Origin of the sequence: Helicobacter sp. MIT 05-5293 (assembly GCF_000765665.2) — a bacterium.
GTDB lineage: Bacteria > Campylobacterota > Campylobacteria > Campylobacterales > Helicobacteraceae > Helicobacter_C.
Genome location: NZ_JROZ02000006.1, coordinates 1 through 47,539, shown reverse-complemented (window position 1 = coordinate 47,539; position 47,539 = coordinate 1). Strand labels below are relative to the sequence as shown.

At 39.2% G+C, this 47,539-nt stretch carries 45 protein-coding genes; 40 read left to right on the top strand and 5 right to left on the bottom strand.

The annotated features are described in order from the left end of the window. Positions 1 to 568: 568 nt before the first annotated feature. The 9 genes from LS68_RS09330 (at position 569) to LS68_RS09300 (ending at position 13,516) form a co-directional block, all read left to right on the top strand. Positions 569 to 1,627 carry a site-specific integrase gene (locus LS68_RS09330; protein ID WP_138091474.1) on the top strand — a complete coding sequence of 353 codons (1,059 nt, stop codon included), beginning with the start codon at positions 569 to 571 and terminating at the stop codon, positions 1,625 to 1,627. Further along, positions 1,627 to 1,785: a hypothetical protein gene (locus tag LS68_RS09640; RefSeq protein WP_158621841.1), complete on the top strand. Its 159-nt coding sequence runs from the start codon at positions 1,627 to 1,629 to the stop codon at positions 1,783 to 1,785. The genes LS68_RS09330 and LS68_RS09640 overlap by 1 nt, the downstream gene beginning before the upstream one ends. 1 nt (position 1,786) lies before the next feature. Next, positions 1,787 to 2,941, top strand: coding sequence for a DnaB-like helicase C-terminal domain-containing protein (locus tag LS68_RS09325; RefSeq protein ID WP_034373914.1), 1,155 nt, complete (start codon positions 1,787 to 1,789; stop codon positions 2,939 to 2,941). 9 nt (positions 2,942 to 2,950) lie between these two features. Then, positions 2,951 to 3,139, top strand: a complete 189-nt coding sequence (locus tag LS68_RS09635; protein ID WP_034373918.1) for a hypothetical protein — start codon at positions 2,951 to 2,953, stop codon at positions 3,137 to 3,139. Next, positions 3,136 to 3,915, top strand: a complete 780-nt coding sequence (locus tag LS68_RS09320; RefSeq protein ID WP_052100534.1) for a helix-turn-helix domain-containing protein — start codon at positions 3,136 to 3,138, stop codon at positions 3,913 to 3,915. Before LS68_RS09635 ends, LS68_RS09320 begins: the two co-directional genes overlap by 4 nt. Positions 3,916 to 3,929: 14 nt before the next feature. After that, positions 3,930 to 4,304 (top strand): hypothetical protein, encoded by a 375-nt coding sequence (locus LS68_RS09315; protein ID WP_034373921.1) that lies wholly within the window; start codon positions 3,930 to 3,932, stop codon positions 4,302 to 4,304. Beyond that, the gene (locus LS68_RS09310; protein ID WP_034373923.1) at positions 4,297 to 4,578 is read left to right on the top strand and encodes a hypothetical protein; all 282 of its coding nucleotides are present in this window, start codon (positions 4,297 to 4,299) and stop codon (positions 4,576 to 4,578) included. Before LS68_RS09315 ends, LS68_RS09310 begins: the two co-directional genes overlap by 8 nt. Before the next feature lie 90 nt (positions 4,579 to 4,668). Then, positions 4,669 to 6,297: a DNA primase gene (gene dnaG / locus LS68_RS09305; RefSeq protein ID WP_052100535.1), complete on the top strand. Its 1,629-nt coding sequence runs from the start codon at positions 4,669 to 4,671 to the stop codon at positions 6,295 to 6,297. 154 nt (positions 6,298 to 6,451) lie between these two features. Then, positions 6,452 to 13,516 (top strand): PBECR2 nuclease fold domain-containing protein, encoded by a 7,065-nt coding sequence (locus LS68_RS09300; protein WP_138091467.1) that lies wholly within the window; start codon positions 6,452 to 6,454, stop codon positions 13,514 to 13,516. A 7-nt stretch (positions 13,517 to 13,523) separates the two neighbouring features. On the opposite strand, the gene LS68_RS09295 is transcribed toward LS68_RS09300, so the two are convergent. Next, positions 13,524 to 14,270, bottom strand: coding sequence for an HIRAN domain-containing protein (locus LS68_RS09295; protein ID WP_034374071.1), 747 nt, complete (start codon positions 14,268 to 14,270; stop codon positions 13,524 to 13,526). After that, positions 14,263 to 15,126: a HipA domain-containing protein gene (locus tag LS68_RS09290; protein WP_034374068.1), complete on the bottom strand. Its 864-nt coding sequence runs from the start codon at positions 15,124 to 15,126 to the stop codon at positions 14,263 to 14,265. The genes LS68_RS09295 and LS68_RS09290 overlap by 8 nt, the downstream gene beginning before the upstream one ends. Positions 15,127 to 15,249: 123 nt before the next feature. On the opposite strand from LS68_RS09290, the gene LS68_RS09285 reads away from it, so the two are divergent. The 7 genes from LS68_RS09285 to LS68_RS09255 all read left to right on the top strand — a co-directional run bounded on the left by LS68_RS09285 (position 15,250) and on the right by LS68_RS09255 (position 17,845). Continuing rightward, positions 15,250 to 15,834: a DUF5675 family protein gene (locus tag LS68_RS09285; RefSeq protein ID WP_034374065.1), complete on the top strand. Its 585-nt coding sequence runs from the start codon at positions 15,250 to 15,252 to the stop codon at positions 15,832 to 15,834. Between the two features lie 2 nt (positions 15,835 to 15,836). Beyond that, the gene (locus tag LS68_RS09280; RefSeq protein WP_034374062.1) at positions 15,837 to 16,115 is read left to right on the top strand and encodes a hypothetical protein; all 279 of its coding nucleotides are present in this window, start codon (positions 15,837 to 15,839) and stop codon (positions 16,113 to 16,115) included. 12 nt (positions 16,116 to 16,127) lie between these two features. After that, a complete protein-coding gene (locus LS68_RS09275) occupies positions 16,128 to 16,517 on the top strand; it encodes a phage holin family protein (RefSeq protein WP_052100546.1) in 390 nt (129 codons plus the stop codon). Then, complete coding sequence (locus LS68_RS09270; protein ID WP_034374060.1) at positions 16,514 to 16,882, top strand: hypothetical protein; 369 nt, start codon at positions 16,514 to 16,516, stop codon at positions 16,880 to 16,882. Before LS68_RS09275 ends, LS68_RS09270 begins: the two co-directional genes overlap by 4 nt. 22 nt (positions 16,883 to 16,904) lie before the next feature. After that, positions 16,905 to 17,102, top strand: coding sequence for a hypothetical protein (locus tag LS68_RS09265; RefSeq protein WP_034374057.1), 198 nt, complete (start codon positions 16,905 to 16,907; stop codon positions 17,100 to 17,102). Next, on the top strand, positions 17,081 to 17,305 hold the full coding sequence (locus LS68_RS09260; protein ID WP_052100545.1) for a hypothetical protein: 225 nt from the start codon (positions 17,081 to 17,083) through the stop codon (positions 17,303 to 17,305). Before LS68_RS09265 ends, LS68_RS09260 begins: the two co-directional genes overlap by 22 nt. A 171-nt stretch (positions 17,306 to 17,476) precedes the next feature. Next, positions 17,477 to 17,845 carry a hypothetical protein gene (locus LS68_RS09255; protein WP_138091465.1) on the top strand — a complete coding sequence of 123 codons (369 nt, stop codon included), beginning with the start codon at positions 17,477 to 17,479 and terminating at the stop codon, positions 17,843 to 17,845. Between the two features lie 16 nt (positions 17,846 to 17,861). On the opposite strand, the gene LS68_RS09250 is transcribed toward LS68_RS09255, so the two are convergent. Further along, positions 17,862 to 18,458: a hypothetical protein gene (locus tag LS68_RS09250; protein WP_034374211.1), complete on the bottom strand. Its 597-nt coding sequence runs from the start codon at positions 18,456 to 18,458 to the stop codon at positions 17,862 to 17,864. Between the two features lie 272 nt (positions 18,459 to 18,730). On the opposite strand from LS68_RS09250, the gene LS68_RS09245 reads away from it, so the two are divergent. From LS68_RS09245 to LS68_RS09615, 23 genes are all read left to right on the top strand, one after another. Further along, positions 18,731 to 20,419, top strand: a complete 1,689-nt coding sequence (locus LS68_RS09245; RefSeq protein ID WP_138091463.1) for a hypothetical protein — start codon at positions 18,731 to 18,733, stop codon at positions 20,417 to 20,419. 12 nt (positions 20,420 to 20,431) lie between these two features. Next, a complete protein-coding gene (locus LS68_RS09240; RefSeq protein WP_034374217.1) occupies positions 20,432 to 20,734 on the top strand; it encodes a hypothetical protein in 303 nt (100 codons plus the stop codon). A gap of 562 nt (positions 20,735 to 21,296) precedes the next feature. Further along, the gene (locus LS68_RS09235) at positions 21,297 to 21,851 is read left to right on the top strand and encodes a hypothetical protein (RefSeq protein WP_034374334.1); all 555 of its coding nucleotides are present in this window, start codon (positions 21,297 to 21,299) and stop codon (positions 21,849 to 21,851) included. 2 nt (positions 21,852 to 21,853) lie between these two features. Next, positions 21,854 to 22,276 carry a hypothetical protein gene (locus LS68_RS09230; RefSeq protein WP_034374332.1) on the top strand — a complete coding sequence of 141 codons (423 nt, stop codon included), beginning with the start codon at positions 21,854 to 21,856 and terminating at the stop codon, positions 22,274 to 22,276. Next, positions 22,273 to 22,863 carry a hypothetical protein gene (locus LS68_RS09225; RefSeq protein ID WP_034374329.1) on the top strand — a complete coding sequence of 197 codons (591 nt, stop codon included), beginning with the start codon at positions 22,273 to 22,275 and terminating at the stop codon, positions 22,861 to 22,863. The genes LS68_RS09230 and LS68_RS09225 overlap by 4 nt, the downstream gene beginning before the upstream one ends. A 411-nt stretch (positions 22,864 to 23,274) precedes the next feature. Further along, positions 23,275 to 25,011: a hypothetical protein gene (locus LS68_RS09220; RefSeq protein WP_238699291.1), complete on the top strand. Its 1,737-nt coding sequence runs from the start codon at positions 23,275 to 23,277 to the stop codon at positions 25,009 to 25,011. Between the two features lie 654 nt (positions 25,012 to 25,665). Further along, complete coding sequence (locus LS68_RS09215; protein WP_034374247.1) at positions 25,666 to 26,040, top strand: hypothetical protein; 375 nt, start codon at positions 25,666 to 25,668, stop codon at positions 26,038 to 26,040. Positions 26,041 to 26,053: 13 nt separating this feature from the next. Continuing rightward, positions 26,054 to 26,677 (top strand): hypothetical protein, encoded by a 624-nt coding sequence (locus LS68_RS09210; RefSeq protein ID WP_034374250.1) that lies wholly within the window; start codon positions 26,054 to 26,056, stop codon positions 26,675 to 26,677. Positions 26,678 to 26,697: 20 nt separating this feature from the next. Then, positions 26,698 to 27,864: a DUF4043 family protein gene (locus LS68_RS09205; RefSeq protein ID WP_034374253.1), complete on the top strand. Its 1,167-nt coding sequence runs from the start codon at positions 26,698 to 26,700 to the stop codon at positions 27,862 to 27,864. Positions 27,865 to 27,924: 60 nt separating this feature from the next. Further along, positions 27,925 to 28,230: a hypothetical protein gene (locus LS68_RS09200; RefSeq protein ID WP_034374256.1), complete on the top strand. Its 306-nt coding sequence runs from the start codon at positions 27,925 to 27,927 to the stop codon at positions 28,228 to 28,230. 631 nt (positions 28,231 to 28,861) lie between these two features. Beyond that, positions 28,862 to 29,395: a hypothetical protein gene (locus LS68_RS09195; RefSeq protein WP_034374382.1), complete on the top strand. Its 534-nt coding sequence runs from the start codon at positions 28,862 to 28,864 to the stop codon at positions 29,393 to 29,395. Next, positions 29,395 to 29,985, top strand: a complete 591-nt coding sequence (locus LS68_RS09190) for a hypothetical protein (RefSeq protein WP_034374384.1) — start codon at positions 29,395 to 29,397, stop codon at positions 29,983 to 29,985. The genes LS68_RS09195 and LS68_RS09190 overlap by 1 nt, the downstream gene beginning before the upstream one ends. Positions 29,986 to 30,733: 748 nt before the next feature. Beyond that, positions 30,734 to 31,087 (top strand): hypothetical protein, encoded by a 354-nt coding sequence (locus tag LS68_RS09185; protein ID WP_138091461.1) that lies wholly within the window; start codon positions 30,734 to 30,736, stop codon positions 31,085 to 31,087. Positions 31,088 to 31,106: 19 nt separating this feature from the next. Beyond that, positions 31,107 to 31,940, top strand: coding sequence for a hypothetical protein (locus LS68_RS09180; protein WP_034374012.1), 834 nt, complete (start codon positions 31,107 to 31,109; stop codon positions 31,938 to 31,940). Between the two features lie 15 nt (positions 31,941 to 31,955). Beyond that, complete coding sequence (locus LS68_RS09175) at positions 31,956 to 32,717, top strand: hypothetical protein (protein ID WP_034374009.1); 762 nt, start codon at positions 31,956 to 31,958, stop codon at positions 32,715 to 32,717. Then, a complete protein-coding gene (locus tag LS68_RS09170; RefSeq protein ID WP_034374006.1) occupies positions 32,717 to 33,673 on the top strand; it encodes a hypothetical protein in 957 nt (318 codons plus the stop codon). The genes LS68_RS09175 and LS68_RS09170 overlap by 1 nt, the downstream gene beginning before the upstream one ends. Positions 33,674 to 33,682: 9 nt before the next feature. Next, entirely contained in the window at positions 33,683 to 39,280 is a 5,598-nt protein-coding gene (locus LS68_RS09630) for a PBECR2 nuclease fold domain-containing protein (RefSeq protein ID WP_158621840.1), read from the top strand. A gap of 8 nt (positions 39,281 to 39,288) precedes the next feature. Continuing rightward, the gene (locus LS68_RS09160) at positions 39,289 to 40,857 is read left to right on the top strand and encodes a terminase family protein (protein WP_034374161.1); all 1,569 of its coding nucleotides are present in this window, start codon (positions 39,289 to 39,291) and stop codon (positions 40,855 to 40,857) included. A 781-nt stretch (positions 40,858 to 41,638) separates the two neighbouring features. After that, positions 41,639 to 43,393 carry a hypothetical protein gene (locus LS68_RS09155; protein WP_138091460.1) on the top strand — a complete coding sequence of 585 codons (1,755 nt, stop codon included), beginning with the start codon at positions 41,639 to 41,641 and terminating at the stop codon, positions 43,391 to 43,393. A 419-nt stretch (positions 43,394 to 43,812) separates the two neighbouring features. Beyond that, on the top strand, positions 43,813 to 43,968 hold the full coding sequence (locus tag LS68_RS09620; RefSeq protein ID WP_158621838.1) for a hypothetical protein: 156 nt from the start codon (positions 43,813 to 43,815) through the stop codon (positions 43,966 to 43,968). Then, a complete protein-coding gene (locus tag LS68_RS09150; RefSeq protein ID WP_034374368.1) occupies positions 43,968 to 44,384 on the top strand; it encodes a hypothetical protein in 417 nt (138 codons plus the stop codon). The genes LS68_RS09620 and LS68_RS09150 overlap by 1 nt, the downstream gene beginning before the upstream one ends. Then, complete coding sequence (locus LS68_RS09145) at positions 44,371 to 44,955, top strand: helix-turn-helix domain-containing protein (protein WP_052100559.1); 585 nt, start codon at positions 44,371 to 44,373, stop codon at positions 44,953 to 44,955. Before LS68_RS09150 ends, LS68_RS09145 begins: the two co-directional genes overlap by 14 nt. Before the next feature lie 201 nt (positions 44,956 to 45,156). Continuing rightward, positions 45,157 to 45,309, top strand: coding sequence for a hypothetical protein (locus LS68_RS09615; RefSeq protein ID WP_158621837.1), 153 nt, complete (start codon positions 45,157 to 45,159; stop codon positions 45,307 to 45,309). A 19-nt stretch (positions 45,310 to 45,328) separates the two neighbouring features. Here the strand turns inward: LS68_RS09615 and LS68_RS09140 are convergent, their stop codons facing one another. Next, positions 45,329 to 45,541, bottom strand: a complete 213-nt coding sequence (locus LS68_RS09140; protein WP_034374472.1) for a hypothetical protein — start codon at positions 45,539 to 45,541, stop codon at positions 45,329 to 45,331. Between the two features lie 645 nt (positions 45,542 to 46,186). Between LS68_RS09140 and LS68_RS09135 the strand changes: the two genes are divergently transcribed. After that, a complete protein-coding gene (locus LS68_RS09135; protein ID WP_052100558.1) occupies positions 46,187 to 46,423 on the top strand; it encodes a hypothetical protein in 237 nt (78 codons plus the stop codon). 435 nt (positions 46,424 to 46,858) lie between these two features. Here the strand turns inward: LS68_RS09135 and LS68_RS09130 are convergent, their stop codons facing one another. Continuing rightward, positions 46,859 to 47,122: a hypothetical protein gene (locus LS68_RS09130; protein ID WP_052100557.1), complete on the bottom strand. Its 264-nt coding sequence runs from the start codon at positions 47,120 to 47,122 to the stop codon at positions 46,859 to 46,861. Positions 47,123 to 47,539 lie beyond the last annotated feature (417 nt).

Here is a 47,539-nt window from a genome sequence, read left to right as displayed (position 1 = left end):
AGATTTTAGAATCTAATCGTTTAGATTCCTCCTGTATGTTTGTATCTCCGTATTTTATTAAGAGTGGTAGTGTTTTTTGCTCTAAGTGCTTATGCTTCAAGGTATTTTAGGACATTTTTTAGTTTTATGGGGGGATAGAATCCCACCTTAAGTGTGTCAAAAAGTGTGCCAAAATATAAGGCAATTTGCTTAAAGCTAAACTAATCCCGATTTACTAATCCTTAGAGGGTGAAACATAAGCGCAATTTCACTCAAAGCCAAAACAAAAGCGCGATAAGCCAACATGGGATTATTTAAAAGAGAATTTTAAGGCTATAAGCAATTTTGGCATCTGGTATCTTAGCAGTCAAAAGCATAAGACTTCCGCTTGTGTTTGCTATGATTTTTACACCTTTAGGATTTGGCTACATTCTATCTCACTACAAACTTACACTTTTTACAAAACACAAAACATTTCACAAAACAATCACAAAATCACTTTATGCCATTTATCAGCCTTTATGTGGGGTATTTGTGTTGCATATAAATGCGGGAATGGGGATAAAGACCAATCAAAAAAGGAGAAAAAATGAAAATACACAAAATCAATTCCTACAGCAGGAACGATATTATTTATATAGATGCGACATTGGCAGATGTGGGACGCTTGCGTTTTAGCACAAAATTACGAGCGACAAAAGAAAATCTCGCTACAGTCTTACTAGAGGGCAAGAATCTTGTCTATGAATATCTGGGGCAAAATAAGCAACAACACCAACAGAAGCTTACTTTTGCTGTGATAGGCGAGGCATTCCTTGATGAGCAACCCTATCTCAAACACCAAACATTACTCAAATACAAATCCAACCTTAAAAGCATCGTTGCATACTTTGGGAGCAAAGATTTAAGACTTATCACGCAAGAGCAAGTCAAAGCCTACGCACAAGCTAATCATACTGCTTCTGCAAAAATTAATTTTCTCAACAGACTTATCACCTTTGCGAAAGATACGCACAAGCTCAACATAAAGCCGATACGATTTAGAAAGCACATCAATCAGGCAGAGCTACAAAGACAAATCCTACCTCTTAGCCTCGATGAAATCAAGCTCATTTTGTCCGTTTGCCAAGATCACTATTTTAAGCTTTTTTTGCAAGTGGCTATTTTTACAGGTATGCGCACAGGAGAGCTGTTCGCACTGACCTTTGATGATGTGGATTTTGAAAATGATAAAATCTGTGTGTGCAAATCCCAAGAGCGCGCAAGGAAAGTCATCACTTCCACGAAAACGCACAAATCCCGTTATATAGATATGCTCCCTTTAGCCAAAGCCGCCCTTTTGGAGTTGGAGCGCATACACAAAACTACGGCACAGAGAAGTGAAATGATTTTCACCTTTACCCCCGAAAATGCCTTATTCAAATGGCATACTTTACTTGAATCTCTAAATCTCGCCAAACGCCCACTTTATCAGACCCGACACACCTTTGCGACCCTTATGCTTACGCACAATGAGGAGATTCTGTGGATAAGCGCAATGCTAGGACATAAATCCTTAAGCACTACGCTTGATTATTATGTCAAATATCTCCCTCAAGCAAAAAAGCGCGCAACATTTTTAGATGATGCGTTTCAAGGAGGCATATAATGGAAATTTGCTACGAATGCACATTATGTGGGGAAGAAAACATCACTATTTTTGATGATGATGTTTGCACACCAAGCGAAATCACCATCACTTGCACTTGCATACACTGCCTCCATGAGCAAGAGATACATATATCAATCTCTCAAAGTGAGGTGTAAAATGAAAGAGCTAGAGTGTGAGATTTTGAGTAGTTTTATAAACTACCCCGAAAAGATGAATGATTTTTTTAATGTGTGTCCTAGAAAATGTTTCAGTGATGATGCCAAAGAGGCTTTAAATATTATAGAAACTCTCCAAGAAGCAAATGCCTTAAGTCATTCTAGCTTTGCCAATGCTTTAAGTGTGAAAGATTCTCAAGATGAGAATTTTTTAAATATTTTAAGTGCGTTGCCTAATCCCAATGTGGAAAACCTTGCAGCACCCTTTGTGCAAAGCTACCTTTTAGAATCCCAAAGGCAAGCAGCCCTCACTCTCTTAAGGGCGAGTGATAATAATACCTTGCTTACCTTAGAAGAAGTGATGCCTAGCATTGAACAAACCAATTACAGGACATTATCGCAATGGAAAGAGTTTTATGCAAATGCTCCCAAAATGCCAAGCTTTAAAACGGGTATTGATTTTTTGGATTCTGTATTTAATGGAGGGCTTGATGTCGCTCAATTAGTGCTTATCAGTGGCGATCCTGAAGCGGGTAAAACGACTTTGGGGTTACAAATCTTAGAATACATCGCTAAAAATAATAAAATATGCTTCTTTAGCTTTGAATTTCCTATACATCAATATCTCCAACGCAAAGCCCAAGATAAAACCATAAAAGCAGACAATATGATCATCTTGGACAATGGCTATGAGATATACCAAATAGCCCAAAATATTAAAAACCTTTACAAGCAAGGGGTGAGAGTATTTCTTATAGATTCTCAAATGCGCATCGTTAGCCCAAATGGACGCAATATGGAGGAAGAAGAAAGCCTTAAATTCTCTTGTCTTGCTAAATTGTGTCATAGCCTCAATATCCTTGTATTTCTTATCGTGCAAACAAGCAAAGGCGATAGGGATAATCCTATGGGCAGTAAAAAGGGCGGACATGAGGCGAGTATCATTATCCGCATAGAGCATGACAAGCCGGAGAATGCAAACCTAAGAGAATTTAGTGAGGATTCAAGGATTGTCATTTTAAAGAAAAACAAACAGACAGGTAAGCACTACAAAGAGCGTGTCGCTTTTGACAGCACAAAAGGTAAATTTTACTCTCTCACAAGCCAAAGTGAGCGAGAGCATTTAACAGAAATAGATTTGCCAGAGATTTTTTAAGGAGGAAGTATGAAAGCCAATATGATACAAGGCAAAAACGCGTCTTATAACAATGCTTATTATTATGTGTTTAATAACTACATATACCGCTATGACGGAAAATTAGTAGATATATGCGTCCATATAGGAGCAAGCAGATGCGAGGCAGCTTTAAAAGAGCATTTAGAGAATCACCATCACAAAAGGAGTTTATCATGATACACAAAACAAAAATCACCCAAAATTTTACTATCGTTCCAAACGATGTCATAAAGGATTCTAGCCTTAGTATCGGAGCGAGAATGCTCTATACTTTGATACTAAGTTTCCCTAAAGAGTGGAATCTTAATATTGCGCATTTGGCAAAGCTCCTTAATATCTCTGAAAATACTGCGAGAAAATACAGAAACGAGCTAGTCAATGCGAACATTATCACCTTCAAACAAGAGCTAGATTCTCAAGGCAAATTTACGCATAATTTTAGCTATTCTTGCCAAAACCTAGAGATAGAAAATATCCAAGAAATACAAGAGCACAGCCAATCTTATCCGTTTAACAAAAAACCCGTATGCGGAAAAAATGAGGACATAATAAATAATAATATTATAAATAACAAAGACTATAGCAAAAGATTGCTTTTTGTCGTTATGGAATCTTTTAGGCAATTTAGCGATACTAAAAAGCCAAAGTCCCAAAAGCTCACGCAAGATGAAATGCTCTCTCACCTCAATACGCAGGAAAAACAAGCTTACTATGACTTTATAAGCTATCGCAAGGAAAAAGGTTTTGTAGCCAAAAGCACGATGATAAGCATCACAAAGGACTTTTTGAGCTTAAAAAATGTCGGTGCAGACCTAAGGGAATGCGTGGATTTGTGTATTAATCGTGGGTGGAGTGGGATAATGTGTGCGCATAAAAGCCTTACACGCAAGCTCCATTACCCCACCTATGCAAAACCAAAGCAAAATGACGCTTTAGCCAACTTAGAGCTTTAAAAAAGGAGGCTTAAATGGATAAAAATGACTTTTTAAATGCAATCAAGAGCGATGAGCGCATCAAACTTAATGATTTCGCCGTGCAAAAGCTGGCAATCTTTTTGCGCAAGATAGATCATCAAAAGCCTGAAGATAATGGACTTTTGCAAGTGTTTTTAGTCAAGCTCTCCACCTATCAAAAATCGCGCATTTACAGCAATGATTTTTACAGACTTTTGTTTGAATGTGTGCAAGAGCAGGCAGACTTTGAAGCGAAAAATCACAAGATTAAAGACTTCACCAAGACGCGATATGAAGAAGAGGAGCTGCTGAAAAACTTTTTTATCCAAAGTCGGCTTAATGCGTTAGGATTGAGCTTTATCCAAACTTTGGGGCTACACTATGCCTAAAAATGCAAAGGTGCATACCGGTAGCTTTTATCTTGATAGTAAGATTCTGCACACCATTGAGTATTTATCGCAATATTTAAATGTGAGCAGGAGTATCATCGTAGAGCGGTCTTTATACGGAAAGGAGGAAGGATATGAAAAGGCTAAACGACACATTATGCCTAAAAAAAAGAAAGAAATTTCTTTTGAGAGAGGTAAATATAAAAAAATTAAAAAAAGCCGCAAAAAAACACAATATGAGCAAAAATCTTTATTTGATTATGTGTGTTTGTGATTACTTGAGATATGAGAAAGAGAATAATTTGCTTATCTATGCAGATTCACAGCTTTTTAGCGAAGTTTTATCACAAAAGGAGCTAGGTAAATGATAACAAACATCGCACAAATCAAAGCCCAAGCCAATATAGTGGATATTATCTCAAGCTTTATCCCGCTCAAAAAGGCAGGAGCGAACCACCAAGCAAACTGCCCTTTTCACGATGAAAAAAGCGCGAGTTTTGTTGTGAGTGAGAGCAAGGGGATTTTTACTTGTTTTGGTTGTGGCAAAAGCGGAGATGTTTTTGTCTTTATCCAAGAATACAAGCATATTTCTTTTAACGAAGCGGTAGAAGAAGTCGCGGAGCTTTGCGGGATTGAGACTATCAAATCCTATACGAAAAAGGATAATTACAAAACACTCACCCAAAAATACGAGACACTTTTTACCTATGCTAAAAACGCACTCCTAGCTAATAGCCAGGTAAGCCAATATCTTTTTAATCGCGGTTTAACCCACGATGATTTTGCGGAGTTTAGCATAGGTTTGATGCCAGAGGTAGCCACAATAAGACAGATATTTACAGAGCAAGAAGCCCTAGAGTTAGGCATATTTAAAAAACGACAAACAGGCAGTATTTATACGCCTTTTGCTCACAGAATCATTTTTGCGATACGAAACAGCGCGCATAAGATCATCGCTTTGAGCGGACGCACACACCCTTATGCGAAATTCACAAATGCCCCTAAATATATCAATTCTCAAGAAAGCCACCTTTTTAAAAAATCCCTTACCCCCTATCTTTTATCCCATGCTAAGAGTGCAATCAGTAAGAGCAAACAAGCCATTATCGTAGAGGGATATATGGACGCCATAGCCTTGCATAAATTAGGCTTTAAAAACGCCATAGCCACATGCGGGACAGCCTTAAACATAAGCTTTTTAAACACTATTATCAAAATATGCCAAGAGGTAAGCTTCTATCTGTGCTTTGATAAAGACAGCGCGGGGCAACAAGCCACAAAAAGAGCCATAGAGTTATTATTAAAGCATCGCATTTATACGAGCTATGTTTTAATCCTTAAAGGCGATTACAAAGATATAGGGGATTATTTGGAGCAGACCAAAGGGCGGATTCAAGAGCAAGAATCCTATGATTACTCCTCTTTATTTAGGGCTATTCCTATCATACAATATCTTATTTTGACGCTATTACGAGCAGCGCAAAGCCCCAAAGAAAAAGATGAGATAGTGCTTTATTGCAAAAGCCTCATAGATAATGAATCAAACTTTTATCAAAAAGAATATCTCCTTAAGACTATCAGTAGCTTTACCAAAATCCCCAAAGAGTATTTTTTAAGCAAAACTATCACCAAGCCCAATCATAGCAGAATCCTTGCTTTGCTTTATGGTATCTATAATGATGAAGAGCTTGCCTTTATCGCAAAAGAAAAGCTTGACTTAAGCGCGATACCCCAAGAATACGCAAAAGACTTGAGCGCATTTTTTGAGACACACACGCTTAGCAAAGAAGCCCTAAAAATCGCTTTAAATACAGATTATGCCCAGCAATGGCATCAAAACACCTTTTACAATGAGATAATGGAATTTAACATCGCTCATGCCAAAGTCAAACAAGCCCTTGCCAAACAAAATAAAGACATACCTAGTATTTGCGCACTGCAAGAGTATATATTAGCGTGTAAGGCAGAAATAAAGCTTAATTTTTTGTTTTAACCCTTTTTAAAAAAGCCAACCTTTGCTACTATTTTTGACGCAGTAGGTTTTCTCTCCTTTTGACCTTGTCGTTTCCTGCTGCGTCTTTTAACCCTTTTATTTCACTCATAACTTTTATACCCTTTCAAGAAAATATACAAAGAGTCGCTAAGAAATGTATTGTTTGAACAAATTACAATCTAGTCTAGCCCAGCATTTAGGGTTAGATTCTCAACATCTTTTAGACATACGACAATCTTTAGAGCACAAAGGCTTTGATGCTATTTTAAAGGGTGATGATTTTATCGCTATAATGCCTAAAGAGGCGGAATTGCCACTGAATGTAAGGGGAGAGGTAGAAGAGTGGGTAAGGGATATAGCGGGCATTCAAAATAAGGAGATTTCTGCGGATTTGAGGCTTTTAGCTCAAAAGCACCCCGAAATGTTTAAAAAGCCAAGCGATGTTTATAAATTGTTTGTGCAAATTAAAAATAACCCTACGCATTTTCTGCCTAATAATAGGGAAGATGTCGCGATGATTGCTAAAATCATTAATGAAAAGAAAATCGGCAAAATGGGAGTAAAAAAAGAGAATGGCGAAGTTGTGCATCTCACAAAAAGAGACATAAGACCAAAAGACATAAAAATAGAGAATCCTTTAGCAGTGGAGCCGCCAACTCACTACCACACTTCCATAAAGGAACAAGGCGATGGTGCAAATGCACATTCACTAAAGGACACCCCCATTATACCCCAAAAACTCCAAGAGTTAGATAAAACTTATCGCACAAAAGAGGAAAAAGAAAAGTTTAAAGCCTTTGACTTTAGTAACACCAAAACTCAAGAAGTCAAAACCACACTCAAAGACTATCTCAATGCACAAAATGTGCTTAATCACACTTTAAAAAGTAGCGATGGCATAGAAGCGACCTTTAGCCTAAACTCTTTCTCAAAAATGACTAGTGATACTGCGATAAAAAAGAGTGTGGATAATGGATTTAGCAGGAATGAGCATTTAAACGCGGTAGCGAATATAAAAGAGATATACAAAAATGCACGATTAAGAGAGACACAACCACACAAAAGCGGGGATAGCAATGTCAAGATTCATCGTTTAGATTCTGAATTTGAAGATAAGGGAGTTTTATTCACACTCAAAGAAAGCTTAGACAAAAATCAAAAGCGACTTTATAGCTTAGAGCTACAATTAATCCCAAGCCTTAAAAGTGCAGATACACCCTTAAATAAAAGCACCGGCAAGGGCAGTTCTAACTCACTACAAGAAACTAAAGGTGGAGACAAAAGCCCCGAATCGTCTATTGTTAAAACCGACACCCCCATTATACCCCAAAAACTCCAATGGAGCAAACACACCAACCTTGATGAAACTAGCCTTACTTTATCCAATTTAAAGGGTGATGAGCTTGTGGAGGTAAAGGCTATAAATGAACTAAAAGCGCAGATTATACAAAGCCTAGATACCCTCGCGACCGAACATCTCCCTCAAACTATCAGCAAAGCAGAGTTTTTGCAAACAGGATTAGAGCAAGTTATAAATAAATCAAATTTTTTAAAACATATTCAATCAAAAAATGATAGCTTTAATAGAATAAAATATTTAAATCTTATAGAACCTACATTAAAGCGTCCGAATATAGAATTTACAGAAGGTGAAAAAAAAGGATATATAAAAATCTTTATAGGTGATGATAAAAAGCTATTTTATGTTTTGATCACAGAACAAGAAGATAAATTATTAATCACAGGCATTCCAACAACCAAAAAGAGAGAGGTGATAAGGCAGATAAATAAGGCAGATTCAATAAGAGGCGTGACTCATAGTGGAGATGAGCTACCCGCCACAGCCTTAGCAAATGCTAATAAATCCACAACCGCTAACCCCATTATACCCCAAAAACTCCAATGGAGCAAACACACTAACCTTGATGAAACTAGCCTTACTTTATCCAATGGTAAAAAGCTCCTTATCCACAAAGACAGCTTTGATAATATCTATATCCAAAGCGATATGCAGCCCTCACAAGCTCGTAGCTATGATGAGCTTAAAATCAATCAGTCCCTAAGCGATTTTGAAAAGTATAACATTGAGCAAAAATTTATCAACCATATGCGCAATAAAAAGCAATTACTCAAGCCTCAAAGTGCAGATGAGATAATACAATCAGAAATCACAAAAGCCCAAGAAGAATCCAAATCCAAGCAGAGATACCTTGAAACCAAACATAAGCAAGAAGCAATCTTGCAAGAAAAAGAAGCAAACCTCAATAAAAGAATCGATGAAGTCGCACTCTCACAAGGAGAATCTATCCCCTATAAACCTATCAGAGACACAAAGATTATCCTAAGCGATGACACACCCGCTTTGAGCGCGCAATATGTCATCATTGATTATCATGATATTGTGCCTATTTTTGAGAGAAGCCAAACGCAAGGCAGAGTCATCAAACAAGAAAAAGTCATACAAAATATTATCAATGACTTTAATCCCGATTTACTAATCCCCAGAGAGGGAGGCGCAGATGGAGCACCTATTATCACCAAAGACGGACAAGTGATCGCAGGCAATCACAGAGCCTTAAGCTTACAGACCATACTTGACGCACCACAACACCAAGATAAAGCCTTGCGATATAGAGAATCTGTCAAAGACTTTTTACACATTGATTTAGAGCCGACACAAATGATCGTGCGTAGAGTGAATGACAATGTCAGCCAAGAAGACATACTCTCCCTAGCCTTTAGCTCCAATAAAGGCAGAGAATCTACAATGGGTGAAAAGGCTTTATCAAACCTTGCCTACTTCAAGCAAAATATGTCCTATCTCCCCCAACATATAGAGAGTGAGAATGTCGATGAGCTTAAATCCTTTGTCGCCTCTATCTTAGACAAACAAGGCGGAGGCTTAGATACTTTTAATACCAATCTCGCATTATTAGCACACATCGCACCCAATGCCAAAAACGCAGATATTATAAGTGCGCTAGATTCTATCAAAGGCAGCCCCGATGAGCGTGTGAAGCTTATCAATATGTTTGTGGATAATGCAGGGAGCTTTTATAACCTTAGTCAAAACAAGCTTTTACCCAGCCTTGATTTAAGGGCGTATTTGAGTGAGAGCATACTCAATGTGAGCAGGAGGCACTCTACCCGCGCCCTTGATTTAGAAAACCTCAATATATCGATCAATGATTTTCTTAACGCAGGAGAGGAAGGACAAAAGGCAATATTAGCCCTTGATAGTGATAAGGTAAAGCATCTTATCAGTGATGCGCTTAGTGTAGCCCTAGCAAAGTTTGTGCGACAAGAAAACCCAAGCACCGCATTGTATGAAAGTCTCAAAAATGCTCCCAAAGCCCTAGAAGAACAAACCCAGCCCACACTTTTAAGTGAGGGCAAACCTTTGAGTGCAGTAGATATTTATGACTTTGTGCAATACCTTATCTCTGAAGGACAAAGCAGCAAACAAACAAGTGAGCTTATAGCGTTATTGCCTAAGCTAAGGGAAGCAGAATCAAAAACTTTTCAAGATTCTAAGGCAACACAAGAGCTAGAAAATATTGTTTTTAACGACAAAAAAGGTAATGAAAAAATACTTACCAAAGAAGTGCAAGAACAATGGCTCAAGACTTTTAATCTTAAAAGTTTAGATGAGGATTTTATCCCACACATTGCACAAGAGGCTAAAGAGGCGTTGGAAAAGCAGGGATTTAGTGGAGAGATACACCTTAAAAGCGGGAGTTTAGTGAAGCTTATTAAAGAAAATCGCTTGAAATATTTAGACAGAATTAAGCCCACTTTAGAAACACCCGACAAAATCATAAGACAAGACGAAAGCACGATTATTTTTGCAAAAGATTTTAACGACAAAAAGTATTTTACAAGCGTGAGCCGCAATCAAAGCGGAGAATGGATTGTCAGAAGTAATGCACCAAAAAGCGAAAATGGACTTAATAATAAAGTAGCACAAGGCGGGGAAGTGATATTTGACAGACAAGCCCCCGCTCAGATTAACGCTAACGAGGCTTACGATGATATAGCTAAATCTAATACCAAACTTGACAACGCCATTATACCACAAAGAAAGGGAACTTATGATAATAGCATTACTCACGATTCTAAGCTTGATCACTCTAGCAATAGCGATACTGATACCTTATATCCTCTATCAGGAAGCCACAGCCAAGAGCGCGGAGGAGTGGAATCTTATTCGGGAGCTAGAGAAGCATTCACCTACCATACCAAAGAACCTCAAGCAATCGCAACCTTACGAAAAGAGCTAAAAGACGCCCTAAGCCCTTATCTCAATAGAGAGATTATCAATAAGCAAACAGGCGATAGTGCGCAAATATCCAATAAAGGCATTAAAAAAATGTCCAGCTCTGAAGCAGTTAAAAAGTCTATGGCTAACGGATATACAAGAGATGAACATTTTAAGGTAGCAAGTGCGGTAAAAGAGATTTTTGAAAATGCAGATTTGCAAAAAATCACTAAAGATTTAAAACATAACGACCCAAATGTAAAAATCTATCGTTTTATACAAGAAGTATCAGTAAATGAAAAACCAGCAAACGCACTTATAACGCTAAAGGAAACCATAGAGAGAGGTAAAAAGATTTATAGCATAGAGCTTGAAAGTCTTGACCCCTTGCCCAAAAATCAAATAGCGGGCAAACTTGACAAGCAAGGGCAATTTTCTCTCACTAAAGACAACAGCACCGCTAATGTTGCGCCTATTGAGAAAACCGATAATGATATTATACCACAAAGCAAAGCCAAACAAAAGCTAGAAAAACAAATCGCACAATACGAGGATAGAATCCGCATTTTGGATAAAAAGCTAAGTAGTGCAGGAGAAGTGGCAAGAAAAAATTATGATGCAAATTTCGCAGAAAGAGAGCTTTATCAAGAGCTACTCTTCAAAGCCAAAAAGGCATATTATGATATTCCAGAACCTAGCGAGGATTTGCCCTATCGGAAGTTTTTTAAAGCACAGAGTAAAACAAAGCTAGAAGACATTTTCAGCGGAGCGGAAGAAGCTATGAAGCCTGAGAATCTTAAAGAATTTTTGCACAAAAGGGGGAATGAATATTATCTTAAAGCTTTCAGAAAATATCTTTTTGACCCTCATTCTTTGAGCTTTAAGCACGAGATAGAAATAGCACAAAAAGACATTATACTACTAAAAAGATATGCAGCAGCAAATGCTCCCTATTCAAGAGATTTAGAGCTAAGAAATGGAGCAGAGTTTAGAGCAGAGATTGAACGAGCCTTTGACATTCACCCTATAAAAGACTTTGGCACAAACTATGCAGAATTTTACCACGATGGCAAAGGAGCGATAAATAAGCTACTTCACGAAAAACAAGGGCAAGTGAGTGGGGCGTTTTATAGAGAGGATTTAAAAGAGCTTAGCGGTAATGGTGAAATTGATTTGGTATGGGGGGATTCTAAGTTTGGGCTAAAGCATATTTTAGACAAACACGAAAAAGAGTTTAGCGACATTGCACAAGAGCTTAGCGAGATAGTGGAGAGAGGCGTATTAGAAAAAGCAAAAGATAATAAATACACACTTAAAACGCAAAAACATACTTTGGTTTTAGGGCAAAGGGAAAATAACGATTTTATCATCACTGCTTACAAAGATAGGAGAAACGAAAAGCTTGGGAATCATCAGACCGTTGTCGGTGATGATTTTACAGATGAACCACTAGCAAAACAGCCTCTTTCATCTAACCAAAATGACATTATACCACGATTTGAGAATCATTTATCAGAAAACAAGAAGTTCAAGATAGAGTTTTTAGAAACATTAGATTTAAATCCTTTGGAATATAATTTTTTAAGAGATAAAATCTTAGGAGCTAAAGCTTTAAAGCAAGATGTTAGCCAACAAATAAGAAATAAATTACAAGAATCTCTAAACCTCCACCCCAACCCCGCCTTTGGCACAAACTATGCGGAGTTTTACCATGATGGTAAGGGAGCGATAGACAAGCTAATTGACGAATATTATCAATGGCAAATGCTATTTAAAGACCCTAACGAGTTTAGCGGACAAGTTGCAGGGGCGTTTTATAGAGAGGATTTAAAAGAGCTTAGCGGAAATGGTGAGATTGATTTGGTATGGGGGGATTCTAAGTTTGGACTAAAGCATATTTTAGACAAACACGAAAAAGAGTTTAGCGACATTGCACGAGAGCTTAGCGAGATAGTGGAGAGAGGGGAGTTAAAAAAAGATGACAAAGGACGCTTAAGGATTGAAACACAAAATTATATTATAGGTGTTAAAGATAATTGGAAAGGCGAAAAAACAAATAATTGGATAGTAACAGCGTATGAGAAAAAAGGAGGTGGTGGAAGTTTATATACATCTCCACACAATGACTTAGGCGAGATTCTGCCTAAAACTCCTAACGACATTATACCACAAAGCAAAATCCAAAGCAACCCACACATAGGCAGTGGATTAGTAGGAGGAAGCCTTGCAGGAGTAGAAGAAGACGAGAGTGGGAATCTCACCTTTGATCCTAGTAAGTTTGCTTTAGGATTCTTAGGAGCAGCAGTAGGGAGTAAGGCAGTAGCAAAGGGCTTTCAAACTTTAAAGGCTAATCCACAACTAAAAGAAGCAGTGGTAAAAGAGCTAGGCAATGCTTTAGCTTTAGGCTTTGAAAGCGCAAAAGCAAAATACCCCATTTTGCAGACTTTAGAGCCTAGATATATTGTCAAAAATGAAAAAGGCAGAATCGCACAGGCTAAAGCAATGCTTAGTAAGCTTGAGCAAAGAGAGCAAAAGGGCATCTATAATGTCGCTTATAATGGCAAAAATGCCACAAAGGTTTATAAGGATTTAGAAAAGATTGACGAGGCAATTGTGTTGGAGAGAGGCACAAAGAGAAAAGGGGGAGTGCATATAAAATTATCTCACAGCACAGATACACAACAACAAGGCTATGTAACACATCAAGAAGTCGCAAATCTTGGCAAAAACATTCGTAAATATATAGCAAAATATCATGACCCTTTCATTGATTCCAATGGAGCAAGGCTCTATGAATGGCAAGATAAAGAGGGTGTGAAATTTCGGGTAGTTGTTAATGACTTGCAAGAAAGCAGCGGTGGCAACTCACTCCTGCCCTCCGCTACGGAAGAAATTATAACATTCTACTCTGACAGAAACCTTAAAAATCCGATGAGTTTTAAGAATCCAAGTTTAAAATAATCTAACTTTAATAAGCTTGATACTTACTAAAATATTCCTTTTTTTCAAAACTTGATTTGAAATTGTTTGGAATCTTTGCGCAAAATTCACATAGTAACTGAAATTGCATCGGTGCATCGTGATTGACTTGTTTTACCCTAAGGGTTACATTACAGATATTATCATAGTGGATAAGATTAGCCAAATCTTCTGCATAGATTCGCGGGACATAGCCCACAATCTCCACAGGGTCTTTTGTGCGAATGAGTAAGGCATCACTATCGTATTCATTTTGAATATCTCTCATTAAATAAAGTTTTTCTTTAGGCTCAAGGCTTTTAACTCTCTTTTGATAGCTTGGGATAAGGTGGCTAATACCATGTGTAAAAAAATCAATTTTATACTCTTTTTTGTCGTTTGGAATCAAGTAAAGTTCAATGCTATCAGTTGCGCGAATGCCGTTGTTTCTAGCGAGCTCATCAAGTGGCGTGCTATGCTCATCAAGTCCTAACCATTGCTGATAAAGCTTGTATTCAGGGCGACTTTTGGATAAAAGCCTATTTGCAAATACAGGCAATAACACATCTTCAGAGGTGTAAAGACTTTCTAAATCATTCATTCTAGCAAAAGGATAGAATCCTTGCTCTTGCGCCTCTTTCACGCCATTGGTATAATAAAATTCATATTGTTGGTTATTGTAGCTTAAGTGCCCAATCGGAATCCATTTGCGCGTTTTTGGTGCTTGCCAAGATACTGCTAGATTGATATTACTCATTTGTTTCCTTTGTTTTAAGTGCTTGAATATTGATTTGTAGCATTTTAAGCACAAATTCCTTTTTTTCTCCACTTATTAAATTTTGCGGTATTTTATTCAAGATTCTATGATATTTATCTTGTGAAACACTTGAAATTTTTTCTATCCATTCTGATACGATAGATTTTATCTCTCTTTTTGATTTTAAAAGTTCATCAAGCACTTCATAAGTGCTAAGCTTTTTGTTGTTTTTGTAAAAAGGTGTCCTTGCTTTTTTGCAAAATGTAGAAGTAGTATAATTCTTATCTTTTGAGCTTAAACGCTTTTTTGCTTCTTCTGTGCTTACCTTTGAAGCGCAACCCGCTGCATGGTCAAAGCTCGGAGCAAGTGTAAAAGATTTTTTCTTTGCGTCATAGATGATTCCCCAATTCTCATGATGCCTATCGGTATTGCCAATAAGCATATCAAATACCAAATAGCCTACAAATTTTTCCAACATCTCTTTATCAAACGAATAAAACAATATAATAGGTTTATCAATAGTGTATTCTCTTAATTTGTATCTTTTGTCTTTGTGATAATCCTTAAAAAATTTAGCCAGCAATTCATTACCTAAAACTAACCTAGAATCATCATTGAGAAAATTCTTACTCGCAATACCCTTTTTCACTATGCCATTTTTAAAAAGAGCAAGTTTATATTCTGCACAAGGCAATTGTATCAATTTTGCAATTTCATAGGCAATCTTTTCACTGACATTTTCATCTGTATTTTCTCTACCAATCTTAAAAAGATATTTTGTATTTTCCTTAAATGTCCAAAATTTTTCTTTTGTCCCTAGTGGCTCAACTAATGTTTTACTATCAAATTCCAACATTTTAAAATAAATTAATCTCCTAAAATAGCTGAATAATATAGCATTTTTTACTTAAATTAACCCTTTTTTAAAATTTTAATTTATTGCACAATGCCTAAAAATAAAAAAGGCAAGGAGTGATAAATGTTTTACACTATCGTTTTGCAAAGAAAATCCGAGCATAAGGATATTAAAAAACTTAAAAATGGTCAAATAGTGGGAGAAATCGAAGATTCTACCTTAGGAGTGCTTAGTGTTTATGAGCATCAAGATGAGACAAGTGCAGGGCGTGAGATTCTAAACTTTTTTACTTGTGAGAATATCGGACCTAGCACAGACACACCAAAACAAGACAAACGTATTATAGCGCGTGAGTATCAGTTAGAATGGACAAATACATGTCAAAATGCCTCTTTAGCTAGAACTTATCCGCAATGGAAAGCAGAGAATAATAAAGAGCTTATTAAAGAGTGGATGAATGATCCTAAGTTTATCAATACAGCTTTATGGCTAAAGAGCAAGGATTTGCCATCTTTTGCAGGTAGGCGTATTTTAATCCATGTAGGAAATTATCCGCAAGATACCAAAGGGTGTATTTTGTTAGGTAAGTCTAAAGGTAATGGCACAGTGCATAATAGCATCGAAGCGTGTAAAGATTTCTTTGACTTTGTGAAAAAAGTCGGTATTGAGAATATCAGAGGGCTTGTAGTCAGAGAGATAAAAGGATAAAAATGAATAGTTGGTTTAGTTTTTTGATTGCGTTTGGCATTATGGTTTTGGTGCTCGTGTGTTTGTCGGTGTTTCTTTACCTTAGGGCTTTTGGTTTTAAAGATAGCCTTAGGGTTCATATAAGACGCACGATTTTTCTCTTTAGGTGGTTTGTCATCGGTAAATATCACTGCAATATGCCTCCCCAACAAAAGTCTTTTTTTGTCGCGATACATAAGCTCTTTTGGGGAGGAGTGGTGATCGGTTGGACATTGTTTTTTGCAAAAATTTTGACTTTATGAAAGGGCGATTAAATGGACACATTATTATATCTATTCCCTAATGTCGAGCATTATATTGAGTTGATACCTGTAGCGTGCGTGGGGATACTTAGCGGGATAGTGAATTATTTTAACCTCGAGGAGAAAAAGCCCAGCAAACTTTACGCGCTTAAAATCGTTTGCACGAGTGCTTTTATTGCCCTTACTGCCTACACGATACTTAGCGCGACAGATTTGCCATATCTGGCTAAAGTAGGGATTAGCGCGGCGATAGGATTCTTTGGGATTGATAAAGCTCTTGAATACATACAAAAGATTATCGCGCTGAAGAACAACGGCGGAATGAGCGATCAAGATAAAAAAGCACAAAAGGCTAAAGAGCGCGAGACACCAAACCCACAAAGCACAAAGGAGAATGAATGAGGCTTACAAAGATTATCCGATTTGTCATAGGCTTTATCCTTGTGTGCAGTATTGCTTTAAATATAGAAATATATTTTAAGTATAAAAACGCGATTGATTTGCTATTCACGCACAATATGGTGAGTATCTTAAATCATAATCACTACACTCAAGAACAGAAAAATGAGTATTTAAAGAGATTAGCAAAAATGGAGTATGCCACACTTTATCGCGTAAGAGCAAAGGCAGTAGTTGATGACATAAAAAAGACAGGATATGTTATCCTCTCCCACACTTACAGCGGAAAAGAGCTAGACACACACGCACACACACTTAATAAGATGATAGATGATGAGATAACCTTGCTTGTCAAAGAATATTATTAAGTTTTTTATAAAAGGAGTAAAAATGCTTAAAGACTTTCTATCTCTCCCGCAGGAGATAAAAGAGCTAAAAAAAGAGATTCTGTCTTTAAGGGCGCAAGTAGCAGAGCTTACACGCTCAAAGCCTACGAAAAAGATTTGCCAAAATTCCAGCGCGCAGGAAGAAGTCATTTTGTGTAGGAGAGATGAAAAGGGGAGATTTTGCAAGGTCCATACAAAATAATCCCTTTTTTGGTGATAGCTCTTGTCTTTAGCGCGTGTGCAGAGCCTAGAGTGGTGTATAAAGAAGTGCTAATCCCTACAAAATGCGACATTCCCAAGCGACAAAGACCCAAAAAGCAAGACAATATTATCGCCTACTTAAAAGAGGTGTTGATGTATAGTGAGGGGTTGGAGAAGGATTTGAGTTTTTGCAGGGGGGAGTAGCATTCAGCTTTGGGTAATCATTGCGTGGATTAAGTATTTTTTAGGGGAATATCGCAGACTTTAGTCTAGCTCACCCCTAAAAAATACTTAAAACCGCCCAAGCAATACCGCGAATCTTAGAATGCTAGGGGGTTATCTAGCAAACGCACAAATCGGTGAGAAAGGCAAGAGATGCGGGAAAATATAAAAACGCAAAAGAATCACGCGGAGGGATTTTTGATGAATTTTAAGAGTTTTTCGCAAAAAGAAAAGGGGTTTATCCCCTCCTCACTCCCCTTAACCCCGAAAAGAATAAAGCCGCCGCTTTTTCTTTTCGGCAAACAAGGGGAGAGCCTCGCTTTATCCGCTTCTAGCTCAAATCGTGCGGAGGCACTACTGCCTCCTTTGATCACGATTTACGCACCACGAAGCGGGCGAGAAAAAAAGGAAAAACACAAAATTCTAAGGTTTGAGATGAATAATAAGGGTTATGCAAGGAGAGCGAATGAGACGCACTTAGTGTGCGTTGCAGTGGAGCGAGCCGCAGCATTCCCTTATTAGTCGCTCAAAACTGAATTTATCTTAATTTGGAAAAAGGAGTAAATCTTTGCGCATCAGGATAATAGATAATCTCCTCATACGCATCAATCACATCATCATAAACGCCCTCTTGCTCTAAAAAATTCCTAAAATACTCTTGTGCTAGCTCGGAGACAAACTCATGGACATCTTTTAATCCATAAATCCCCATATTTTTACCCTCTTCATAGACATATTGGGGATATTTAAGCGCGAGTTGGTGATAAATCTCATATATTTTTGCATACCCTTTTAATTGCTTAGGGGATAAGAGAGCTTGCGTCTCTGCACACTCTGCGCACATTATCACCCTAAATGTAACCGCGTGGATAAGCTCATGGAGGAGAACAACACTCCCTAAAGTATCCCCACTTTTGACCAAATCTTCATCTAGCAGAATCGTATTACTATCATTAGTTAAATATATTCCTTTTAAATTTTCTATCTGAAACTCGCTATCAAGGTGCGCGAGAGTGGAATATTCCACCCCCAAAGCGTTAGCAATATCAATGGTAGTGTCAAAAAGCAGATCATTTGTCGCATCGCGGTTTGTCGCCTTGAAAAATGTTTTTGCCTCCTGCAAACTTTGCGACAAAGGGGGCTTAGGTTTTGGGAGTAAATACCTCTTTGAGAATATAAAAGCACGATAATCCCCCCACAATGATAAGGATTTTTATCACTGCAGCAGCATTTTCTAGCGCGATCATAAAGAGTATGAACCCTATAAAGATTAATAATAAGATTAAGAGAATTGTTTTGCCCATAATGCCTATTATATCATAACCTTACCTTTTTTAACCCTTTTTTTAAAGTGATTATTTTTTTAATATAAGATTTAAATTTGTCGTATCTTAGAAAGGAAATATTATGCAAGACACACAAGCCCCCCTTATCACTCTACCCCCACAAACGCCCACTTATGACGCAGACAGAGACGAGGAGCTAAAGGCGTTGCGAGAGGAGATGCTAGAAAAAATCCAACAAAATAATAATGTCCTTATCTCCGCGCATTATTCACTTTTGGGGATTGCAGAGCTTATTGACATCAGTCGCGATATTTTTAAGGTGTATTCGTATTATGTCGATAATCTCAAAATTTCAAACGAAAACTATAATCTCCTTAAGGCTTCACTTGCTACAAGTGCGGCATTTATCAATCAAAGTCTTACAGAGATTTCCTCCATGCACAAGAGTAGCCTAGAGCTTTATGCTCAAAGTGAGCAAATCCTTGATACGACACAAGCAGAGCTTAGCGCACTTGATTCTAAGCTTGAGATGGCGCGATTTACCCTAGAGAAAATCCAAGAAATCCAAGAAAGTATGACAGAGATAGAGCATATCAGCTTTTCACTTAAAGCTATGCTCCAACAAGCCACCGATATAAAACTGCAAATCGAAGTCCTCGCACAAAATCTCTTACACAATATGCAAGTAGATCTTCTAGCGACTAAAGAGGGATTTGAAAAGGAATTGTATGATAAGAAAGAAGAGTATTGCGCGTTGTTTAATGAAAAATTACAACTGATGCAGGAAAAAAGCGAGGCGTTTATGCTCTCCTATCAAAAGGCAAAATCCGAAGCAAATATCGCAATCCAGCAGGTAGAAGCCTTTAAGGAGCAATTAGTCAAATACTATCACCAAGCCAATATCGCTTTTATCAACGCGCTTAGTCGCTTAGAATCTTATAAAGAGGAGAAAGCCAAAGAGCTAGAAGCCTTTAAGGAAGACAAAAAGCACGATTTGGATTTATACAAAGAGGAGAAGACCCAAGAGCTAGAATCCTACAAAGACGCAAAGGCTCAAGATTTAGAATCTTGCACAGAGTCCCATATCGCCGAGATAGGGCGCGTAAAAGACGCTATGCTAAGGGAGATTAGAGTGCTTAACACTGCCGAGATTTTAGCATTAAGAGAGCTTTTTTATACGATACAAGGCAATGTCGCCGTATTAGGGAGCGACTATCAAGGCATCACTTTTACAGAGAGCACGACATTTATGCCTATTAAAGGGATAAAAAATTATTTTGTCTTTGTCAGAGGAGGCAATGGCGGGGATAATAGCGATACAAGCGGAGGGATTACGAGCTTTGGGAGTTATTTGAGTGTGAGCGGAGGCGCGGGGAATCAAAAAGGCGTAGGACAAAGAGGTGAGAGCAAATGTGCTTTTATCACTTTGGACAATGACGATGAGATTAATGTCATTGTCTCTAGCGGAGGGATATGCACGATTTCTTATGCAGGCAGTGAAGCGGTAAATTTTGACTTTAGCTTTTTGACACGAGAAGACCTTAGCATTTTAAGCTTAGCGGGGCAAAGCCCAGATGAGTTTATAGAGAGCATCAGCAACACGCGGGATTATAACTACTATCAAAGCCTTGTGAGCATCGCAAATGGACTAAATCTAGACTCTATCCCCGAGCTAGAATCAGGGCAAAACTATGCTTTTAATCACCTCTCTTTAGATTCTAAAAGGGCGTTGGCTTTAAGCATCGCAAGGGCTTATCTGGATAATGCAGGGGAGATAGATGCTTATTTAGAAAGCGTAGAAATCATATAAAGGAGTAAAAAAATGGGTTGGGCAGATGGATTTGGAAGTGGCTTATTGCAAGGGGCAGCAACCCTTACAAGCGCGATACTCCAAAATAACCACAATAGGAAAATGTATGACCTAGCAGAGCAGCAGTTAAAAGAGACAAAAGCGATGAATACATGGGAAAAAGAAAAGTATAACAACACGCTTAAGAATCAAGGTGAGGCTATCGGCACTTTGGGGAATGCCTTTGGGAGTGTGCTCGATAAGAGCAAGGCTAAACCCCAAGAGCAAGAGGGATTAGTGCAAGATGAGAAGTTGTTACCTACGGAAAGAATGTAAAGCATTCAGCTTTGGGTAATCATAGCAGAGATTAGCAAAATTTTAAGGGTTTAGAGCATTCAGCTTTGGGTAATCATTGCGTGGATTAAGTATTTTTTAGGGGAATATCGCAGACTTTAGTCTAGCTCACCCCTAAAAAATACTTAAAACCGCCCAAGCAATACCGCGAATCTTAGAATGCTAGGGGGTTTTGAAAAAAAGTTTAAGGAAAAAACTAAGAATCACGCGGAGGGATTTTTTGAGGGATTTTAAGAGTTTTTCGCAAAAAGAAAAGGGGTTTATCCCCTCCTCACTCCCCTTAACCCCGAAAAGAATAAAGCCGCCGCTTTTTCTTTTCGGCAAACAAGGGGAGAGCCTCGCTTTATCCGCTTCTAGCTCAAATCGTGCGGAGGCACTACTGCCTCCTTTATCACGATTTACGCACCACGAATCGGGCGAGAAAGAAAGGAAAACACGAAATTCTAGTATCTTAGAGCCTAAGTTGCAGTGGAGCGAGCCGCAGCATTCCCTTATTAGTCGCTCAAAACTGAATTTATCTTAATTTGCAAAAGGAATAAAAAAAATGAAAGCTAAGCCTAACACCAAATACGCCCTCATAAACGGCGCACACATCATAAGTGAGATTTTTGACAGCAGTGTTTATAAGGAATGGGACGAGCGGAGTATCAAGACGATAGAGCTAAATAAAGAGCAAGAGGAATATGCCTTTATCGGTATGCAGGTGAATCATAACTACACCTTGCCCCCCTTTGACATCGCATCAAAAAAAGAGCAGATTCTCGCACACATCACTTACTGCCTAGAGAGTGAGTTGTATGTCTTAAGAGAGGGTAAGACCCCCGCAGAGATTGAGACCTACCAAGAGCAGGCAAAAGACGCACAGAGGTTTTTAGACACGCATAATGAGCAAGATGCGCCATTTTTAAAGCAACTCGCCGATGCGAGAAATATCCCCTTAGAGGAATTAGCGCAAAAAGTGCTTACAAAGAGTGCGTCTTATAATACAGCCTATGCAAAGCTTTTGGGGCATTATCAGCAGTTAAAAGAGAAAATAGAAAATGCCACGACTTTAAAAGAGTTGCAAGCAATAAGCTATAAAAGCCCTTTAGGAGAGTGAAAATGTTTGTTTTTTATGATGATAAGGACTTTTTGCGTATCGATTTGACCCACAGAGATACCAATAAGCACCCTATCACGCGCGATGAGCTGATAGGCTTTGTGCGGGATTATTGTGATTTTTACAAGATAGAGGCATATATCCAAGAGGTGATTGAGAATAATATTCACAGCGCGTTATTGACAGATGAGGGTTTGAATCCCACTTGCCCTGATTGTGTTTTTATCCTTAGTGATAAAAAAGTGCTTGCTAATTGCGGGTGTGTGATATTTGATTATAAAGTATGCAAGGAATGGGGTGAGGAGAAAATCTTTTCATTTTTAAGCTCTGTCTATGACAAAGAAGTGATAGAGAATCCTTTAGGGTGGAAGCTTTACGCAAGACGCGTGAAAGTCAAGCTTGATGATATTAAGGAGCTTTTATGAGCTATACTATCCCTCTTAAAAACAAGCCCATACTCCACGCTCAAAGCGATAGTGTAGAGTTTTTTAATTTCAGCTACACACACACGAGTAATGAAAGCACGACTATAAGCATTACTAATCCCAATGTGTATGCCATAGAGGTTTTATTCGCGCTCAATGCAGGGAGCGGGGATACTAATGATGCCTACACTTTAAGCCCGCAGCGGTGGGAAAGTAATATCACTTACACGCAGTATATGTATAACCAAGCAGGGCGTGCAGGGGTCGATGTGCGCTTAAAGTATCAAGACAGGCTACTCCTTGCCTTAAGCGGAGGCAGTGGCACACCCGCAGGAGATATTTTACAGAGTAGGAGTATCAGGCGATGGACGACTAAAGGCGGAGGGCTTAACTCTAATAAGACTTATCAGAAAGAAAGCATAGGCGGGTGGAGTGCAAAAAACAATGTCGATAATCGCAGAGAGGGCGAGAATGGTATGTATATTTTGACGCTCAAGCCAAATACGAGCGCGGAAGTGGAGTTTGTCTATAATAATGCGAGTAGTGCGCCGTTTAAGGGGAGTGTCCATATAACAGGCATCGTCTAAAAAAGCATTCAGCTTTGGGTAATCATTTCGCAGATTTTGGAGATTTTGAAGGTTCGCAGACCTCTAGTCTAGCCTCACCTCCAAAATCTCCAAAAAACCACGAAAGCAATACCGCGAATCTTAGAATGCTAAGCGTTAAATAAATAAACTCGCCCGCTTCGTGGTGCGTAAATCGTGATCAAAGGAGGCAGTAGTGCCTCCGCACGATTTGAGCTAGAAGCGGATAAAGCGAGGCTTCCCCCTTGTTTGCCGAAAAAGCGGCGTCTTTTTCGGGGTTAAGGGGGACGGGAGGGGGATAAACCCCTTTTTGCGTTAAAAGCTAAAAAATAACGCGAAAAATAAGTGCGAATGCAGCAATCAAGGATTTTAACCGCAAGGACGAATTTATCTTAATTGGAATAAGGAGTATAAATGACGCTAGATCAACTCACCACCGCCCTATCCAAAGACCAACGCGCACACGATAGGGCATTAAGCGAATACAAACAAGCCCTGCAATACTATCACGGACATCAGCTCCAAAGCCAAGAATTAGCCAAGCTCCAATCACGAGGGCAAATCCCTATACACGAGAATATCTTTAAAATGATTTGCGATAAGATATTAGGCTATAAGATTCAAGCGCGCACAGAAATCAAAGTCAATGGACGCCAAGAGCAGGATAAAGTTTTAGCAAGTCTTTTGACTGATTTGCTCAAAGTCTTTGCACAAAGCGATGATTATGATAAAGAGATATACACGCGGGATTTTAATTTGCTTTTAGGGTTAGCCGTAGTGGAGTTATGGTGTGAAAAAGACGCAGAGGGCTTTTATCATATCAATATCAAAAGTATCCCTACTGATAGCTTTTTGATTGATTGTTTTTCGCAAGATAAAAACGCCCTTGATGCGAGTAGATTCCATAAAAAGCAACACATCGCCTTGTGTGAAGTCAAAAGTATAATCCCCGATAAGGAGATTTACCTCACGCAAGATGACATTGCCGACCAAAGAGCCTTTATCATAGAAACATGGGCAAAAGAATACGATGAGCAAACCCGCACTTTAAGCTGGAATAGGTATTTGTGGAATCCTAACGGAGGGATATACAAAACCGAAATAATGCCCTTTAAAGACAATCTGCACCCTTTTGTGATCAGTAAATACCAAATCGATGAGCAAAACAACTTTTATGGAATCTTTAGAGATATTAAGCCTTTGCAAGATTACATCAACTTTGCAGAAAACAAAATGGCAAATATGCTCGGCACACAAAAGGCTTTATTTGAGATTGATGCCGTAGATGATATAGATGAATTTGTGGAAAATATCGCTAAAGATAATGCCATAGTCGCCGTGCGAAGCGGGAGTTTGAGTGAGAAAAAAATCGAGTTTATCCAACATCACGCAGATTTACAAGCTTTGAGTATGAAAAGTGAGCAAAAGCGCAATATGGCAAGGGTTTTGAGCGGGCTTAATGATGAAGCCCTAGCCCAAGCGACCAACCGACAAAGCGGCGTAGCCATAGCACAAAGACGCGATGCGGGGCTTTTGGGACTGCAGTATTTTATACAAAGCAGTGATGCAATGGACAGGCTGATTTATCAAAGAGTTTTAAGCTTTATGCAGCATTATTTTAATAAAAAACAAGTGTTTGCCATAGCAGAGAAAAGACGCGCAGTGCGATATTTTAGTATCAATGACAGCGCAGAGAATACGCTTAAGATCGGGAGCTTTGATCTTGTGTATAACACACAGCTTAAGATGCAAGGGCGTGAAGAGCGATTCGCGCACTGGAGTGAGATTTTAAAAACTATCGCAAACATACGCCCCGATATTGTCAGTGAGCTTCTCCCTTTGATGCTTAAAGACACAGATTCTCAAATCGTAGAAGACATAGAAGAAGTGCTAGAAAATGCCAACACGACCCAAAATGAAAACGCGAGTGCGCAAAATAAAATGTTAGAGCAAGAGACACAAATGCAATTAGCTAAGCTTCAAGCACAGATAGAGAAGCTCCAAAGTGAAAGCCAAAAGCTCCAAGCACAAAGCAGTATTATCAATCAGATGTCCAAACAAGCCTCACTTGAAGCCCAAGAGCCACAAGATAAAGACGCGCAAAAGATGAAGTTTTATAAGAATAACATAAGCAAAGTAGATTTACGATAATTAGAAGCATTCAGCTTTGGGTAATCATTGCGTGGATTAAGTATTTTTTAGGGGAATATCGCAGACCCTTAGTCTAGCTCACCCCTAAAAAATACTTAAAACCGCCCAAGCAATACCGCGAATCTTAGAATGCTAGGGTTATCTAGCAAACGCACGAAGCGGGTGAGAAAGGTAAGAGATGCGGGAATATGAAAACGCAAAAGAATCACGCGGAGGGATTTTTTGAGGGATTTTAAGAGTTGTGAAGCTTTGAGCGCGAGACAACGCGAAATTTATCTTAATTGCAAAAGGAGTGAAGAATTGTTTTAAATTGCGATATAATAACTTGGGGTTGCTCTAGGGAGGTAGCAACTCCCTAGAAGTAGCCTACTTTTTAAAAGGAGGTTACCATGAGTAAGATTGACCAAATCTTAGTCATCATTATACTACTTTGTATCATTGTAGTCAAGTGTAGCTAAGATAGCCATTATCCGCTTTTACCTAAGGGAGCGGATAAGTCTTACTCTTACTCCCTACTTAGGCTTTTTATTCCTTTTGCAAATTAAGATAAATTCGTCCTTGCGGTTAAAATCCTTGATTGCTGCAACCTTTTAACCCTTACATTTTTTTTAAAATTTTTTTATAAATCCAATATATTATTTTAAGGAGCAATCAATGCGCACACAAAAAGTCCATTTTTTAACTTATCTTGTTAAAAATTCGATTGATTTTACCAATCCCCAAGAGTTGGCACTTGTAGCCTTACCCGCAAATGCTGAAGTTACACATATTAGTTTCAGTGTGGAAGAAGCAGCAGATGCAGGATTTAAGGCAGATATAGGATTTATCGATGAGCCCGATGCTTTAGCATCAGACATTGACATTTCTAAGGCAGAGGCAAATATTCTCTCTAAGATCTTCACGACCCCGCAAGTGCAAGAAATCGCAGTAAGCATTAAACCCGCAGTGGGAGATACCCCAGCGACTAAGGGCAGAGGCACGCTAAGAGTGATTTACTATCTCCCCTCTACCACGATGATGGAGTTTTAAAGGAGGCTTTTAAATGGAAGAAGAATTGCAAAATAACGCCCCCGAGACACAAGAGCTCCAAGAGCCACAAGAGCCCATAGAGCAAACAGAGCAAACAGAGCCACCAAACAAGCAAGAGCTACTTTCAGGGCTTAAGGCAGAGCTAGAGCAAAATATGAAGAGTTTTGAAGCGGATTTTGCGAGAAAGGCAAAGGATTTTATCGAGCAAAACCCCGACCTTGAGGAGCTATTTTTTGAAAACAAAGAGGCGTTTTTTGAAAAAATCCTTGCTTTGCAAAATGAATTTATCAAGACAGAGATTGAAAGCAAGCAAGATGCTATCTCTAACCTAGAGGGAGAAATCACGCTTGATAATCAGCTCGGAGCGATAGAAAAGGCAAAGGCGGATTTTCAGCAAGAACACCCCGATGTGGATATTCAAGAGCTTTTAGTATTTTATAGCCAAGAGCTTACGCCAAGAGAACAGCAAGCTTTTGAAAGTCTCGCACCCACAGAGCTTTTTAACGCACTTTATGAGCTTTATACGAGCAAAGGCGGGGGCGGTGAGCAAGAGGAGAAACTCCCCCAACAAGTCAAAGGGTATCCTAGTGATATAAGCCAGAGTGCAAATGATAGTTTGCCCACAGAAAGATATTAAACAATCTCAAGGAGTAAAAAATGAATCTTAACAATATTGACTACAATAGCCTTAAAAACGATGAAAACATCAGTGTGCAAATCGGTAAAGAGATAGAGCGACTTTCATGGATCAAAAGTCCTTTTGAGAGCTTCACAGGTAAGGGCGGAGATAGAGGCGTGCGCACTTTTAGTGTAGAAAACGACCAGCCCTACCGCCCCCGATTGAAAAACAAACTCACAGGCGCAGGCGTAGAGGGTAATGCCGACTTTAAAACAAACTATGATGAGCTAGAAATTCTCAATCAAACGATTTATCCTAAAGTCGTGGGTAACGCCCTAAGAAGCCCTATCAGACAATACAGCAAGATGCAAAGCATTGATTTTGTCAAAGAATCAGTAGATTCTCTTAGCGAGTGGATGCAAGATCGCAGAGACAAAGCGATAGTCGCGCACTTGTGTAACGACTTTACCAATGTCGTGGCTGCAGATGCGCAAAATGGCTTTAAGGATTATAAAAAGAGTCCTGAAGACACGACCAAACAAATCGCAAAAGGCGATGTGTGCAGTGTAAAACTCCTAAGACGCGCTATTTTTATGGCACGAAGCGGGACACATGCTAACGGCAAAGAGGCTTTTCCTATCAAGCCTATCAAAGCAGACAGAGAGAGCGTGAATGGTATCAGCGTGATACACAATAGCTATCTTATTTTGCTTGAATCACACCAAATCCAGCAGTTAAAAGCGGATAAAGAATGGAGAGAGATGCAAGCTTACGCGGGAGATAGGGGCGATAAAAACCGACTTTTTACGGGATTTGTCGGTATGATTGATAATTGCCCTATTTTAGATATGGGCGTATGGACTAAAATGCAGGTGGGTATGCCAAATACTGACTTGAGCGATGCGGATTTCAAACATTATCTCGATAGTCAAAATGTCAGCAAAACCACCCCTCCAAGCTTTTATGCGGACAAACAGCCCTTAAGCATCGGTGCGCTTATCGGTGCAAGTGCTATCGTAATGGCAGGGAGCAACGCGACAAAATTTTATATCGATGATACCCAAGACAGCGGGCGTAAGGTCGTGTGCGGAGCGGATAGGCTTTTAAGCATCGCTAAGGGGAGATTCTCACTAGAGAGCGGGGCATTAAGTCCTTTCAGTAATCAAGACTTTGCGACTATCGGGATTTTTAGCAGTAAAGAGTAAAAAGCTAAATCCATCTCCCCCAAAGCGGGGGAGGCTTAGCTAATTGGAAAAGGAAATTAAATGCACTACTTTATTATGATTATCCTCACTCTTTTTTTGGGTTTTTTTGGCGTATGCACGCATCTTTATCACAAAAACGCACAGCTTAGCTTAGAAAATCTCCAGCTACAAGCCTTGCTAGAGAAGCAAACCCAAGCGATAGAAGCCCTAGCACTTGATACAGATGCGTATGTGTGCGATTTGGACACAATGGAGAGCTATATCAAATCACGATATGAGAGCGTCATTCACGAACACGAGCAAGACACATGCGAGGTAAAGCTTAATGAGCTAGAAAAGGCTTTGTATATATATAGCGACCCTTAGAGCATTCAGCTTTGGGTAATCATTTCGCAGATTTTGGAGATTTTGAAGGTTCGCAGACCTCTAGTCTAGCCTCACCTTCAAAATCTCCAAAAAACCACGAAAGCAATACCGCGAATCTTAGAATGCTAGGGGGTTTTGAAAAAAAGTTTAAGGAAAAAACCACGAATCACGCGGAGGGATTTTTTGAGGGATTTTAAGAGTTTTTCGCAAAAAGAAAAGGGGTTTATCTACTGCCTTTAATCACGATTTACGCACCACGAAGCGGGCGAGAAAGAATGAAGACAAAGGAATCACAAGAAATTCTAGTCATTGCGAGGAAAAATCTTTGCTTTGCAAATGAGCATAAGGGAGCGGACTTAGCGTCCGTAACCGCAATGCGAATGCAGCAATCAAGGATTTTAACCGCAAGGACGAATTTATCTTAATTGGAATAAGGAATAAGGGCTATGCAAGGAGAGCGAATGAGACGCACTTAGTGTGCGTTGCAGTGGAGCGAGCCGCAGCATTCCCTTATTAGTCGCTCAAAACTGAATTTATCTTAATTGGAAAAGGAATAAGCCAATGCGAATGCAGCAATCAATGATTTTAACCGCAAGGACGAATTTATCTTAATTTGCAAAAAGGAGTATAAATGGGTAACATTCTCTCTACCTACAACCCCAACCCCACCGCCACCGCCTATCCCTATCAAAACTTATTACAGGTTTTGCAAAATAGTAATCAAAACACGCAAAACACCATAAAAGGGATTATGGATATTGTCAAGGAAAGCGATGAACGCGCGGAGAGAAAAAATAAAGCTAGAGATGAGAATAACGCGAAGATTATCCAAGAGGCACAGGCACAAGAATGGACAAACACGATGCGTTTTCGAGATGAGCATACTAATGACTATTTAGCTAACCAATACAAGGATAGCGATGATGCCCAAACCCGCGCACAAAAGCAAAAAAACCTATCGCTCCTCGCACAAAAAGAAAGCGCGTATTTACAAAAAATGCGAGAAGAGTATAAAAAGGAGAGAGGTTACAGCGAGGAGCAGCACAAAGGCATCAGTGATTATGTAGAATCAGGGCTAAAAAACACAGGCGAAGCTCTTAGGGGGTTATTTGCCAAAAGCAGAAAGCCCCTAGAGGGAGAGAGCGTAGAGGGGAGCGAGATATAATGAAAGCCCAAGAGCTCATAATGGTCATAAGGAGTTTTTTAAAAGATGACAACATTGAGGGGCATATCTTTAGTGATGGATTTTTGTTGGATTATCTAAGTCGTGCGCAAAATACCCTTATCAGTCAGTTTAAAGAAAATATCCAAACCTTAAAGATACGCATTAAAGAAAATGAGCCTATCACTCTCCCTAGTAGGATTGCCTATATCTTTCATATCGCACTCAATGGTGTAGAGATCAAACACGCAAGCCCTATTCATGCGTTTAAAAGCCCCACGCCTTGCTTTTATCACTTAAGTAGGAGGCAGTATGCGATCACTAAAGGTGCAAGCGGAGAGCTAGAAATATGCGCGAGTTTTTTTGCGCCCCCGCTAGAGACAAAAGAAGATAAAGTAACGCTTGATGCGCTTTACACACACGCGGTGATTTTGGAGGCTTTTTGTGATATTTTGCTTATAGAGAATACGAGCTTTAATCCCCAAAGACGCGCGTATTATTGCCAAGCAAGAGAAGAGGAGAAAGCGCGGCTTAGAGGGATACATAATACAAGTAATGCAAAGGGTGTGATAGAGAGCAAAAGTCAGATGTAAAGCATTCAGCTTTGGGTAATCATAGCAGAGATTAGCAAAATTTTAGGGGTTCATAGGCACTAGCCTTATTCACCCCTAAAATTTTGCTAAAGCTCCACTAGCAATACCGCAAATCTTAGAATGCTAAGGGGTTTTGAAAAAAAGTTTAAGGAAAAAACTAAGAATCACGCGGAGGGATTTTTTGATGAATTTTAAGAGTTGTGAAGCTTTGAGCGCGAGGAGTTACCTAAGCGGTAATGACGAAGTGCGAAAAGCAAACTCTCTTAAAAGTCGCAAAAAGCCAACGCGAAATTTATCTTAATTGGAAAAAGGAGTTACACTTGACTACAATGATACAAAGTAGTATAATGATGACTAAGATCTGGTGAATCTTACTCATGGTAACCTCCTTTTAAAAAGTAGGCTACTTCTAGGGAGTTGCTGGCTCCCTAGAGCAACCCCGATTATATTGTATCATAACCTCCATTTTTTAACCCTTTAAAAAAATACACTTTTTTAATATGATTAATCAATAGCAAAGCATTCAACTTTGGGTCAAAAGCATTCAGCTTTGGGTAATCATTTCGCAGATTTTGGAGATTTTGAAGGTTCGCAGACCTCTAGTCTAGCCTCACCTTCAAAATCTCCAAAAAACCACGAAAGCAATACCGCGAATCTTAGAATGCTAAGCGTTTTTTTTTTTTTTGGAATGTAAAGATTTTTGAAAAGTTTAAAGAAAAATCCAAAGAATCACGCGGAGGGATTTTTGATGAATTTTAAGAGTTTTTCGCAAAAAGAAAAGGGGTTTATCCCCTCCTCACTCCCCTTAACCCCGAAAAGAATAAAGCCGCCGCTTTTTCTTTTCGGCAAACAAGGGGAGAGCCTCGCTTTATCCGCTTCTAGCTCCAATCGTGCGGAGGCACTACTGCCTCCTTTGATCACGATTTACGCACCACGAAGCGGGCGAGAAAGAATGAAGACAAAGGAATCACAAAAAATTCTAGTCATTGCGAGGAAAAATCATTGCTTTGCAAATGAGCATAAGGGAGCGGACTTAGCGTCCGTAACCGCAATGCGAATGCAGCAATCAAGGATTTTAACCGCAAGGACGAATTTATCTTAATTGGAAAAAGGAATAAAAAATGCTTATCTCTGAAAAAATCCAACAAATCCAAGACATCTTAGCCCAAGTGCAAAGCTTGAATGATAAGAATCTAAGCGAGTTTAAGGACAATAGTCAAAGATTCTTAAGCCAAATGTTAGAAGAGCTTAAGGCACAAAATGCGCAATTAGCAAACTCGCATCTGCAAGAGGCTAAAGACACACTTTTAAGCGCGATTGATAAAGAGATAGGCACTTACTCTAAGCTTTTGGAAAATGAGCTTAAGAGCTTTAATGCCCAAGAGTTAGCGCAATTAAGCCAAAGTCTGCAATCCCAAAATACGCAAGACTTAGCACACCTTAGCGATGAGCTACAAAACGCACTTTACACAGAGCTAAAAAGCACTCTAAGCCAAAGTTTGCCGAGCGAAATCACCCACACCGCGCATCTCCAAGAGAGCCTCAAAGAATATGTCAAAGAAACCCTAGCAGGAGCAGAGATAGACTATACACAGCTCCCTATTGATACGGAGCGACTAAGCCAAGAAGTGAGCCAAAATCTCCAAGAGAGCGTATTTGCACTTTTAAAGCAAGACAACGCCCAAGCACTAGAAGAGCTTATACAAGGTCCTTTTATGCAGGAGTGCATCAAAGAAACCCTTACAGCCCAAGCCCCTAAAGTTTGGGCAAATGCGATAGAAAAAGACGCATTGATACACCAACGATGGGAGGCAAAACTACGATTAGAAAGCCTTAAGATTCTTGCCCTCCAAGAGGGTATCGCTGAATTGATTAGAGAAGAGACGAACAAAAACTTGCGCAAGTCTTTGAGTGAGCCAACGCAAGAGAAGCAAAATATTTTAGTCAGTAAGTGAGATAAAGGAAAAGGTGTGAATTCTAAAGATTTTGTAGAAAAGATTAACTTTATCAAAAAAGGGCTTTTTAGCCAATTTGCTAATGATGAGTTAGCCGTGCAGAGCGCGCAAGCAAGTCTAAATATGCAAGAGCTAGACTTTAAAAAGCAAGAATTAAACCTCGCGATTAAAAAAACGCTCATAGAGCTTGAGCTCACCATAAGCAGAGAGCGCATTAATAATCTCAAAGCAGGAGCAGACGCGATAAGCTCCATAATCCAAGCAGAGAGCATTAAGCGGAGTGTGATAGATAATGCCGCGATTAATAAGGCAAATGCGTATATCGGGTTTTTTAATGTCGCGATGAATGCCATTGCTAACAACAGCGCAAGCCTTAATGACGGCAGTGCGTTAGCAAATATCAGCGAAGTAGTCTTGAAAGAAATCGCACAAATTGACACCAAACCCTTAAGTCAAAACTATGATACGATGCTTAAGGAATACGGAGAGCTTGCAAAGATTCAGAGTTTGGGCTTAGGCAGTAAGCAAATAGGCATATACGCGCCAAAAAATATTATCACGACAAGTGAAAGAATGATCATTTTAGGAATGAGCGTGTATGGAGAAAATGAGAGCTATTTTTTAATCGATGATGAGCAAATCACTACGCAGGATAACAAAGCCTTGCATTTCCATAAAAAGAACGCAGGTATCTATAAAGTAACCTTTAAGGCAAAGAATAATGATAATGAATTTGTGAGCGAGAGCATTTATATAGAAGTCAGAGAGGAGATTTGATGGACGCACAAGCAATACAAGAAATGGAGAATAAAAAGCCATTTTTACAAAAAATAGGAGCAGAGAGCAGCGGCGCGGCGTTAGTCAATAAACAAATGAATAACGCCTCTACCCAGCCCCCTATAAGCGAAGCAGACGCACAAGCAAAACTTTTGGGGGAGAGTTTGAGCTTTGATGATGCTAAGAGCAGTGAGGAGATTAACGCGATACAACCCCCGCAAGAGATTCCCCCCTCTCCACAAGATATGATGATACAACCCGATAAATACGAGGGGAGCTACCTTGATAAGAGACGCAATACAGGCGTGGCATACTTTGATAAAAAAGAGCATCTTAGCCTAATGGACGCGTATTTAGCCAAGCAATTAGGATTAAATGTCAGCTATGTGTTTCATAAAATGGACATTAAGAGCGACAACACGCACAGGGTAACCAATCAGACAAAGAGTGTGAATGAAATCACCAAGCATTTAGGCAATGCCAAAAGCACGATAGAGATGCTTATCGGTATGGGCGGGCAAAAGACTTTTAACGAAGCCTTAAAGCAAGGGGTCAAAAATGTAACCTTTGGGGCGATAGGTAACACGCGGGATTTTGAGGTGTATAAAGACAGACTTTTAGCAAATTACACGGTAGCAAAAAGCAGGGGTGATGGCAGAATCCTAGCGGGGGAATTAGAGCAGAGTAAAAAGCTTATCCCTTATCTTAGCAATCAAAAAGGCGCGCTTGCCATAACAAAAAATATCCTCCAAGAGACCAAGCACAGGATAGGGGAGCATATCCAAAATGTCAAATACAGCGGGCTTAATCCCGAGCAAATAAGGTATTATGAGCAGGGTTTGGCACAGATTAACACAGCGGAGAAATTACTCCAAGCCGCACAGACAGAAAACAGAGAGCTAAACGGAAAAGAAACGGCAGATTTATTAGTATTGATGGGATTTGCGCACAAATAAGGAGAAGAAATGCAGGCAGTAGATTTTAAAACACATGCGAGAGTTGATTTTGATAAATTTGAGAGCTTAGGGGGGAAGAAAGAGTATCTCTTAGAGCATTTAAAGAATCTTGACACAGATTTAAAGTGGGAGCAGTTAGAGGCTTTGCCTTTAGAGCAACAATACGATTATTTGAAAAACAATCCCTTTAATATCAATGTCAATAATCCGAGTAAAAATATAGACACACTCTACTCACCACAATATAAAGAAAATCTCGCAAAGCAAAGTTTGAAAAAATATGAATTTGAGCGCGCAAATCAAAGCTTAGGGCAAGATATTAAAGACTTTGCAAGCAGTGCGCTAGAATATGCCACAGGATACGAAAATGAAAATATACAAGAGCGTAAGGCACGACTGAATGAAGTGCAACAAACTGCCTCCCAAGCAAATCTCACTAGTGATAAATTAAAGGGCTTAGGCTTAAAAGGCTATAGTAATGAAGTCGCGACCTTGCAGCGCGGGTATAGCAATGTAATCGATGCCTTTACGGACAGATTTACCCAAAAAAGCGGGGTAGAAAAAGCGCATGATCAAAAAGTCAATGCCTACCAAGCTTTGCAACAGCACGGGAGCAAAAGCTATGCAGAGCTTGATGAGCAAGAAAAACAGCAAGTGATGCCCCTTGTCAAAGAATCTTTAGGGATAGTCAGTCGGCTTTTTCGAGACGATAAAGAGCAGTGGGAGTTTTTTAAGGACCTAACGCGCGCACAAGAATATGTGCAAGATTTTAGTGCGATGAGCAGGAAGCTAGAAAATATTTTACCCAGCCAGCAATTTTTACACGAGCTTTGGAGCAGTGAGAGCCTTAGTGAGAAGCAAACCCAAGCGTTAAAGGATTATGAGATTGTCGCGGAGAAAATGGGCTTTGATGCGCTTGCTTATAATCAACACGGGCTTTATTTTATCAAGCAGGGTAAGGTCTTTAAAGTCGATGAGAATTTTAACACAATGGTGAATAATGCCATAAAAGACAATATCGGCAGTATAAGCTTAGGGATAGCAGGAGCGATAGCAGGGAGTAAAAAGGGTCTCAAAGGTGCGATCGCAGGAGGTGCGCTCGGGGGATTTGCAGGGGGGATAAGCGATGCGGTATTGACAGATTTAGTGCTAGAGCGTGATGTGAGTATCCCCGAGCTACTTTTACACGGAAGCCAAGAAGCGAGCTTTAATATCGCGGGGGATTTAGCCTTTGCGGGTATCGGAGCGGTGGTAAAGGGTGTGAAAAACTCTAGCTTTTTTAAGCTCAAACCCGATGACACGCAAGAGGGTATGAAAAAAATCTTTACTAAGATAAGTGCGAGTTTGCAAGGGCAAAATGTCGGGGCGATTGATAGAATCTTAAAAGAGCATGGCACGAAACAATCCCGAAGCGACAATTTAGAGCGGTTTTTATCCACACAGAGTGAGAATGTCATAAGGGACGATTTCAAAGAAAATACGCTTATTAATAGCCTAATCTCTAAGGCGCGGGAGTATCTCCCTCTGAATAAGCTTGATTCTCTAAGTGCGAAAGATGAAACGGTTAAAGGCAAGCAACAAGAGCTTTTAGCAAATGTGCTTAAAAATAAAGACTTAGCCGATGCCCTCGCAGGACAGCTTGATGATGTCGAAGCGCGCATTTTAAGCCAAGCGATGAATAAAATGGCAAAAGACTTTAAGGCTTTGAGCGGGGATTATGAGAAGCTTATCGCAAAAGAAGTGCTTAAAAATGAAACAAACCCTAGCTTGCCTAAAGTCTTTCAAGCCTTAGTGAGCCAAGCAGAAAACGAAGTAAAGAATAATTATAAAAAGGCAGTGGGGGAGCTACAAAACGCACTTGAGGGAGAGAGGCTAGATCTTTTAACTCCTTTTAAACAAATGGCAGATATAGCGATTACAGACTTTGGGATTAATAGCGACATCAGTAAGCTTTTGATTAATGAAGTGAAAAACCTAGAGGGACGCAATATCACGATTAAAGAAGCTTTAGAGAAGAGAAAAGATATTAATCAAATCCTCAAAAACTTTAATGACAATCCTAATACTTTGAAAAAATTTAGAGTTGATGAGAGTATGGCAATGCTCAAAGACGCCATAGACACTACGATACATAATGCCATAGAAAAGAAAATCGCTAAGATGCAGATGAGTAAAATGTCAGAGGCGAAGAATGCACTTGAAAAAATAAATATAGATACGCTTAATGAAGAGCAAAAGCAAAAGGAGCTTTTTAAAGAGGCAAACGCACTACTAAGCCCAACAGGTGAGCCGCTAACCCGCCCGTTCAGCACGGGGATTAACTTAGATAGTAACCGCACGCTTGCAAGTGATATTATACCACAAAGCATAAAATTAGATAAGCACGAAGTGCTTAATAATCTAAGCCATTATCTTAGACCTCAAACCACACTCCCTAAAGAGATTGATATTGATGCGTTTCTGACACAATTAGCAAACTTTGAGAATAAAGAAAACTTTATAAAACATTTACAAAGCAGAAATGACGCAAAAAACCGAATGGCATATTTACACTTAGTAGAGCCTACCTTTAAAGAGCCAAACCTCATTTTAAGCTTTAAAGACGGAAAGAAAGAATACATTAAATCCTTTCAAACAGACAAGGGGGATATAAAATATCTCTTAGTAACTCGAGATAATGATAGGCTATTAATCACAGGGATTCCTAATGTGCAAGAGCGGTATTTAAAAAATGAGATAGATAAGGCGGACATTATCCTCCCTTTCATTCCGCAGGACAGGCATATACAAAGGGGAGGGCTGTCAGAAAGTATTATACCACAAAGCACAAAATTAGACAAGCACGAAGTGCTTAATAATCTAAGCCATTATCTTAGACCTCAAACCACACTCCCTAAAGAGATTGATATTGATGCGTTTTTAAAACAAGTAGCGGATTTTGATAATAAAGAGAATTTTATCAAACACTTGCAAAACAAGAATGACGCAGACAAACGCCTCGCATATTTACACTTAGTAGAGCCTACCTTTAAAGAGCCAAACCTCATTTTAAGCTTTAAAGACGGAAAGAAAGAATACATTAAATCCTTTCAAACAGACAAGGGGGATATAAAATATCTTTTGGTAACCCAAGACAATGATAGGCTATTAATCACAGGGATTCCTAATGTAGATGAAAAATATTTAAGGGGACAAGTAACACACGCGGACCTTATCCAAACTTTTATTCCGCAGGAGCAGCAAGCAAAGAGTGGGCTGCTAAAAGATATTATACCACAAAGCACAAAATTAGACAAGCAAGCAGAGATTTTTGACACAATAGTTACACAAGCAGTGGATAATTACGCACAAAGTGCAGAATTTAAGGCATTAAGCGCGGACAAACAAAGGGCGATACTTTCTTTAAAATATATCCAACCCGAGCAGATGCCAATGGGAGTAAAAATCAAGGATTTGGAGAATCTTAAAACACATTTTGCAGATAAGGCAGATAGAGAGCAAAGAGAGGAGTTTTTAAAACTTTTTAAGACTACTAAAGAAAAGCCCGATTTGGTCTTAGAAATTAGCCGAAATGGTGAATTGCGTCAGGAATATATTAAGGCATTCCAACACAAAGAAAATAAGAATTTATATTATCTAGCTATTACGCAAGATGAGATAAATATCACAGGGATTCCAACAACCCAAGTCAAAAAAGTAATCAATGATATTGTAAGAAGTGAAAGGATATTAAATGCGGAGAGTTTGCAGGGAATCCTTAACCCCGCCGACCTTGTCAATAAGACACAAAGCCCTGCAGTCTCAAAAGATATTATACCACAGCAAGCGCAGGATTTGCGACAAATATTAGAGAATTTCAAAAAAGCAAATATTGATTATGCGGATATGAAACACAGGCTTAATGACAAGCTCACTAAAGCAATCTTTATGGATAAGCCTAAAAAGAGCACGATAAATTCAATGCGCAGCGTGGAAGAGTGGAAAAAGGCAGTGCTAGATAAGCAGTGGGTAGATTCTATACAAGGGCTAGAAAATACTATTTTTGCTAAGTTTAATCCCAGAATGCAGGAAGCCACGCAAACGCTTTTAATCTTTAGAGCCTTGGAGAGACATATTAAAGAGAATGACGGCGCGAGTATGATAAATCTCACCAAAGCCCTAAAAGACATCGCAGAGCTTGAAAAGCTCCCTTTGCACCCTCAAGCACAAAACGCGCTCAATATCTTTAAAGAGTTAGCAAGTGTGTATCAATTCGCTCACAAAATAGCCGGGGCAAAAGGCTTTAAGAGCGGGGCAGGGAATGGAGCGTTAAGCACTTCACTAGAGGGCAGAGCAAAGGTATTTTTGGTCAATAAGCTTTTTAGGAATCTCTTTTTTAGAGTCCCTCATATCGGGGATAAAGATGCCGTGCTATTCCACCTAAAAAGGGCAGTCCAAGAGCTCAAATACCCAAGAGCCATTACCTTAGATATGCTTAATAACCCTAAGCTTACCCACCCCCAGCCTCCCACGCCGAGTAATCCTAGCGGAGATGTGTTTATCACAGAATCTATGGCAAAAGATATACAAGATCTCGCCAATGATGAACATATGATGCTAGGGGAGTTGGAGCAGAAAATAGGTGCTTTAAGGGGAGAAAACAAATTTATCAAAGAGCTTAGTAATGGGGATAAAATCTTTAAAGATGCAAGTGGCAAAACCCACAAACTAAGCAATGAAGTGCAAGAACAATGGCTAAAGACCTTTAATCTTAAGAGCTTAGATGAGGATTTTATCCCGCATTTTAGCCCCGAAGTAAAAAAAGCTTTAGGAGATAAAAAAGTCAAGCTCACACAAGGAAGCCTTTTGAAGCTAAGTGCAAAAAATCGCACGCAATATATCCCACAAATCAAAGAGACGCTAGAGAATCCTGATAAAATTATTTCACATCAAGGAAATGTTATTTTTGCTAGGGAAATTGATGATAAAAAGTATTTTACAAGTGTAGGTAAAGATTTTGATACACATATCACTATCGTAAGCAATGCACCTAAAAAGACAAATAATTTAGAAAATAAAATGTTTGATGGTGGAGAAGTGATTTATCAATCTACCAAGTTTGAAAATCTCCGTTACAACCAAACTTTTACAGAGCAACGCTTAATGCCCAACAAGATTGACAATGACATTATATCACAAAATGCAGAAAAAAGCAAAATGCTTTTAGAAGCCTTAGAAGAAGATAGGGTGATTTATACAAAGGTGGGCAGTGGGAGATTAGAATCCCAAGACATAGAAGAGCTTAAAAATATCCTAAGGGAGGATTTGTCTCAAACACAAGGATTTAAGGGCGGGGAAGTTGCTGGCGCGTCTGATATATTAAAATCGGGCGGAACTTACTCTAAGCCCTCTGACTTGCAGATTGAATACCCCGCTAACCAAGTAAGTGGCAAAAACCCTACCGACATTATACCACAAAAAGTATTTGATATGTCAGAGGTGAATTTTAACACCTTAGATGATTTTGTGTATTATGCTAATCTCGTAGGGATAGACTTCAAAAACCTCCCACAAGCTAAAGAAGCCTATCAATACATACTAGAGCATTTAAAAGAGCTAGAGTGCTAAGGGTTTAAATGGATAAAGAGACAATCCAAAAAGAGCTAGCTACTCGAGCGTTAGCCAAAAAAAGCCTCAAACACTTTGTGCTACTCAAGTGGGAGCGGTATGAGAAAAAGCCTTTTATGGATAATTGGCATTATGATTATTTGTGCAAGGTTTTAGAAAATACCTTGCCTTGCAATACCGAAAATCTTGGATTTATACCCGAAAGACAGACCATTACAAGGCTTATGATAAATATGCCTCCCTCTTATGGTAAAACCGAAATTATCGCGCGCTGCTTTATCGCGTGGGCTTTGGGGAATTATCCTCAAAGGAAGTTTTTTTATATCAGTTATAGCGATGAGCTGTGTAGGAAAATCAGCAATCAAGTGCGCGACTTGCTTAAAAGTCGGTTTTTTGCGAGTGTGTTTGGTAAGAATCCGCAGTTTTTACAAGACAATGCAAATGAGTTTATCTTTAAAGAGGGGGGAGGGCTATTCGTAACGACACTTAAGAGTGCTTTGACAGGGTTTCACGCACACCAAATCCTTATCGATGATCCTATCAAAGTCAGTGCGATGACAAGCAGGAGTGAGCGAAACTTAGTCAATCAAAACTTTAAAGAAAGTGTGATGAGCCGACTTCAAGACAATCAAAGCAATATCACGATTTTGATGCAAAGACTCGGCGATGAGGATTTGTGCGGATTCTTGCTTAGTGAGAAAAACTTTGAGCGCTCTATTATCGAGCAATGGCAACAAATCAGCCTTAAGGCACTCAATGACAAGGAGGAGAGCTACTCCATAGGGGAGTATAGCTATCAGAGAGCAGCACACACCGCGTTATTTCCTTTGAGGCATACCAAAGAGGAGCTAGAGCGTCTAAGGCTGCAAATGGGTAATGATGAATTCTCTACGCAATATCAGCAAGACCCGCAAGTGAGTGAAGCGGGGTATTTTGAAAAGGTGTATTTTAAGACTATCCCTAGCTATGAATGCAGCGCGCAAAATCTCTATATCTTTGTGGATAATGCAATGAGCCTTAATGCGAATGCAGACAATAGGGCTTTAGTGCTTATCGGGGTAGAATCGTATCAAGAAGCGGTGCGCTATGTCGTGCGGGATTGTCTGTGCGGGATATGGAGTGAGGAAGAGACACTCAAAGAGCTTATAAGCCTTATGTATGACAATCCCACTGCAAAGGTTTATATAGAGAGCGAGGGGGGAGGGCTCACGCTAGAGCGACTTTTAGAGAATGAAATCGTAAGGTTTAATTTTAACGCAAAGAGCAGCGGGAAAAATGCCATTATTAACTCCGTCAAATGCTACACCCCTAGTCGGAAAATCAGCAAGGTAGAGAAGATAAAGGCAATCAGACCTTACTATAACACCGGCTTTTTGGTGTTTTTGCACAATGCGCGGGGATTAAAACAAATCAAAAAAGAGCTTTTTAGCTTTAATCCCGCAAAGCCCTTTCGGAAAGATGATTGTATCGATGCGATCGCAAGTGCGATGATGCACGATGAAGTGATACCTATAAGGGGAGCAAAAAAGCAGGGCGTGCAGGGGAGGAGGTTATCACGCCCAGCATGGAACATCTAAAAGCATTCAGCTTTGGGTATCCATAGCAGAGATTAGCAAAATTTTAAGGGTTTAGAGCATTCAGCTTTGGGTAATCATTTCGCAGATTTTGGAGATTTTGAAGGTTCGCAGACCTCTAGTCTAGCCTCACCTCCAAAATCTCCAAAAAACCACGAAAGCAATACCGCGAATCTTAGAATGCTAAGCGTTTTTTTTGGAATGTAAAGATTTTTGAAAAGTTTAAGGAAAAAACTAAGAATCACGCGGAGGGATTTTTGATGAATTTTAAGAGTTTTCGCAAAAAGAAAAGGGGTTTATCCCCTCCTCACTCCCCTTAACCCCGAAAAGAATAAAGCCGCCGCTTTTTCTTTTTGGCTTCTGCTTGCAGTGATGTGAAGCAAAGCGGAACGAAAAACAAGGGGAGAGCCTCGCTTTATCCGCTTCTAGCTCAAATCGTGCGGAGGCACTGCTGCCTCCTTTAATCACGATTTACGCACCACGAAGCGGGCGAGAAAGAATGAAGACAAAGGAATCACAAAAAATTCTAGTCATTGCGAGGAAAAATCTTTGCTTTGCAAATGAGCATAAGGGAGCGGACTTAGCGTCCGTAACCGCAATGCGAATGCAGCAATCAAGGATTTTAACCGCAAGGACGAATTTATCTTAATTGGAATAAGGAATAAGGGTTATGCAAGGAGAGCGAAATGAGACGCACTTAGTGTGCGTTGCAATGAGTAAGCCGCAGCATTCCCTTATTAGTCGCTCAAAACTGAATTTATCTTAATTTGCAAAAGGAGTATTTATGAGTTTTTGGAATCCTACCGCTTACTTCAACGGCTCAAAATTCTACCGACTAAGGAACAAATACACCGAGCAATACTTTGAAGCCGCGCTCAAGGTGATAAGGCAAGAGGGCTTAAAGGTGTGTGATTTGAATGATAGCACAAGGACTATCACCCTAAGCAATGATCAGCGATTTATGTATCAAGAGGCAAAAGCAAACAACACTCTAAGCGCGACCAAAAAGAAGCTAGAGAGAGAGTTTTTAAAAGGCAGCATAGGGTGGGTAAAGTGGGTTGATGAGAATAATGTCAAAGTGCATAGGAAAGGCTTAAGGAGTTTTTGTGAAAGTTTGGCGATGCACAGAGCCACGAGAGAGACAGGCTATGTATGGCATCTAGTCAGTGATGAAATAAGGCAGAGCTGGCTCAATCAAGCGATTATCCAAATTATAGTCCTTATCGCCTCTGAAGCCCTTAAAGCGATACCTTTTACAGGGTGGGCGGCGTATGTAGTGAAATTTGTCGCTTACACATCGTGGTATGGCTCACTCATAGCCTATATGACCTTACGCATCTTAGAGCTAAAAGATATGTATGATAAGACAAAGATTAATCATATCAATGCCTTAGATCTCAGCGAAAAATTAAGCGTGAGCCTTAATGCAAGGGCAAATGATATGCTTAGGCATAAAAAATACATCGGAGAGAGTGCGAAGCTTTTTAGCGGGATAAGAATCTATGCGAGTGGGGATATATATATGAGCGAAGCCGCAGGGAGTGAGAGCTTTTGCCCCACGCAGAGCTTTACCCCTTATAAGCATTTCCTCCCTAAAGACGCAAAAGAGCCTCAAGAAGAGGGCATCGATGAGCAGATACAAAATCGCGCACACTATACAGAAGCGGGAAATAAGGGCTATAACGCTAATCCTTATATCCCTCAAGCACAGATTAAAAAGCTCGATCATGACAGCGCGTTTAAGAAAAATTATTTTACCCTCCATAATCAGCGACTGCAAAGGGGGTATGCCAAGCTTTGTGCGTTTATTATCGATGAGTATGAGCCTTATGTCAAGCGCACAGCTTACAGCGCGAGTGAATGGATACAAGCGGTGTATGATAACGATATAGATTTTTATAAAAATGTGCTTTATACCTATCTGCAAAGCAAAGATATGCTTTACAAGCTAGAGCGATACAATTACGCACTAAGGGCGGATTTTGATTATTTTAATAGGTTTGATAGGAGCTATGAAAGCAGACAAGATATGAGCATCAGCGATACGCGGGGTTTGAGTGAGGAAGTAGCGCAATATGAGAGCGAGCAGGAGGCACAGAGTGAGGATAAGGACCAAGAGGAAGCTTTAAATATGCTTATCTCCCTTAAGGCGATGGCGCAAGAGCAAGAAAGCGGGGAATACAGCGAAGAGAGGGATTATTTTGATACGCAAGGCGAGGTGTTTTTGGGGTATAAGAGGGCGTTTATCCAGCAAATGAGTGAGGAGAGAGATATTTTAAAAATGCTCATACATGAGGAGCTCAAAGTATGGTATTTGAGTGAATATAAAGGGGTATTTTATGGTATTGTGTCAGAGGAGATAATGGAGCAATACAGAGAGCATATTATGTTTTTACAATACGCACAGAGTATCGGTGTGCTTGATACAAAGGGAGGGTATGGAGTTTTGTATGTGGATTTGGAGACGGGGGAAGTGGGGGTTGAGTTGAGAGATGAGAGAATAGAGGAGGATCTGAAAAGAGCATTCAGCTTTGGGTAATCATTGCGTGGATTAAGTATTTTTTAGGTTTTAGAGCAATTCAGCTTTGGGTATCCATAGCAGAGATTAGCAAAATTTTAAGGGTTCATAGGCACTAGCCTTATTCACCCCTAAAATTTTGCTAAAGCTCCACTAGCAATACCGCGAATCTTAGAATGCTAAGCGTTTTTTTTGGAATGTAAAGATTTTTGAAAAGTTTAAAGAAAAATCCAAAGAATCACGCGGAGGGATTTTTTGATGAATTTTAAGAGTTGTGAAGCTTTGAGCGCGAGGAGTTACCTAAGCGGTAATGACGAAGTGCGAAAAGCAAACTCTCTTAAAAAGTCGCAAAAAAGCCAACGCGAAATTTTTAACCCTTTAAAAATAACACACTTTTTAATATATTTATTAATATAAAGTTACGCAAAAGGAGTAAAAAGGTGAGCAAAAAGCAACAAATGGCAGATGGCTTCAAAAACGGCACTGATGGGGCAAAAATATGGAATGCGATTTTTAATGATAATGACAAAGGGCGCAAAGCACAAACTAAGATAAAAGATAAAGACAACTACAAAACACCTTTTGAGAAAAAATAATGCGAGAAGTCCTAAGCACAAAGCCTACAAAGATATTTTTTAAAAATCGCTATGACAAGATAGAAAGCATCATTGCGCTAGAGCCTGATATAAGCACCCATTTGCCTACCTTTACGCCAAGGATAAGGGCACTCCTTGAGAACAAACAAGAGCTTTTTATCTACGAGGGGGAGGGGGTAGCCCCTATAGAATCGTGCCTTAAGAAATATGACTTTAAGGCTTTATGCGTGAAAGATTTAGATCGTTACTTACAGCAAAAGAGTTTCAAGGGTATCCCTTATCCTCAAAGGGAGCTTATAGAAGCGTTTGTAGAGCTTTATGAGCTTAATACGAGTAGGGATTTTACCCTTTGCCCCCCTTATTTTATGAAGAAAATGGCAGAGCTTTTGGGAGAAAGGCACGATGATTGCAAATAAGAATGAAATCAAAGGATTTTACCTCACGCACGATATGAGCCCCAAAGACACCGCGGCGCATTTTAATATCTCTTATCGGACGCTTATGCACTGGATAAAGACCGAAAAATGGGAGCGGGGAGGGGCGATAAAAAATATCCATATCACGCAACAAGCGGTTTTTAAGGATAATGCAAATAAGGTGATTGACATCGCCCAAGCAAAGATAAAAAATGAAATCAGGGCGAATTTGGGGGAGCTAAGCCTTGATAAACTTGTAGAAAATAACCTCCTAGAGACAAGCACCGATGAAGTGCTGCTCAAGGCAATGAATCTCAACTATATCCAAAAAAACATCGCCTTAAGCGCGATCATCGCTAAGGATAGTATGCTAAGAATGCTCAATTACCAAAGGGAGCAGGGCGATATTAAAAATGAGCCGACATTGATTTTGTGTGCGGAAAAGACCGCGCGGCTTTTTATGGATATGCAGCAGACGATTTATGGTAAAAATACGCACAGCGAGGAGAAAAACACCAACGATTTGGCGAGTTTGAGTATTGCCGAGCTAAAATCCATCATAGAGCAATAAGCATTCAGCTTTGGGTAATCATTGCGTGGATTAAGTATTTTTTAGGGGAATATCGCAGACCCTTAGTCTAGCTCACCCCTAAAAAATACTTAAAACCGCCCAAGCAATACCGCGAATCTTAGAATGCTAAGCGTTTTTTTGGAATGTAAAGATTTTTGAAAAGTTTAAAGAAAAATCCAAAGAATCACGCGGAGGGATTTTTTGAGGGATTTTAAGAGTTGTGAAGCTTTGAGCGCGAGGAGTTACCTAAGCGGTAATGACGAAGTGCGAAAAGCAAACTCTCTTAAAAGTCGCAAAAAGCCAACGCGAAAAACACAAGAAACCGCCCAAGATTTAGAATCTAGGGAGGATTAATGAATTTGCAAAGAGTAAATTAATGCTCTTTGCATTTATCAATCAAAGCAAGGAGCGCATCAAGATTTTGTGCTTTTTTATAGTTCTCAAGCCACGAATCCACCCAAATAGGTGTTTCTCCCTTTTGTTTCCAATTCATTAGCGTTTGATAAGGCATTCCCACAATAGCAGTAAATTCCTTTTTAGAAAGCCCTAATGACTCTAGTTTTTGCTCAAATTCTGTGTTTTTCATTAAATTCCTTTAACTATTATAGTTATAAATATAACAAAATATAACTAAAATAATTATAAAAGCCTTGACAAAATGATTAAAATAATATATAATTATATCATAAATTAACTAAAATAGTTAATTTAAATCCAAAAGAAAGGAGCAAAGCAAGATGAAAACTTTAGATATTATGATTAAACTCGCATTTTTAATCTACATCATCTCTAAGATAATCCACACTTGGATACCTTAGAGTAAGGGGCGATAAGCCCCGCTATCGTTTTCATCTGTTGCTATTCTACCATAAAAGGAGTAAAAATGAGTGAAATTATCGGATATGTAGCGGAAATCGCCGAAGTGCTGGTGATAGTCGGGCTTGTGTTTTATGTCGATGCCTTGCGTAAGCGCATTGAAAAGTTAGAATCTAAGGAGGATTAAAGGAGCAAAAGATGAACGCTAGTGATGTGCTCGAGTTAATCACTGCTTTAATCTGCTTGATAACTGCAATTATTAGCTTAAGGGGTTTTTTAAGCCCCTTTTTTCATCTTTTGCTTTCCCATTGTGCATTGAGTGCAAAGGTTTAATCGGCTTGAAAAAGAAGTAAAGAATCTAAAGGATAAAATTAAAAGTTAGGGCTTTTGCGATATAATGACACAAAAGGATATGATAATGAAAGATAGTGAGAATCTCATTAAAAAGACTTGCAAAGAGCTAGGATTGACTTATCGTGAGCTTGGGTCGTGCATCGGATATAGCGAGAGTGCGCTCAATAACGCAGCAAGACAAGATAAAATAAGCGAACCACTTAGCTTTGCTATTGCTTTATATCTTGAGAATTTGAAACTTAAAGAAGAGCTAGAAGATTTCAGAACTCTTAAAAAAATTCTTGCAAAAACACTTTAAAAGTGTTTTTATTCTACTAAAAACATAAATAATATATAATAACTATTGACTTTAACACTTAATTAGTGTATAATTATCTTATCAAAACATAAATAAAGTGTTTTGAAATTCAAGAAAGGAGATACACAAATGAAATGGCTAGATTTAATCATCAAGTTATCACGACTTGTAGCCATTATCCTTTGGATTATTAAAATCCTAAGCGGATAGGCAAAGGGAGGAAACCTCCCTTAAATCCATAGGCATTTGTGTATCTATAATCTTAGCATAAAAGGAGTAAAAATGCTAGAAAATGTATTGTTTGGTGTGATTATTTTGTGGCTTTGTGCGTTAAGCTATAAGGTGTTTAAAATGGATAAAAAGGACTAGGTGGGCGCAAGTGTTAGCTAAAGCGTAGCTTCTTTAGCAAAATGGCTTTTGAGATTTGAGGTGTGTCTATTTTTTATTCCTATCGGCAATTGCCTTTTTGGTCATTGCATTAAAATCTTGGCTAAGTTTGTCAATCACGAGCTCCTCAATGACTTTGTATTTTTGCGCGAGTTTGTAGTTCTCAAGCCAACTATCCACCCAAATAGGGATAGGTTTGCTCTCATCTTTCCAATTTGCCACAGAACTATAGGCTAACCCTGTCATATTACAAAAATCTTGCCGTGAAATGCCGAGACTCTTGAGCTTGGCATCAAAATCTTTTTTATTCATTTTTTACTCCTTTGGTTTATAAAACATTTTACCAAAAATTACTTAAAGAGTAAATAGAAATGTAAAAAATATATTAAAAAAGTAATATCACTCTTGACAATATCATCAAAAAAGTATATAATTATGGTATGTTTTTACTTAAAAGGTAAAAACAAATCCAAAGAAAGGAGCAAAGCAAGATGAAAACTTTAGATATTATGGTTAAAGTGGCGACTTTAATCTATATCATCTCTAAGATAATCCAGTGGATAGCTTAGGATAAGGGGCGATAAGCCCCCTATCGTTTTCATCTGTTGCTATTCTACCATAAAAGGAGTAAAAAATGAGTGAAATTATCGGATATGTAGCGGAAATCGCCGAAGTGCTAGTGATAGTCGGGCTTGTGTTTTATGTCGATGCCTTGCGTAAGCGCATTGA

Bases quoted from the DNA above. Each gene is read 5' to 3' on its own strand.
- LS68_RS09220 (WP_238699291.1), top strand. From the start codon at position 23,275: ATGACGCTAGATCAACTCACCACCGCCCTATCCAAAGACCAACGCGCA.
- LS68_RS09170 (WP_034374006.1), top strand. From the start codon at position 32,717: ATGGACGCACAAGCAATACAAGAAATGGAGAATAAAAAGCCATTTTTA.
- LS68_RS09255 (WP_138091465.1), top strand. From the start codon at position 17,477: ATGCGGGAAAATATAAAAACGCAAAAGAATCACGCGGAGGGATTTTTG.
- LS68_RS09330 (WP_138091474.1), top strand. From the start codon at position 569: ATGAAAATACACAAAATCAATTCCTACAGCAGGAACGATATTATTTAT.
- LS68_RS09210 (WP_034374250.1), top strand. From the start codon at position 26,054: ATGGAAGAAGAATTGCAAAATAACGCCCCCGAGACACAAGAGCTCCAA.
- LS68_RS09240 (WP_034374217.1), top strand. From the start codon at position 20,432: ATGGGTTGGGCAGATGGATTTGGAAGTGGCTTATTGCAAGGGGCAGCA.
- LS68_RS09270 (WP_034374060.1), top strand. From the start codon at position 16,514: ATGAGGCTTACAAAGATTATCCGATTTGTCATAGGCTTTATCCTTGTG.
- LS68_RS09640 (WP_158621841.1), top strand. From the start codon at position 1,627: ATGGAAATTTGCTACGAATGCACATTATGTGGGGAAGAAAACATCACT.
- LS68_RS09635 (WP_034373918.1), top strand. From the start codon at position 2,951: ATGAAAGCCAATATGATACAAGGCAAAAACGCGTCTTATAACAATGCT.
- LS68_RS09245 (WP_138091463.1), top strand. From the start codon at position 18,731: ATGCAAGACACACAAGCCCCCCTTATCACTCTACCCCCACAAACGCCC.
- LS68_RS09295 (WP_034374071.1), bottom strand. From the start codon at position 14,270: ATGAGTAATATCAATCTAGCAGTATCTTGGCAAGCACCAAAAACGCGC.
- LS68_RS09285 (WP_034374065.1), top strand. From the start codon at position 15,250: ATGTTTTACACTATCGTTTTGCAAAGAAAATCCGAGCATAAGGATATT.
- LS68_RS09235 (WP_034374334.1), top strand. From the start codon at position 21,297: ATGAAAGCTAAGCCTAACACCAAATACGCCCTCATAAACGGCGCACAC.
- LS68_RS09630 (WP_158621840.1), top strand. From the start codon at position 33,683: ATGCAGGCAGTAGATTTTAAAACACATGCGAGAGTTGATTTTGATAAA.
- LS68_RS09300 (WP_138091467.1), top strand. From the start codon at position 6,452: ATGTATTGTTTGAACAAATTACAATCTAGTCTAGCCCAGCATTTAGGG.
- LS68_RS09215 (WP_034374247.1), top strand. From the start codon at position 25,666: ATGCGCACACAAAAAGTCCATTTTTTAACTTATCTTGTTAAAAATTCG.
- LS68_RS09185 (WP_138091461.1), top strand. From the start codon at position 30,734: ATGAATTTTAAGAGTTTTTCGCAAAAAGAAAAGGGGTTTATCCCCTCC.
- LS68_RS09230 (WP_034374332.1), top strand. From the start codon at position 21,854: ATGTTTGTTTTTTATGATGATAAGGACTTTTTGCGTATCGATTTGACC.
- LS68_RS09275 (WP_052100546.1), top strand. From the start codon at position 16,128: ATGGACACATTATTATATCTATTCCCTAATGTCGAGCATTATATTGAG.
- LS68_RS09320 (WP_052100534.1), top strand. From the start codon at position 3,136: ATGATACACAAAACAAAAATCACCCAAAATTTTACTATCGTTCCAAAC.
- dnaG (WP_052100535.1), top strand. From the start codon at position 4,669: ATGATAACAAACATCGCACAAATCAAAGCCCAAGCCAATATAGTGGAT.
- LS68_RS09180 (WP_034374012.1), top strand. From the start codon at position 31,107: ATGCTTATCTCTGAAAAAATCCAACAAATCCAAGACATCTTAGCCCAA.
- LS68_RS09155 (WP_138091460.1), top strand. From the start codon at position 41,639: ATGAGTTTTTGGAATCCTACCGCTTACTTCAACGGCTCAAAATTCTAC.
- LS68_RS09310 (WP_034373923.1), top strand. From the start codon at position 4,297: ATGCCTAAAAATGCAAAGGTGCATACCGGTAGCTTTTATCTTGATAGT.
- LS68_RS09265 (WP_034374057.1), top strand. From the start codon at position 16,905: ATGCTTAAAGACTTTCTATCTCTCCCGCAGGAGATAAAAGAGCTAAAA.
- LS68_RS09150 (WP_034374368.1), top strand. From the start codon at position 43,968: ATGCGAGAAGTCCTAAGCACAAAGCCTACAAAGATATTTTTTAAAAAT.
- LS68_RS09130 (WP_052100557.1), bottom strand. From the start codon at position 47,122: ATGAATAAAAAAGATTTTGATGCCAAGCTCAAGAGTCTCGGCATTTCA.
- LS68_RS09225 (WP_034374329.1), top strand. From the start codon at position 22,273: ATGAGCTATACTATCCCTCTTAAAAACAAGCCCATACTCCACGCTCAA.
- LS68_RS09325 (WP_034373914.1), top strand. From the start codon at position 1,787: ATGAAAGAGCTAGAGTGTGAGATTTTGAGTAGTTTTATAAACTACCCC.
- LS68_RS09160 (WP_034374161.1), top strand. From the start codon at position 39,289: ATGGATAAAGAGACAATCCAAAAAGAGCTAGCTACTCGAGCGTTAGCC.
- LS68_RS09315 (WP_034373921.1), top strand. From the start codon at position 3,930: ATGGATAAAAATGACTTTTTAAATGCAATCAAGAGCGATGAGCGCATC.
- LS68_RS09205 (WP_034374253.1), top strand. From the start codon at position 26,698: ATGAATCTTAACAATATTGACTACAATAGCCTTAAAAACGATGAAAAC.
- LS68_RS09200 (WP_034374256.1), top strand. From the start codon at position 27,925: ATGCACTACTTTATTATGATTATCCTCACTCTTTTTTTGGGTTTTTTT.
- LS68_RS09290 (WP_034374068.1), bottom strand. From the start codon at position 15,126: ATGTTGGAATTTGATAGTAAAACATTAGTTGAGCCACTAGGGACAAAA.
- LS68_RS09280 (WP_034374062.1), top strand. From the start codon at position 15,837: ATGAATAGTTGGTTTAGTTTTTTGATTGCGTTTGGCATTATGGTTTTG.
- LS68_RS09190 (WP_034374384.1), top strand. From the start codon at position 29,395: ATGAAAGCCCAAGAGCTCATAATGGTCATAAGGAGTTTTTTAAAAGAT.
- LS68_RS09145 (WP_052100559.1), top strand. From the start codon at position 44,371: ATGATTGCAAATAAGAATGAAATCAAAGGATTTTACCTCACGCACGAT.
- LS68_RS09195 (WP_034374382.1), top strand. From the start codon at position 28,862: ATGGGTAACATTCTCTCTACCTACAACCCCAACCCCACCGCCACCGCC.
- LS68_RS09140 (WP_034374472.1), bottom strand. From the start codon at position 45,541: ATGAAAAACACAGAATTTGAGCAAAAACTAGAGTCATTAGGGCTTTCT.